We start from the raw sequence: 57671 nt of genomic DNA on the forward strand, positions 1-57671 counted from the left end.
CAGCAGATCGCGCAGGCGTGGATCGTCATCGACGACGAGGATTTTCGAAGGGTTTTTGGTTTCCATGGTCGGCATCTTAGCGCGATTAGAAAGTGGTGCGCGTTTGCATCATTTAACGGGTTACAGTCAGTTACAAAATTTACCCGCACTGTGGCACGACGTAAAGCGGGGGCAGGTAGACTCCTTTACTGAATGCGGCTGTTCGGTGGATACTTCACACGACTAAAACTCTCGCACCCGGCTCGTTACCGGGGTTTGTATACGCATTTGAGGTAGCCGGTTGCCGCGCCACGAAGGGAACAACATGAAGGGAGGGGTTTGGCCGAATGTGCGCCTCAGCGTGATTGCACTGGCGGTAGCCGGTACGCTTGCAGGCTCACTAGGACCAACGCTCGCCCATGCCCAGCCTTCCGCCGACAGAGTTGCGAGCGAGCGCGGCGCGCGCGCGCCCAGGCAGGGCAAGGCCAACCGCCACGACCCGAACACCGACCACCCCGCATCAGACGTCATGTTGCGCACCGCAGTTCCCCCCGATCTTGATCAACGTCGTCGCGACGGCCATATGACACCCGACGAACGGCGTCTGTTGCGGCAGCATATCGAAGACGCCGTCCGCGAACTCTATAAGCGGTAGCTATTATCGTGCCAGCCCCCCGGCACGCGTTTCACGTTTCCCGCCTGCGTGAAAGAATTCGTTGCACTTCTCCTGTCCACGTCCCCGTTCAATCTGCCGTTAAGTCGTCAGAGCGAAGCGCACGATGCAATCACGGCACGCGCCAATGCCCCTTCCATCAGATCGCGCCAACCTTGATGACCGATGATTAAATTGCACACGCGTGGTAGTTGTGGCCGCAAGTTTGTAGCATCGGCGATTGCCCTGGCGGTGGTGACGTGGTGTGGGCCCGCCGCCGCCGTGCAACTGGGCACGGCTCATGTTCCGCACGCCAGGCACGCTGCGCCGACCGCCGATGAGCATGCCGCTTCGGAGCGTGAACAGAGCATCCTCGATGGCGACGATGCACGCTTCTTCCTGACGCGCGTGGGCTTCGCGCCGGATAGCGCCGAGCTCGCGCAATACGTTGGACTCACGCGAGCGCAGGCCGTCGATAAAGTACTCGCAAGCGCGCGGACCGAGGCAGTCACGCCGCTGCCCGACTGGGTGCTCGAACCGATTCCGACTCGCGAGACGAAGAAGACGTGGACCGACGATCAACGGCGCGACGAGCAGCGACTGCGCGCGCAGCGTTACGAATTATTACGCGCGTGGTGGGTGCGCGAGATGTTGACCACGCCGTCGCCGCTCACCGAGCGCATGACGCTGTTCTGGCATAACCACTTCACCTCGGGTCAGGACAAGGTCCCGTATCCGCAGCAGATGGCGCTGCAGAACATGCTGTTGCGGCGCGATGCGCTCGGCAACTTCGGCGAGCTATTGCACGACATTGCGAAAGATCCGGCGATGCTCCAATACCTCGACGGCGCAAGCAATCGCAAGGGCAAGCCCAACGAAAATTTCGCCCGTGAAGTGATGGAGCTGTTCACGCTCGGCGAAGGGCATTACACGCAGCGCGACGTGTCGGAGGCCGCGCGCGCATATACGGGTTGGAGCCTCGATCCGGACACGCAGGCCTATGTGTGGCGCGCCAATCAGCACGACGACGGCGAGAAGACGGTGCTCGGCGAGACAGGGGCGTTCGACGGCGATCAGGTGCTCGATATTCTGCTCGCGCGGCCGGAAACGGCCACCTTCGTGACGAGCAAGCTGTGGCGCGAGTTCGTTTCGGATACGCCGGACCTTGCGCGCATCGAACCGATTGCGGCGCGCTTTCGCGCAAGCCACTACGATATCAAGGTCGCGTTGCGCGGCATCTTCCTGAGCGACGCGTTCTGGGACGACGGCAATCGCGGCGTCCTCGTGAAGTCGCCGGCGGAGTTCGTGGTCGGCACGCTGCGTGCGTTCGACATCGGTTATGACAACACCGCGCCGTTTGCCTCGCAAATCCGCACGCTCGGCGAGAACCTGTTCTATCCGCCGAACGTCAAAGGATGGCCGGGCGGCACGACATGGATCAACAGTTCCACGCTGCTCGCCCGCAAGCAATTCGTCGAGCAACTGTTTCGCGCGACCGAGGCCGCCGGTCCGCGGCGCATGACCAATCCTATGAACGCAAACGTCGCGGCAAGTGGCACGACACCCGGGGTGCGGACGGCTCCCACGCTGCAACGCACGACGACGCGAGCCGCTCAACGCGGCCAAGGCGGCAAAGGTGGCGTACGCTTCGACATCGAGACATGGCTCGCGCACTACAACACCGCGCCGACCGCGAGCCCCGGGTTGTCGGCCGAATTGCAACTGCAGCATGCGGTCCTGCCGCTCACGCCGGTCGACGCGATCGAAACCGGTTCGACCGCGAGTGCGTATCTGGAGGCATTGCTGATGGACCCGGCGTATCAATTGAAGTGAGCCGCTGAAATAAGCACGCGCCACGCAGCTAAAAAGAACACGTCTGTCGGCGGCGATACCACTCGCGCCGCGGCGATCGAACGAGGTGCAGAATGAAACGACGCAGCTTTCTCTCGATAAGTGCGGCCGCGAGCGCGGCACTCTGGCTGCCCCGCGCATTCGGCGCGCCGATGGCGGCGCCGGGCGCGTCTTCGGCACGCGGCTACGACAACCTCTTGATTCTCGTCGAACTGAAGGGCGGCAACGACGGCTTGAATACCGTGATTCCGTTTGCCGATCCCACGTACTACCAGTTGCGCAAGAACATCGGCATCAAACGCGAGCAAGCCATTCAACTCGACGAGCGCACCGCGCTGCATCCGTCCTTGCAGGCGTTGATGCCGCTGTGGCGTGACCAGCAACTGGCGATCGTGCAGGGCGTGAGCTATGCGCAACCGAACCTGTCACACTTCCGCTCGATCGAGATCTGGGATACCGCGTCGCGTTCCGACCAGTATCTGCGCGAGGGGTGGCTGACGCGCGCGTTTGCGCAGACGCCGGTGCCCGCGGGTTTCGCCGCCGACGGTGTGGTGATCGGCAGCGCGGAGATGGGGCCGCTCGCGAACGGCGCGCGCGCGATCGCGCTGGTCAATCCGGCGCAGTTCGTCAAGGCTTCGCGGCTGGCTACACCCGTGTCGCTGCACGAGCGCAATCCTGAGTTGGCGCACATTCTCGACGTCGAGAACGATATCGTGAAAGCCGCCGAGAGGCTGCGTCCCGCGCAAGGTCAGGCGCCGTTGAAGACCGTGTTTCCGGGCGGCGCGTTCGGCAATTCGATCAGAACGGCGATGCAGGTGCTGGCAGCGGGCGAAGCGCCAAAAGACGCGTCTTCGCGCAACACGCAGCAAGGACGGCCGCAGCGAGGCCCCGGCGTCGCGGTGATCCGCCTCACGCTGAACGGTTTCGACACGCATCAGAATCAGCCCGGTCAGCAGGCGGCGCTGCTCAAGCAGCTCGCGGAAGGATTGATGTCGATGAAGTCGGCGCTCGTCGAACTCGGCCGCTGGGACGATACGTTGGTGATGACCTATGCAGAGTTCGGCCGGCGTGCGCGTGAGAATCAGAGCAACGGCACCGACCACGGCACCGTGGCGCCGCATTTTGTCATCGGCGGACGCGTGCGCGGCGGCCTGTATGGCGTGCCGCCGGTGCTGGCGCGGCTCGACGGCAATGGCAACTTGCCGGTCGGCGTCGATTTCCGGCAGCTTTATGCCACCGTGCTTGGGCCTTGGTGGGGACTCGACGCGTCGGCGATCCTGCAGCAGCGGTTCGAACCGCTGCCGTTGTTACGCGCATGACGACGTGCGGAACGCGCCTCGCGTAAGGCCGACACGCCAGTAGCGCAGTTCACTTCGCGCGCCACGCGATCCAAAGCTTGCGAATCGGCGTCAACGCGATGCGCTGATGCAGAACGTGATAGCCGTCACGTTCGATTTCATCCAGCAAGGCCAACGCCAATGCAGCTTGCGCGACGAGCGTGCGCTGTGTGCGGCGCTCGCCGGCGGGCACGGCGCCGAGCGCGGTCTGCAGCGCGTCGCGGGCGCGTTTGGTCTCGAAGCGCATTAACTCGGTGAACGCGTCGCTATATTTTCGATTGATCAGATCCGCGGCGGTCACATTGAAGCGCTGCATTTCGTCGATGGGAATATAGATGCGACCGTGGCGCGCGTCATTGCCTGTTTCGACCACGAACTGCGCGAGCAGCAGCGCCTCGCCGAGCGCCGCGGACCAGGTCGACGCCTGCGCGGCATCTTTCGCCGTGGCGCGCGCGACCAGCGACGCAAACGTGCCGCCGACGCCTTGCACATAGCGCCGCAGATTCGGATAGTCGAGGTAGCGCGCCTGGTCGAGATCCATCTCGAAGCCGGCGAGCAACGCCTGCAGCATCGGGTATTCGGCCTTTACATCGGGCAGATAGGCGGCCAGCGCCTTGGACACCGGATGCGACGGCGTGCCCGCAGCCAGCGCGGCAAGTTCGTTTTGCCACCACGCGAGTTTCGTGCGGCCGATGGCCGGATCGCTGGTCTCCTTGACCGTTTCCTCGAACTCGCGGCGCAGCGCGAACAGCGCGGTCAACAGCGGCTGGCTCGCTGCGGGCGCCTGCCGAAGCGCGTAGTAAGTACTCGATCCTGGGGGCGCCGCTTTCTGCTGGCAATATTCGTCGAAATTCACGGGATTGGGAATGTGGGGAAGGGCAGGCGAAGAGGGAGCACGCCGTGCGTGCATCGAGCCAAAAATTGTAGCATCGGTGCCGCCCGGACAGATGCCGGGCAGATGCAGACAAGCGCGAATCAATCGGTTAGAATCTCGCGCTTACGCTTTCGGGCGCGTGTTTTTTGGCGCGGCTGACGGCACGCGGGACAACAGGCAGATGCATCGTGTCATGCCTGCCTACGCGGGCGGCGAAACAGGTGCCCGCACCTGTTTCAGGCCTGACGTTCCACTGGACAGCGGCAGGGCTGAAACCGTTGGAACCCGCGTAGAATAAAGGCTGTTGCTGGTATTGCGGCGAGTTGTATCGCGTGCGAAACCGTAGCGGTCTTGCCTGCGGTAAAAATTCGCGTGAGTGGCGAAATTGGTAGACGCACCAGGTTTAGGTCCTGACGCCAGAAATGGTGTGCCGGTTCGAGTCCGGCCTCACGCACCAAAGAAATAAGGCCACGTTCTCAAAAGGAACGTGGCCTTTTCTACATCTGCAGCGCGTATTCGAGCGCCTCCGCTTCGTATTGCTACAGATCGATCGGCGCTTCGAGAAGACAGCCGAACTCACGGGCAAAGTCGACAGAGACCCGCGCGTGGACCGCGCCCTGCTTGTCGAAGAACCGCTGCGTCCCTTCGAGAGTAAACACCCCTTCGTGCCAGATGTTCGGATGAATGTAGAGCCCTTGCTTTCCGTCGAAGCGGAAGCACACGAACTTCTCCGGTGCGATGTCGTCGCCGGGCAAGGCCAGGGGAACGTAGAACGGGCGATGGTCGAGCGGAAAGAACAGTTGGCCGCCGTCCGGGTGATAGTTCGCGTGCCACAGCAGCATCCGTTCCGGTTTGCGGACGTTGTCGTCGCGGGCGGCTTCAGGCTCGGTTGCGTACGCAAGAACGTAGTGACCGCCCACCGCCTCGTTGCGGCCATAGAGAATGTCCCCGCGCCATTCGCTCACGAACGTGCCTTCGGTGGTGCCGGCCTCATCGCCGGTTCCCGGGTCGATGGGCCGCGAGCCCGCCGCCGGCCACTGCACGATCTCGATCGGGCACTCGCTCGGGTCCGTCACGAGCCGGCCAAATCCGTCGAGCGTTGCCGGTGTCGCGTCGACCACGGGCATCGATACGCGCCGCAGGCCGGCTGGCAGGGCGGGGTTGAGGTAGTCGATCTTTTGGGGCATCGGCGCAATGTGAACGAGTCGAAAACGTCGATTGTAGACGCTCGAACAAGCCGTTTGGCCAACCCTATGTCCACGAAAGCGGCGCGGCGGTCCGCTCATGCATAGCGTGCGAGGAACATGTCAGCGGCCGATTCAGCGACCTGCTTTTGCTCGCGTTCGCTAAGCGGCGCCTGGCCCATCGTCACCTGCGGCCAGAAGGCGAAGGCCTTCACCAGCGCCTGCAGCTGCAGCGCCGCGAACAGCGGATCGTCGGTCTTGAGACGGCCGTCGGCGGCGGCCGCCCGGATCCACACGGTCAGGTCTTCCTCGCGTTCGCCGAGTCGGGCGACCATGTCTCGCGCTCGCTCCGCCGAATGGATGCCCGCCGCGATCGCCACGCGTGCCAGCGCCAGGAAAGACTCGTCGTTCAGCAGTCGCAGCTTGCGGCCCAACAGGTCGAGCAACTGCGCGCGCAATGGCTGCTCGGCGCTGTACGCGGGCGCGTCGCTACTCTGGCTCGCGTCCCACAACTGATGGAGGATCGCCGCGAACAGCGCTTCCTTGCTTGGGAAATGGTTGTAGACCGTACGTTTCGAGACGTTCGCGCGGGCGGCGATACGGTCCATGCTGGTCGCGTCGTAACCGGCCGCGAGGAATTCCTCGATCGCGGCGTCGACGATGGCGACGCGCTTGCGGTCGGTCAGGCGTTGGTGAGTGGTGCTTGGATCCATCGATAGATTTTACACCGGGCAGTTTACTTTTCTCGAAAATAAACTACACTGCCGAGTGTACATTTTTCTATGGACGGCCTACCTCATGACGTCGCTTCCCGCTCTTGTGAGCCGCGTGCTCGGCTTGACCGCCGCGCGTCGCGGTCGCGCGTTGTCCAGCACCTCGCCGCAGCATGACGGCGAACGCTTTCGCAACGTCAAGCCGCGTCCCACTGAAGGCCTGCGCAAGACGCTCGGCATTGTGTGGAACGTGTTGCTCAACAAGCCGAGCGGCACCGTGCCGGCCGAGGCTTTGCCCGTCGACGCGCTGACGCGCGCGCAGCTCGATGCGGCGCCCGACCGCAGCCTCTACCGGCTCGGCCATTCGACGATGCTGCTAAAGCTGCGCGGCCAGTTCTGGCTGACCGATCCGGTGTTCGCCGAACGAGCCTCGCCGTTCCGGCATCTCGGCCCGAAGCGTTTCCATGCGCCGCCGATCGCGCTCGCCGATTTGCCGCCGTTGCGCGGCGTGATCCTGTCGCACGATCACTACGACCACCTGGACCGTGAAACGGTGCTCGCGCTCGCCGAGACGACCGGCGTGTTTCTGACGCCGCTCGGCGTCGGCGACCGGTTGATCGAATGGGGCATCGATGCCGCGAAGGTGCGGCAGTTCGACTGGTGGCAGGGCGCCGAGGTAGACGGCGTGCAATTCACCGCTGCGCCCGCGCAGCACTTTTCCGGCCGCAGCCTGTTCGACGGCAACAGCACGTTATGGGCGTCGTGGGCGATCGTCGACGATGATCTGCGCGTGTTCTTCAGCGGCGACACGGGCTATTTCGATGGTTTCAGGACGATCGGCGAGCGGCTCGGGCCGTTCGACGTCACGCTGGTCGAGACGGGTGCCTACGACGCGCAGTGGCCCTACGTTCACATGCAGCCCGAAGAAACCGTGCAGACGCACATCGATCTGCGCGGCCGTTGGCTCGTGCCGATTCACAACGGCACCTTCGACCTCGCCATGCACCAGTGGCAGGAGCCGTTCGAAAGGGTGATGGCACTCGCCCTCGCGCGCGGTGTCGCGTTATCTACGCCACGCATGGGCGAACGGCTGGATCTGGGCGCGCCGCATCGCGGCGAACGCTGGTGGCGCCATGTCGGCGAGAGCGCTGCTGCACCCAAGGCCGCATGGCGCCTGTGCGGCGCGCGCAATGCCGGAGACGCGGAGTCTTCGTCATCCTCGTCGTGATCCTCGTGATCCTTTTTTGAGCGCAGCCTGCCTGAGGCCGCGCTTACTCGCAGGCTGTCGGTCGCGGACCAACTGGGTTCGTGTCGAACAACGCGCTGCCGCACCGTTCTGAGCGCAACCCGGGTTGCGTTCAGAACGGCACCTTCCGACGGCACACATCCAGCACCAACTGCCGAAACCAACGATGAACCGGATCATTCTCTAAACGGGGATGCCACATCTGGGAAATCGTCAAGCCCTCAGTCGCCACGGGAAGCTCAAAAGAGTGGAGGGACTCGCTTTGCTGCGCGTTCGCGAAAGATGCGGGCAGGAGAGCGACCAGATCGGACGCCTGCGCCACCGCCAACGCGGCCGGAAAACTCGGCACGACCGCCACGGTCGTTCGTTCCAATCCTTGCAATGCGATCGCGGCGTCAAGCGCATCGATTATCTGGCGACCGTGCGGCGCGACCACGTGGCCGAACGCAGCGTATCGCGCGATAGTCACGTCCTGTTCTGTTTCCAGCGGATGCCCCTTTCTCACCACGCCGACATAGCGGTCGCGAAACAACGCGCGCACGCGTATTTCAGGTCCCATTTCCTCCAGCACGCCAATTTCGAGATCGGCCGAACCATTTCGCAGATACTCCGCACTCTTTTCCGCTTTCGAGGAAAAGTGCAAACGCACGAGCGGTGCAACGGCGGTCACTTCAGCAATCAATGGGGCGCCGAAGGCTTCCACGAAAGCTTCGTTGGCGCGAATTCTCAGGGTTCTGCTCAGCGTTGAAAAATCCGCTGCCGCCGACGACGGACACAACAGCAAACGCGCCTCAAGAACGATGTTGTGGGTTTGCTCACGAATCTCCTCGGCATGGGGAGTCAGCACCATATTGCGCCCCGCGCGGACCAGCAATGGATCGCCGGTCGCAGCACGAAGGCGAGTCAGCGTGCGGCTCATTGCGGACGCACTCAGATGCAACGATCGAGCGGCACGTGTGACGTTTTTCTCGGTCAGCAACGCATCGAGCGCGAAAAGTAGATTGAGGTCGGGTTCGGGCATCGCGTGATCGCAGTAGGCAAGATGAGGTAGGGCGTCCGACGCATATATTAGTTGCATTCAGTGCCGCTTCCGCCGTCCCTGATGAACCGCTACATTGGTTTGCGTGAATGACCCGAAAGTGACCTGAAATTGACCTAAAAGCATCGCTCCCGTTACTTCCAGGTTCGAGAGCGGCTTTGTTTATCGAGGATGCCCATGCAAGACACACCTTCGCAGAAAACCGTTCTCCTCGTCGGCGCGTCGCGCGGCCTTGGTCTCGCGATGGTCGAGGAGTTTTTGAAGCGCGGCTGCCGGGTCATCGCCACCGGGCGAGCGGCTTCGACAGAAAAGCTTCTGCATCTGGCGGAAGCCTTCGCCGGCGCGCTTGAGGTAGACACTGTCGATATCACGATTCCAGAGCAGATCGCGGCGCTGCGCGCCCGTCTCGAAGGGCGTCGTATAGATGTGCTTTTCGTGAACGCAGGAGTGGTGAACGCCGATCGTGAAACGCTAGCGGACGTGTCGACCGAGGAATTCGTGCGCGTGATGGTAACGAACTCGCTGAGTCCGATGAGAGTCGTCAACGCGTTTCAGGACCTTGTGCCGCCGACTGGAACGATCGGTGTCATGTCGTCGGGGCAGGGCAGTATCGCCAATGCCACTAACGCGAACTATGAAGTCTACAGAGGGAGCAAGGCCGCGCTGAACATGTTCATGCGCACCTTCGCGGCGCGCAGCGCCGGCTCTCCGCGCAGCCTTCTGCTGATGGCGCCCGGATGGGTCCAGACAGACATGGGCGGTCCCACGGCGCGCTTGACCATCGAAGAAAGCATTCCGAACCTCGTCGATACGATCGAGGCATATGAAGGGCGCGCGGGCTTGCATTACCTCGACTATCTCGGACGGCTGGTGCCCTGGTGAAGGGCCGCTCGCCAACCGCATGGCTTGGGCGGCGAGGCATCGGCACACCGAGATCAGCACTGCGCAAACGCGCTGACCGCGTCCCTCAGCCCAATGCCACGACCGCGATCTCGACGAGCAACTCGGGCGCGGCGAGCTTCGCTTGCACCGTCGCGCGGGCCGGTGCGTGACCTTGCGGCACCCACGCATCCCACACTTCGTTCATGCCCGCGAAATCGCGGCCGATGTCCGCGAGCCAGACTTGCGCGGAGACGAGGCGCGTTTTGTCGATGCCGGCCTTCTCCAGATAGCCGTCGATCTTTTCCAGCACCTTCGCGGTCTGGAGTTTCACGTCGAGGGTGTGATCGGCTGAAGTCTGGCCGCCGACGAATACAAGGCCGCCGGCTTTGACGACGCGGCTCATTCGCTGGTTGGTTTCGATACGAACGATATCGGTCATGACAATCTCTCCATTTGAAAAGGCGAACGAAACCGTCCGCGCATCGGCTGAAGCGCGCGACGGAAAAAATCGGTTAGTGCGCAACCAGATGCGAAGCGCCAGGGGGGGAAGCCGCTGCCGCGCGGCCAAAACGATCGACGGCAAACGCATCGAGCGAAAGCGAGGGCTTGCCGTCCAGCATCAACTCGGACACGAGCTTGCCGCAACCCGGTCCGAGCTGAAAACCGCTGCCGCAATAGCCGAACGAGTAATACAGATTTGCCGCCTTGCGGCTCGCGGAAATGACTGGCAGTTCATCTTCCGTAAAAGCTTCGACACCGGCCCACGCACGGTTCACGCCGAGATGGCGCAAATGAGGAAACAGATCGGTCACGGTTCGCGCGCTGCGCACGAGGCGGGCAAAATCGACCTCGCCGTGACGATTCGCCAGATCGGCAATGCCGATCAGTTTGCCGCCGATCACCACCGTGCCGTTATCGAACTGTTTGAAGGACAACGGCCGGCCTGTTGCCCCGAGCGTCGCGCGACAGAAGGGCGCCACGCGTTGCGTGACCATCAGCATCAAACCTTCGGGGTGCACCGGCACGCTCTCGCCGACCTGCCTCGCCAACTCGCCGGACCATGCGCCCGCGGTGACGAGCAACTGGCTTGCGCTGAACGTGCCGTGCGGCGTGACGGCGAACCATCTCGTGCCGCGTTGCTCGATGCGGCGCACCGGCGCGCCTTCCAGAAAGCGCGCGCCGAGCCGCTGTGCGGCGAGCCGAAAGGCCGTGGTGGTTCGATAAGGCAGCGCGTAACCGTCGTGCTCGACCCAGATGCCGCCGGTAACATGCCGCGCGAGCGCCGGTTCGAGTTCGAGCACGGTCTCGCGGTCGATCACCTTCTCGTGCGTAAATCCATGCGCTTCGAGCAGCGCGACGCGCTGCCGGCACGCGTCCAGTTCTTCATCGGTTTCGGCGATCTTCAACTGGCCGGATGCCACGAAGCCGCCGTTCTCGCCGAGCAGCTCGCTCATGCCGTGCCAGATTTCCCGCGACATCAGCGCGAGCGGAATTTCGGGCAACGGGCGGCCCAGCGTGCGTACGCCGCCCGCGTTCACGCCCGAGGCATGACGCGCCACATAATCGGCTTCGAGCACAATGACCTTCACGCCGCGCCGCGCCAGATGGAACGCGCTGCTCGTGCCGTGCAGGCCGCCGCCGATCACGAGGACATCGGCCTGCTGGATGTCGGTCGTGTCACTCACCGGCGAGTTCTCCGAGCGTGAGCGGCTTGATCGGCGGACGGATGCGGTAATAGCCGACTTCCGCGGGCGAGACGCGGCGCGCATCGGCGATGACTTCGGTCACCGTGAGACCGCACATGCGTCCCTGACACGGACCCATGCCGCAACGTCCGAACGACTTGGCCTGATTCGGTCCGACGCATCCCAGCTCGACGAATTTGCGCAACTCGCCCGCGGTGACTTCCTCGCAACGGCAGACGATGGTCTCATCGCGCGGAATGCGGTTGATGTCGCGCGGACGATACAGGCTGTCGAGAAATGGCCGGATACGCATGACGCCCGCGAGCGCGCGACGCTGCGCAACGGCTTCGGCATCGCGCGCCTCGGCCGTGAGCGCGCCGAGTTGCGCGGCCGCCGCGAGACCCGCGAGCGTGCCCTGCAAGGCGGCCGCCTGCGCGCCGCCGATGCCCGCGCCATCGCCCGCGACGAAGATGCCGGGCACGTCCAGTTCGCCCCACGCGTCGACTTTCGGGGTGAAGCACAGTTGCGCGTCGTCCCAGCGGTGCGCGGCGCGCAGCGCCTGGGTGAATTGCGTGTTGGGCACGACGCCCTGATGCAGCAGGATCACGTCGGCTTCGAGACGATGCGCGGTGCCTTGCGTCGTGAAATGCAGCGCGGCGGCACGCTCGACGTGATCCGTGCCGATGCGCGACTCCACGCGCAGATCGTCGGCGGCCTCGAAGATCGGCACCTTCGCGTCGCGCAGCGTGCGGATCAGTTGCAGGCCTTTGCTCAGGAACGGCCACGCGCGCAGCGCCGCCAGCATATGACGCTTCGCGCGCCAGCGGTCTTCATGACGCGTGGTATCGACGAGCGCGCGGATCGGCACGCCGGCGCGCACGTATTGCCAGCCGAGCAGATACAGCAGCGGTCCACAGCCCGCAAGCACCGGCGGCGCGGCGGGCACTTCGCCCGCGCTTTTCAAGAGGATCTGCGCCGCGCCCGCCGTCAGCACGCCGGGCAATGTCCAGCCGGGAATCGGAAAGGGCCGCTCCAGCGCGCCGCTGGCGAGAATCACGCGCTGCGCGTCGAAGCTGCCGATCTTGCCGTCCTTCAGATAGTTGACGCCGCGCTCGCGCGTGACCTGCCACACGGTCGCATGGGTCAGATGCCGCGCGCCCGAGGCGGCGAACGCTTCGGCAATGGCGGCGCCCGCCGCGTAGTCCGGCCCGAGAATCTCCTTGCGGCGCGCGTCGGCGCGGCCGATGGCGCGATAGATCTGGCCGCCCGCGGCGTCCTGTTCGTCGATCAGCACGGTCGAGAGGCCCGCGCGCGCCGCGCGCGTCGCCGCGCTCATGCCGGCTGGGCCGGCGCCGACTACGACGACATCGACGGCTTCGGAAGCGAAATCAGCGGTCATGGGCGCTCTCCAGCGAGGCGTTGTTGAGGTCCGTCGCGCCGCAGGGCGGCAGATCGCGCGCGCCTTCCTGCGAACGGATGCGCATGCCGGCCGTGACTTCGACCATGCAGGCCTGACGGCTCGGCATGCCGTCGATCTCGACGAGGCAGTCGAAGCACGCGCCCATCATGCAGAAGGGCGCGCGCGGCGCGCCGGACACGGGCGTCGCGCGAAAGCGCGATACGCCTGCCGCAAGCAGGGCCGCCGCGACCGAGCAGCCGGCCGGCACGGACAGCGGCCGGTCGTTGAACCAGATGGCGACCTGCGTGGCGGCCGCACCTTGCGCGCCTGGCAGCGGCTTGAAAAGCGAATGAGTCGATTGGGTAGTCATGTCGAATTCAATGAGCGGGAGTCAGTTCACCGGCGTGCTCGAAGCGGCGCGCGGAAAAGTGGGGCAGTTCGTCGGGCATCGGCGCGCCCATGATCCACGGCGCGACGCGCAGCGCATGCGCGGCCGCCAACGTCACGCCGCTATGGCAGGTGACGACGAATGCGCCGGGGTGCGCCTCGGAGTGGTCGTAGATCGGAAAACCGTCCGGGCTATAGACACGCAACGCGGCCCACATGCGCACGAGCCGCACGTGCTGCAGCATCGGGAAGGCGCGCACGCCGCGCCGGGCGATGTCGGCCAGCACGTGCGTGGTCGTGAAATCGTTGAAGCCGACTTCTTCCATCGAATCGCCGAACTGCACGCTGCCCTCATCGGTCTGGCGCACGTTGAGCGTCGGATAGTCGAGAAAGCGCGCGACGCGTTCGCTCACCAGCACCTGCCCGCGATTCGGCGCGACCGGTGCGTCGAGTCCGACGAACGGCGCGAGCGCGCGATTGCCGAGGCCCGCGGCGAGCACGACGCGCGCCGCGCGATACGTGCCGCGCTTTCCGTGCACGACGAAGCCTTGCGCCTGCGGCTCGATGCGCTCCGCGCGTTCGCCCGACACGAGCCGCACGCCGCGCGCCTGCATGGCGGCATGCAGGCCGCGCAGCAGCTTGAGCGGATTCACGTGACCATCCATCGGCGAATAGCTCGCGCCGATCACCGCAGGGCCGATTTGCGGAATGCGCGCGCGGACTTCGGCGGCGTCGAGCATCTGGTAGGGGTAATCGCCCAGCTCCGCTTGCAACGTCGAGAGGCGTTTCTCGCGTTCGGCGAGTTCGCTGTCGTTAAAGCAGAAGTGGAAGCCGCCCGGCTGGCGCAACGCCACGTCCACGCCGGTTTCGTTATGCAGCGCTTGCGCGAGTCCCGGCCAGCGCGTGGCCGAACTGCGCGACCAGCGTGCATAAGGCGACAGGCCATAGCCCTTGCCCTGAATCCAGACGAGGCCGAAATTGCCGCGCGACGCGCGCAAGCCGCCGTCGTCCTCGTCGAGTACGGTCACGCGCGCGCCTTCGCGGGCGAGTCCGTAGGCCACGGCCGAACCGACCAGGCCGCCGCCGAGCACCAGCACGTCGGGGCTATCGGTGCTTGTCAATGTCATCGGGTTTCTCCGATCAGAATGCGATCCAGTCCGACCATGCGGTCGAGCAGGATCATCAGAAGGACCGTGCCGACGATCAGCACCGCCGACACCGAAGCGACCAGCGGATCGATCGTCTGCGCGATCTGGTTGTACATGGCGACGGGCAGCGTGGTCGTGCCCGGTGTCGCGACGAAGATGGTCATGGTCAGTTCGTCGAAACTCTGGATGAACGAGAGCACCCAGCCGCCCGCCACGCCGGTGCGGATCATCGGCAGGACCACGCGGCGAAACGCGGTGAAGCGGCTCGCGCCACAGGAAAGCGCGGCGCGTTCGGCGTCGCGATCGAGTCCGACGGCCGACGACAGCGCGAGGCGCAACGCATACGGCAGCACGATGATCACGTGCGCGCAGACCAGCGACCAAAACGATCCCGACAGATGCAGCAGCGACAGAAAGCGCAGGAACGCAATGCCGAGCACGACCGCGGGAATCATCATCGGCGAGAGGAAGAAACTGGTGAGCGCGGCGCGGCCCGGAAAACGATAACGCGCGATCGCCAGCGCGGCGGGCACCGCGAGCAGCACGCCGATGCTCGCCGCCGCGAACGCGAGCCGCACCGACAGCCAGAAGGCCGCGACGATGTCGCCGTTCTCGATGATCGCGCGGAACCAGCGCAGCGACGCGCCATCGAAAGGCATCGAGATGAAGCCCTTGTCGGTAAAGGCCACCAGCATCACCACCGCGAGCGGCGCGAGGATGAAGGTCATAAAGAACGCGTTGTAGACGAGCCCGAGAATGCCGTTCTGTTTCATGATCGCTGTCTCCCGCTCAATCGAAGATGTGCTGAAAGCGGCGCTCGGCGAGGCGGCTGCAGCCCATTACGATCGCCACGTTGGCGATCAGCAGCAGCACGGCGATGCTGGCGCCGAGCGGCCAGTTCAGCGTGCCGAGGAACTCGTCGTAGGCGGCGGTGGCAACCACCTTGAGGCGCCGGCCGCCGATCAGCGCCGGCGTGGCGAACGCCGACGCCGACAAGGCGAACACGATGATCGAGCCCGACAGCACGCCCGGCATGATCTGCGGCAGCACCACGCGGCGGAATACCGCAAACGGCGAGCCGCCGAGCGAGCGGCCAGCCCATTCCACTTGCGGGTCGAGCTTTTGCATGGTCGCCCACACCGACATCACCATGAAGGGCACCAGCACGTGCGTGAGCGCGATGATCATGCCGGTCATCGTGAAGACGAGGCGGATGGGTTCGTCGGTCACATGCAGTGCCTGGAGCAGGTTGTTGAGTACGCCGTTGTTGCCGAGCAGAATCTGCCAGCCGAGCGTGCGCACCACCACGGAGATGAGCAGCGGGCCGAGCACGACCAGCAAACACAGCGATTGCCATGGCCGTTTCATGCGCGCGAGCACGATGGTCTCCGGCACGCCGAGCACGATGGACAGCAGCGTGACGGCGAAGGCGAGGCCGGCGGTGCGCAGAAAGATCGTGCCGTAGTAAGGATCGCTGACGACTTCCCAGTAGTTCGCGAGCGTATAGGCGGCGGTGACGCCGGCCGTGTCGCTGAACACGCGGAACGACAGCATCAGCGTGAGCAGCAGCGGCACCAGCAGCAAACCGACGAACAGCAGCAGCGCGGGCCCCGACAGCAGCCACGGCGCGGCGCCGGGACGAGCGTCGTCAAGCGTGGCCATGAGCGCTCTCCGGAGTGTCTTGCGTGAGCACGCGCAGGTCGTCGTCGGTCCATGCGAGGCCGACTTCGTGGCCTTCCTCGGGCGGCGGCGCGCCGTGGTTCGGTTGCGCGATGCGCAACTTGCCGAGTTCGGTATCCACTTCGAGCAGCCATTGATTGCCGACGAACACGCGCGTCGCGATGCGCCCGCGCAGTCGCGCATCGCCATTGGCCAGATGAACCTTTTCCGGGCGGATATAGACGTTCACCGTGCCGTCCACATGACGGCCTTCGTGCGGCACATGCAGCGTCGTGCCCGCGACGTCGACTTCGGCGCAGCGCGGGTTGCGCCGCAGCACTTCGCCGGAAAACGCGTTGGTGCGTCCGAGAAACGTCGAGGCGAACGGCGTGGCGGGGCGCTCGTACGCGTCATACGGCGTGCTCAGTTGCGCAATCACGCCGCGATGCATCACCGCGATGCGGTCGCTCATGGTCATCGCTTCGACCTGATCGTGCGTGACGAGAATCGTCGTGATGCCGAGGCGCTTCTGGATCGCGCGCAGTTCGATGTGCATCTCTTCGCGCAGCTTGGCGTCGAGGTTCGACATCGGCTCGTCGAGCAGCAGTAGTTCCGGCTGCATGGCGATGGCGCGCGCAATCGCCACGCGCTGACGCTGGCCGCCCGACAGTTCCTTCGGATAGCGGTGGCCGAGGCCTTTCAGGCGCACGAGGGAAAGCGCTTCGGCGACGCGCTCGTCGCGCTCCTTGCGCCTGACCTTGCGCATCTCCAGCCCGAAGCCGACGTTGCCCGCCACCGTCATGTGCGGAAACAGCGCATAGCTCTGGAACACGACACCGATGCCGCGCTTCTCGGGACGCTCGTTGGTGATGTCGCGGCCGTCGAGCAGAATCCGGCCCGTGGTCGGCGTGATGAAGCCCGCGACCATTTGCAGCGTGGTGGTCTTGCCGCAGCCGGACGGTCCGAGCAGCGAGAGCAGTTCACCGCGTTCGACGGCAAGATCGAGCTGTTCGATCGCCGTGAAATCGCCGTAGCGTTTCGAGATGCCTTGCAGAGTCAGGAAGGCCATGCGCCTCGCTCCTTCATCAGATCGCGCGTCGCGCGAGGAACGTGCTGGTGCCGCACTTCAGCGTTCGACCGAACGGTTCCAGCGCTCGGTCCACTCGGTGCGATGCTGGTTGATCGTGGCCCAGTCCATCGCGGTCAGCTTCGAGATCTGCTCGGGACCGTAGGGCACGCGGGCGGCGATCTCAGGTGTGAGCTTGACGGTCTTGTTGACCGGACCCAGACCGATGCCTTGCGCCTGCAACACCTGTACTTCCGGGCTCAACAGGTATTGCACGAACTGTTGCGACAACTGCGGCTGCGCGTTCTCGGCGATCGCGCAGGCCGCCACCTGCAACGCGACCGCGCCTTCTTTCGGGTAAATGAACTTGAGCGGAAAGCCGGTGTTCTGCAAGGCGACGGCGCGCCCGCTGCCGTACGGCGCGAGGATCACGTCGCCGGACTGCATCTGGCCGTCCATCTCGCCGGGCGTCGGTGCCCAGGACAGCACATTCGGCGCGACCTGTCTGGTCATCGCGGTGAAGCCGGGATCGATGTTCTTCTCGCCGCCGCCGGAAAGACGCGCGAGCATCACGAGCGTATGCAGACCATAGGTGTTGGTGATCGGCGGCACGCCGAGTTTGCCCTTGATGCGGCTGTCGGTGAGCGCCTTCCACGAGTCGGGCGGTGGCAGGCCGGCCTTTTTGAAGGCCTCCTCGTTGTAGCCGATGCCGGTCGCCACCATGCCGACGCCGATCGCGCTCGGCCCGATCTTCGCGAGCGGGTAGACGTCTTTCATCACGGGCGCGTCGTCGAGCTTCGCGCACAGGTTGAGCTGCATCGCCTGGTACATCGGACCGTCGTCCATGACGGCGACGTTGATCTGCTGATGGCCCTTCTGCGCCTGCAGCTTGGCCAGCGTATCGCTCGAATTGCCCGCGACGTAGACGATCTTGACGTTATGCGCCTTCTCGAACGGCGGGATGATTTTCTGCCGGTAGAGCTGCTCGTTCGAGCCGCCGACATTGGCGACATAGAGCGTGGTGTCGGCTTGCGCGAGGAGCGGCGCGGCGAGCGCGCAAGCGGCGAGAAGTGCTGCGAGGGTGGGGCGGGGCGAGGCGGACAGGCGGCGATGCAACGCTCTTTTCATGACGACGATCTCCAGTTCCGGTGTGGGGACGCGGGCTTCGCTGCCCGTCGTTAGAATGCAGTGTCACGCCGGCTGGTCATGCCGTCCAATACGAATAAAATACCTATCCATGCATGGATGATATGGATTGAAGGGCGCCGTCTAAGGGAGAATACGGATGAATCTCAAGCACATCGAGGCGTTCCGCGCGGTCATGGTGTCGGGGTCTATGACCGCCGCGGCCAAGGCCCTTTTCACGTCGCAGCCGAACGTGAGCCGTCTGATCGCGCAACTCGAGCGCGATACGGGGCTGCAGCTCTTCCAGCGCAGCGGCGTGCGGCTGATTCCCACGAGCGAGGGCGAGGCGTTCTTTCGCGAAGTCGAGCGCGCGTTTGTCGGCTTGCAGGGTTTGGCGAATGCCGCGGCGCAGATTCGCAATCTCGGCAGCGGCCGTCTGCGCATCGCGGCGATGCCGTCGGCGGGCATGACGCTGGTGCCGCACGCCATCAAGCGGTTTGTCGAGCTGTTTCCGGATGTCACCGTGTCGCTGCACGTGAATACGTCGGGCACGGTCAATCATTGGACGGCCTCGCAGTTCTGCGATCTCGGCGTGGCGGTGTATGTCAGCGAGGCATCCGATTGCGAAGTCGAACAGCTGGCGGATGTGGCCGCCGTGTGTGTGATGCCGGCGGCGCATCGGCTGGCGAAGAAGCGCAGCATCAAGCCGGAAGATCTGGAAGGCGAGCCGTTCATTTCGCTATGCCACGGCGACGGCACGCGCGCCTTGATGGACGAAGTGTTCCTGCGCGCGGGCGTGCAGCGCGTCATGTCGATCGAGGCGCAATACGCCGCGATGTGCTGCGAGATGGTTCGCCACGGCATGGGCGTGACGCTCGCGCATCCCATCGTCGCGCGCGACTTCGCCGGGCCGGAAATCGCGATTCGCCCGTTCCTGCCGGCTACGCGTTTTCAGACCTATCTGCTATTTCCGCCGCATAGGCCGCGAGAGCGGCTGGCGTCGGCGTTCGTCGAGGTCTTGCGGGCGCTGCACGAGGAACTGCTCGCCGAGGTCGTGGCGCCGGCGCGAAGCGCGGCAGGACGCGGGCGGGCGCGGTCGCGAGCTGAGGCGGCAGGGGACAGGCTTTGAATATGCCAGGTGTCGCGTCTTGCCTCCCGGTATATCCTCCTCGTACTCATTCCGATCCTCTGAACGTTTTTTGCAACCGGGTAATCGCGACACATGACCGAGCAACCGCCCACCATTGAAATTGAAAGCGCGCCGAATCCAAGCTTCGCCGTGATCCTGATGCACGGTCTCGGCGCCGACGCCAACGACTTCGTGCCGCTCGTGCCCGAACTGCGTCTCGGCAATGCGCCTGGCGTGCGCTTCGTGTTTCCCAATGCGCCGGAGATTGCCGTTACGGCGAACAACGGCTACGTGATGCGCGCGTGGTACGACATCCGCTCGTTTCAGAACATCAATGAGCAGATCGACGAAGCGGGTATCGAAGCGTCTTGCGCAACCGTGCGGCAATTGATCGAGGCGCAGAACCGGCGCGGCATTCCGACTTCGAACATCTTTCTCGCGGGGTTTTCGCAAGGCGGGGCGATGACCTATTCGGCAGGGCTGACGCACCCCGAGACACTGGCCGGCTTGATCGTGATGTCGGGGTATGTGCCGTCGCCGGGCTTTATCGACAGCCGTTTGAGCGCCGCGAACCGTGGCACGCCTATCTTCGCCGCGCATGGCATGTACGACGACGTGTTGCCGATCCAGCTAGGAGAGGCCGCGCGCGACTTTGCGATCGCGCGCGGTTGCAAGGTGGACTGGAGTGCGTATCCGATGCCGCATTCGGTGTGCGCGGAGGAGATATCGGCGCTGCGCGCCTGGCTCGGCGCGCTGCTCGCGGCGTCTTCCTGAATGTCTTTCTGAAAGGTGCCGGCCGCGCTCAGGCGTCCGGCGTTTGCGCGGGCGCTTGCGTGCCCGGCAGGTCCGCTTGCGTGGCGCCTTCGAGAAAGCGGCGGGTCGATTCGAACGCCTGCAGCATTGGCTCGGGCCACGGCGTTTGCAGCATTACCGCCTGATGGTTTTCGAACGCCGACGACAGCAGCTTCGCCAGCTCAGGCGAGCGCAGATGACGCAGCAGCACGCTAACGGCAATCGCCGTGGCCTGGCTCGCGCCGGCCGTCTGGAGTTCCGAAGCGGTGAGGGCCGCGACCTGTTTGTTGATGTCCACTGCTACTTCCTTAAATAAAATATGGGAGAGGGATGGCCCAATGGCCGGTGACGAATTTTGACATGATTGGCGGCTTGCGCGGCTGCTGATATCGATGCGGTTGGGACTAGTGACGCAATGCCGGCGGGGAATTGTTAAGCAGCGTGACGCACGCGTCATTGACTCGCTTGATAGTTGGCTCTGAAGCGCGGATTACATGGTATTCTCCGCGCCGATTTTCGCCGTATCGTTGATGTAATACTCGCGGATTAATCCGAGCGTAATTAAGCGAATCTCGCAATAGAACACAATAAAAAAGAGGGATGCGATGAGCGTGATATTGACCGTCCTCGGCGCGGTGGTCGGCATGCTGACTGCCTTGTCGAACGATTTCTCGATCGGCCTCGGCGCATTGCTGGGTGCCGTGGCTGGTTTTGCGTTTTCGCGTCTTCTGCGAAAGAAGTCTGCGGATACTGCGGCGGGATCCGCGGCCACAGCGGCCACCACGGCCACCACGGCCACCACTTCTGGCTCGAATCCTCAGGGCGAACTGGCGGCGCGCGTCGAGCGGCTCGAGCGGGAAGTCGTCGCATTGCGCGGCGAGATTCGTCAGTTGCGAGCGGGAGCCGGCGAGGGCGCTCCTGATGCTAATGCGCAGACTGCTGACACTGCGGCGTTCAGGCGGTCGCCGTCGGATGCAGCGTCGAGTCCTTACGCGATCCCGCCTGGCAATGAGCGGACAGTACGTCCGCAGCCTGAGGTGCCGGCGATGCCACTCGCTGCCGCGCGCTCATCGGCAAGCGCCGAAGCGATGGTGCCGGCTGCTGCGAGCGCGGAAGGCGCAACGGGCGCTCGTGGTGCAACAGGCGTGTCGAGCGTACCCGTCCCGCCCGGCATGTCTGGCGCCACTCAAGTCGCTCCGACCGCACAGTCTCTTTCCACGTCAGCGTCGGCGCCGCAGCCTCCCGCTCCACCTTCACCACCCGCACCTCCACGCGGCCCTGGTCTCGCCGAGCGCCTCTTCAAAGCTGGCCGCGACTGGCTTTTGGGCGGCAACACGGTCGTGCGGGTCGGCATCATCGTGCTGTTTTTCGGCATCGCCTTCCTGCTCAAATACGCTGCGGACAACAGTCTGCTGCCGATCGAATTCCGCCTCGCCGGCGTGGCGCTCGCCGCGACCGCCCTGATCGTGCTCGGCTGGCGCATCGGCGAGCGACGCGGCGCCTATGGGCTGGTGCTGCAAGGCGGCGGCGTCGGCGCGCTGTATCTGACCGTCTTCGCGGCCACGCGGCTCTACCACCTGCTACCCGCGGGCGCAGCCTTGCCGCTGATGGTCGCGATCTGCGCGCTCAGTGCATTTCTTGCGGTCCGGCAGAACGCTTCGTCGCTGGCCTTCATAGGCAGCGCGGGCGGTTTTCTCGCGCCCATTTTGCTGTCGACGGGCGGCGGCAGTCACGTCGTGCTGTTCAGCTACTACGCGCTGCTCAACGCCGGCATCTTCGCGATCGCGTGGTTCAAGGCGTGGCGCCCGCTGAATCTGCTCGGCTTCGTATTCACGTTTTCGATCGACGCCGCGTGGGGCGCGACGGCCTACCGCCCCGAGTTGCTCGCCAGCACGGAGCCGTTCCTGATTCTGTTTTTCCTGATGTACGTCGGCATCGCGCTGCTCTACGCGGTGCGGCGCGAAATCGCCCTCAAGCATTACGTCGACGGCACGCTGGTGTTCGGCACGCCGCTGGTGGCGATCGGCCTGCAAGCCGCGTTGATGAAGAACACCGAGTTCGGCCTGGCGTGGAGCGCGGTGGCGCTCGCCGCGTTCTATCTGGCGATCGCGGGCTGGCTCGCGCGACGCCGCGAGCGCCTCGGCATGATGTTCGAGGCCATGCTCGCGCTGGCGGTGATCTTTGCCACGCTCGCCGTGCCGCTCGCGTTCACCGGGCCGACCACCAGCGCGACCTGGGCCATCGAAGGCGCAGCGATCAGCTGGCTCGCGGTGCGTCAGCGGCGCCTGAGCGCGTTCGGTTTCGGCCTGCTGCTGCAACTGGCCGCGGCGGGCGCCTACGCGGTCGGCACGATCGCGCAGACTCACGACGCGAACGTCTGGCCGGTCCTGAACGGCGCTTACATCGCGTCGGTGTTGATCGCGCTCGCGGGTGTCTTCACGGGGTGGCGTTTGCACGGCCGCAGCGAAGCAGGCGAATGGCATCTGTGGATGCCGCAGATCGGCCTCGTTGCCAGCGTGTGGGGTTTGTTGTGGTGGACATTGGGCGGCCTGTACGAAATCCATGCGTACACGAGCGCTCATCCTGGCGTGGAACACGCCCGTTTCGATACGGCTGCCGTCGCGCTCTTCGCGGTGCTGACAGCGTGGCTCGCGCACGGCGCGCGCCGCACGCTGCGCTGGCCGCTTGCCGAATGGCCGGCGCTGGCGCTCGTGCCGGTTCTCGCGTTGCTTACCGCGCAGCTCTTCACGTTGGGCATGGCGCCGGTGAGCGGCTACGGCTGGCTGGTTGGCGCACTCGCTGCCTTCTCGGCGTATGGATTGTTGTGGCGCCAGCAGCGTGACGTCAGCGATATCGTGCTCGCGCCGCTGCATACGCTGATGTTCTGGACGGCCGGCGCGCTTGCCGCGCTCGAGGGCTACTGGGGTTTGCGGGCTTACGTGCCCGAAGGCGCATGGAGTTGGAGCGCGTGGGCGTATGGCTTCGGTGTGCTGCTGCTGTTGCTGGCGGGCGCCGGGCATCGTCTGCGCTGGCCGGTCGCGCGCTTCATGCGGGCGTATCAGGTGTGGGCCGCCGCGCCGCTCGCTGTGCTGCTGTGGGCGTGGAGTATCGCGAGCGTGACGAGCGACGGCAGCGCCGCGCCGCTCATGTGGCTGCCGATCCTCAATCCGCTCGACGTCGCGCAGATTCTCGCGGTCGTCGCTTGTGCGGTATGGCTGCACAGACTGCGCGCGTTGGGCGTGCAATGGCATCCGCGCGCCTTCGATTATCTGGTGCTCGCCACGCTGTTTCTCTGGTTCAACGCGCTGCTGTTGCGCACGCTGCATCATCATTTTCACGCGGCGTACGATGTCGGTGCGGTGCTCGCCTCGTTCGGCCTGCAGCAGGTGTTTCTGGTCGGCTGGAGCGCGTTTGCTTTTGCCGGGTTGTGGCTCGCGCGCCGCGACAGTATCGTGCGGCTGTGCGCGATCGCGTCGACGCCGCTCGTGCTGGTGATGTGGATATGGACGTTCTTCGCGAACCTGACGCAGGACGGCGGCGCATGGGCGCGTCTGCCGTTGCTCAATCCGCTCGACCTGGTGCAGGCAGTGGTGTTCGCGCTGGCGGCGTTCTGGCTCGTGCGGATTCACTGGCTCGGCGTGCCGATCGGCGAATATCGCATGCCTTTGCAGGTGGCGGCCGGCGCGACCGGATTCGTCTGGCTGAACGCGATGCTGCTGCGTACGCTGCATCATTGGACCGGCGTGCCATATGCGTTCGAGACCATGTCACACTCGATGCTCGTACAGGCGTCAATATCGGTATTCTGGACGGTGTGTGCGCTGGCCATGATGATCTGGGCGACGCGCCGGGCGAGCCGGATGGTCTGGTTCATCGGCGGCGCGCTGCTGGCGGCGACCGTAGTCAAGCTGTTCCTGTTCGACCTGTCTCACATGACGGGAATCGAGCGGATCGTTTCGTTTATCGGCATCGGTTTGATGTTGTTGCTGATCGGCTACTTCTCACCGTTACCGCCTAAGTCTCTGGTCGTGGAATCCAAGCAATGAAGCATGTCTTTATATTGACCGGCTGGTGTTTCGCGATCACGGCGATGTGGGCGTCCGCGCCCGCCACCGCGGCCGACGATTTCGCTCAGCATTTCGCGCTGCAACTCGAAGAAGGCGCCGCGTACTACAGCGTGACGCTGCCGGCCGCCGTCTACGCGGCGAGCCAGCGTCACGATCTCGGCGACGTGCGGATCTTCAACGGCACGGGCGAACCCGTTCCGTATTCGCTCGATGCGCCGCGCGAGCCGCCGCGCACGCCGCCCACGCTGCGTCCGGTGCGCTGGTTTCCGTTGCCGCCCACGGCCGCCAGCAGTACCTCCGCACCGCTGGGCGTGACAATCGCCAGCGATGGTTCGCTGCGCGCGACCTCTGCGCCGCCGGCCCGCGCGCAACACGATACGGACCTGATCGACCTCGGGCGCGCGTCGCGTGCAAGCCGCGTGACCGCCTTGCTCGTGCACCTGCGCGACGACAATTACCAGGGGCGCGTGACGGTCGAATCGAGCGACGATTTGCGTCACTGGCAACCCGCCGGCGATGCGCAACTGCTCAAGGTCAGCTACAACGGCAGCACGCTGAGTCAGGACCGGATCGAACTGGACGGCAATCGCGCGCGTTACCTGCGCTTGCGCTGGCTCGACGGCGCGCCGTATGTCGAGTCGCTGGACATGGAGATCCAGGCGCTTGCCGCCGACGCGGCGCAGCGCGCGGAGCGGGCATGGCGCGAAGGCATCGTCGCGCACGCGGGACCGAAACCCGGCGAGTATTTTTTTAGCACCAGCGGCCCGTATCCCGTCGACCGGTTGCGCCTGAACCTGCCTCAACCGAACACCGTCGCGCCTGCGGTCGTCTATTCGCGCACGGGGCTCGATACGCCATGGCGCGAAGTGGCGGGCGCGACATTATTCCGTTTGCATAACGGCGAGGTGGAGCAAAGCAACCCTTCGCTCGAATTGACGCCCGACACGGATCGTCAGTGGCGTGTGGTGGTCGACACGCGAAACGGCGGACTCGGCAGCGGGACGCTGACCGTCGCCGCGGGCTGGCGTCCGGCGATTCTGACGTTCGTCGCGCGTGGCACGGCGCCGTTCACGCTGGCGGTGGGTAGCGCGACGACGGTGTCGTCGGCGGTGAGCCGCGACGATCTGTTGATGGGCGCCTCGGCGGTCCCCGCGACGGCGCGCCTGGGTGATGCGCTGTCAGCCGAGCAGGCCGCGAGGGCGCAGTCCGCGAGGGATCCGGACGCGATGCGCCGCTATTTGCTATGGGCGGCGTTGCTGCTGGCCGTGGGCTCGCTTGCAGCGATTGCGTGGCGGCTTGCGCGCGGTGCGCGAGTGCCGGCGGGCGGTGGGCCGGCGGGTATGTCGGGAGCGTCGTCGGGATCTGGCGCAGGGGGAGCGTCGGCGGAGAGTAGCGCAGCAGACGCGTCGGGGGTATCCGGCGTGGCGGGTAGTTCGGAGGGAACTGGCGTAACCGGTACGTCGGCGGAATCCGACCGAACGGGCCCGGCAGCTAATGTTTCTACGGCCGCTCCCGCCACCGGCGACACCAACGGACAGGGCGAAGGCAAGCGCTGAATTCAGCGCCGCCTACGGCGCGCAGGTCATTCCTCGGGCGCCGTCATTGTGCCGATGATCTTGTCGAGCGCCTGACCGAATGCAAGCTTTTCCTGCTCGTCCAGACAGTCGAACATGTCGCCGTTCCATTTGCGCGCGATCGGCATGACTTTCCGATACAGCGCGCGGCCTTCGGGCGTTAGCGACACCAGCACGACGCGGCCGTCTTCGGCGCTCGCCTCGCGTTTCACGAGTCCTTGCTTGATCAACGCTTCGGCGGCGCGGCTTGCCTGGCTTTTGTCGAGATTGGCATGTCTTGCCAGTTCCATGATCGAGAACGGTCCGAACGATCCCACCGACGCAATCACGCGCGCTTCAGGCAAGGTCACGCCGAGCTTGCTCTGATAGCGTTCGCTGATGCCGCGTTCGGCGAGTTTGTTGAGGACATGCAGACGGTACGTGAGGAATTGTTCGAGCCCGGCTTTGGCGTCCTTCATGGTCTTCCCGTAGTGTGAGAGCGGTCGCGGCGCTGTGATTGTTGCCGTAACCGCCCTGCCGGTCAACGCGTGCCGTATTTCAGGCGCGTCAACTGTTCGGCTTCGTCCGCCAACAGACGCGCCGCGTCGCGAATCGCGACTTCGAGCGTGATCGGGCCGGGCGCCGGCGAGAAACAACCGCTGAAATATTCGGCAAGGCGCGGCAAGGCGGCTGAGTCGACTCCGCCGGAGAGAAGCGTGGCCGGCACGCCCGCTGCCTGTGCATGACGGCAGGCGATGAAGGGCGCCTTGCCATGCAGCGTTTGCACATCCGAACGGCCTTCGCCGGTGATCAGCCAATCGGCGCCTTCGAGCGCGGCGTCCAGACCGATTTGCCGCGCGACGGTTTCCGCGCCGGGTTCGAACTGCGCGCCGAGCATATGCAACGCGAAGCCGAGGCCGCCCGCGGCGCCCGCGCCGGGCAGCTGGCGCGCCGTGCGGCCGAGCGCTGGTTCGAGCAGATCGGCGAAGCGGGCGAGCGCTGCGTCGAGCGTGGCAACCTGTTCCGGTTTCACACCCTTTTGCGGACCGAATACCGCGGTTGCGCCGTGTTCGCCGGTAAGCGGATTGTCCACGTCCGACATGCCGACGAACTGCGTGCTCGATAAACGCGCGTCGAGCTGCGACACGTCGACTCGTGCGAGACGCGCGAGTTGTTCCGGCGTGGCGTCGAGTTCATTGTCTTGTGCGTCGAACAGCTTGAGACCGAGGCCGGCCAACAGGCCCGCGCCGCCGTCGTTGGTGCTGCTGCCGCCGAGCGCGACGAAAAAGCGCCGCACGCCGGCGTCCATCAGCGCGCGAATCGCCTCGCCCATGCCGCGTGTGCTGCGCGCCTCGACGGGCACGCCCATGCCCACCGGATCCGTGATGCCGACGACCTCCGCCGTTTCGATGATCGCGCTGCCGTCGGCGAGCAGGCCCGTGAGCGCCTCGCGCACCGGACCAGCCGCGCCGCGCACGCTCAGCGTGCGGCGTTCGCCGCCGCGCGTGAGCATGGCGTCGAGTGTGCCTTCGCCGCCGTCGGCCATCGGGCAGATGCGCACCTCCGCGGCGGGACGGGCGCGCTTGATGCCCGCTGCGATCGCTTGCGCGACCTGTTCCGCGCTAAGCGAGCCTTTGAAGGAGTCGGGAGCAATGACGACGACGGGCGAGGACGGCGAATTCGGCATGGTGTCTCTGAGTGGTTGGAATCGTTGCGAGGGCGGTGAAACGGCGAGATGCGGGCGCAGCCCCAAGCGCGTCCATTAGCTTATCAGCATGGGCGCGCCGACTGAATATGTCGAATGGCATAGCCGGCATGGATGGCGGCTGGGCGCGTATGCGCGGTGGGCGCGGCTGCTTCTGTAGACCTGTGTTGATCCAAGCGAATTCGCCGGGGAAAATTCGTGCAGACAGGTTGAAGCGAAGTCGCCGGAGAAAATTCGTGTACTGGTTCGGCGAAGCACCCCGGCCGCACTGGAACAGTGCGCAAACGGGCATGAAACAGCGCGGAAAGCGGCCGGAATCCGACCAAAACCTCGACAAAAACGCGCGCATTCATCGAATCCCGGCTAGGCGCGCAAATAGTTTGCTAAAATATTCGGCTCTTTGGACTCAACCGTGCTGCCGGCGGCCTGCAAGCCCGCGGCGCAGGCGCGCAATCGATGCGAAGCGACCCAAACGCGACCAAAAAAACGCGACATCGCATGACATCGACAAGCGGCACGGAGAAGATAACTGATTCGCTCGAATAATTTTAGGACGATTGAAGCCATGGCTAACGTTGTTGAAAACCTCGGCAAGCTCGAACGCCGCGTCACGATTTCCCTGCCGAAGGACGCCGTGCAGAAGGAAGTGGACTCGCGTATCCGTCAACTCGCGAAGAACGTGCGCATGCCGGGTTTCCGCCCGGGCAAGGTGCCGCTCAAGATGGTGACGCAACAGTATTCGGGCCAGGTGGAAGCCGAAGTGCTGAGCGACAAGGTCGGCAAGGAATTCTTCGACATCAGCCGCAGCGAAAACCTGCGCGTCGCCGGTCAGCCGAGCTTCGCGCCGAAGAGCGACGCGACTGAAGGCGACTACGCGTTCGACGCGACGTTCGAGGTGTATCCGGAAGTGAAGCTGGGCGACGTCGCCACGGCTGAAATCGAGCGCACCACGACCACCATCAGCGAAGCGGAAATCGACCGCACGCTGGACATCCTGCGCAAGCAGCGCGTGCACTTCCACGCTCGCGGCGAAGCCGGCGAGCACGGTGACGGCGGCGGCGACACGGCAGCGAAAGAAGGCGATCGCGTGACGGTCGACTTCGTCGGCAAGATCGAGGGTGAAGTGTTCCAGGGCGGCAGCGCTGACGACTTCGCGTTCGTGCTGGGCGAAGGCCGCATGCTGCCGGAATTCGAAAAGGCGGCAACGGGCCTGAAGGTTGGCGAGTCGAAGGAATTCGATCTGGCTTTCCCCGAGGACTATCATGGCAAAGATGTCGCCGGCAAGACCGCGCAATTCACGATCACGATGAAGAAGATCGAGTGGCCGCATCTGCCGGAAATCGACGCCGAATTCGCCAAGTCGCTCGGCATCGAAGACGGCGACCTGACTAAGATGCGCGCTGAGATCAAAGACAATCTCGAACGCGAAGCAAAGCGCCGCACGCAAGCCATCGTCAAGAACCAGGTGATGGACGCGTTGCTGAAGATTTCCGAACTGGACGTGCCGAACGCGCTGATCGAACAGGATCAGGAGCGCCTCGTCGCGATGGCGCGTCAGGATCTGGAGCAACGCGGCGTGCCGAACGCCAAAGATGCGCCGATCCCGGCTGCGATGTTCAAGGAACAGGCTGAGCGCCGCGTGAAGCTGGGCCTCGTGCTGGCCGAACTGGTCAAGGCCAACGAACTGCAAGCCAAGCCGGAGCAGATTCGTGCCGAAGTCGACGAATTCGCGAAAAGCTACGAAGACCCGAAGGAAGTCGTCCGCTGGTATTATTCCAACCAGCAACGTCTTGCCGAAATGGAAGCGTACGTCGTTGAAGCCAACGTCGTCGATTTCGTGCTCAGCAAGGCCAAGGTGACGGACAAGGAAGTGAGCTTCGAAGAACTGGCAAGCGCAACGGCGCAAGCGTAAGCGTCGCTGCAACGGCGTGCCGGCTGTCGGAGCGACGGCCCGCACGCCGTTTTTTTGTGCTGTGAATATGCGGTGCGTTTTGCACGGGTGTCACGCATTGCGCCGCACCGAACGCGCACTTGAATACGGGGTTGTCGGCCACACCTGTCCAGCATCTAATATTTAGAATATTTCAGACAAGGATCCACTGCATGACCTTTCGCGCTCAAATGCTGGACACGTTGACCTCCCAGTCGTCACGGGATCTCGAAGCGCAGGCGCTCGGACTGGTGCCGATCGTCGTGGAAACGAGCGGCCGGGGCGAGCGTTCGTACGACATCTATTCGCGTCTGCTGAAGGAACGGATCGTATTCCTGGTCGGTGAAGTGAACGACCAGACGGCCAATCTCGTCGTCGCCCAGATGCTGTTCCTCGAAAGCGAGAATCCCGACAAGGACATCAGCTTCTACATCAACAGCCCGGGCGGTTCGGTTTCGGCCGGCATGGCGATTTATGACACGATGCAGTTTATCAAGCCGGATGTCTCCACGCTGTGCATGGGTCTTGCGGCCAGCATGGGCGCATTTCTGCTTGCGGCCGGGGCGAAGGGCAAGCGTTTTGCCTTGCCGAATTCGCGCGTCATGATTCACCAGCCGCTGGGCGGCGCGCGTGGCCAGGCGTCGGACATCGAAATTCAGGCGCGTGAAATCCTGTATTTGAAGGAACGCCTGAATCATCTGCTCGCGCATCACACCGGCCAGCCGGTCGAGCGTATCGCACGCGACACCGACCGCGACAATTTCATGTCAGGCGACGACGCGCAAGCTTACGGTCTCGTCGACCAGGTGGCGCACAAGCGTCCTTGAGATGGTGCGTTTTTGCCCTGAAATGGGGCGAAAACGTGGCCGGATCGGTTGTGAAATAATCAAACTTCGTCCGAGTGCCTGCGGCAAACGCCGTCACCTTGGCTCAAGCCCGGCCCCGCCCAAACTGCGAGGCCAGGGCAAACGGCGTATCATGTAATCGAGTGTCCGGAGGCTCAAACATCTATGGCGGACAAGAAAGGTTCTAACAGCGAAAAGCTGTTGTATTGCTCGTTTTGCGGTAAGAGCCAGCATGAAGTCAAAAAACTGATTGCCGGCCCGTCGGTGTTCATCTGTGATGAATGTATCGACCTGTGCAACGAAATCATCCGTGATGAGGCTGCAGGTGCGGGCATCGAGGCGGGCTTGTCGAAGTCCGATCTGCCGAGTCCGCAGGAAATCCGTGAAATCCTCGACCAGTATGTGATCGGTCAGGAACGCGCGAAGAAAATTCTCGCGGTCGCGGTGTACAACCACTACAAGCGCCTCAAGCATCTCGACAAGAAGGACGAGATCGAGCTGTCCAAGAGCAACATCCTGCTGATCGGCCCGACCGGTTCCGGCAAGACGCTGCTCGCGCAAACGCTCGCGCGCCTTCTGAACGTCCCGTTCGTGATTGCCGATGCAACCACGCTGACGGAAGCCGGCTATGTCGGTGAAGACGTCGAGAACATCATTCAGAAGCTGCTGCAAAACTGCAATTACGAAGTCGACAAGGCCCAGCGCGGCATTGTCTACATCGACGAAATCGACAAGATCAGCCGCAAGTCCGACAACCCGTCGATCACCCGCGATGTCTCGGGTGAAGGCGTGCAACAGGCTTTGCTGAAGCTGGTGGAGGGTACGATGGCGTCGGTGCCGCCGCAGGGCGGCCGTAAGCACCCGAATCAGGACTTCATCCAGGTCGACACCACCAACATTCTGTTCATCTGCGGTGGCGCGTTCGACGGCCTCGAAAAGGTCATCGTCGATCGTACCGAGAAAACCGGCATCGGCTTTGGCGCGAGCGTGAAGAGCAAGCAGGACCGCGACGCCGGCGAAGTGCTGCGCGAAGTGGAACCGGAAGATCTGATCAAGTTCGGTCTCATTCCCGAGCTGATCGGCCGTCTGCCGGTGGTAGCCACGCTCGGCAAGCTCGACGAAGTCGCGTTGATGAAAATTCTCGTCGAACCGAAGAATGCCCTGGTTAAGCAGTACCACAAGCTGTTCAACATGGAGCGCGTCGAGCTCGAAATTCGCCCGGCCGCGTTGCAAGCTGTCGCGCGTAAGGCAATTCGTCGCAAGACGGGCGCGCGTGGTTTGCGTTCTATCCTGGAACAGGCGTTGCTTGATGTGATGTACGACCTGCCGCAAATGAAAGGCGTTAGCAAGGTCATCATCGACGACAACGTGATTGACGGCGACGGCAAACCGCTACTGATCTACGAAGACGCGCCCAAAGTGGCGGGTTCGAACTGATCGGCTTTCGGGTTCTGCAAAAAAAGCCGTTCATGGCAACGTGAACGGCTTTTTTCGTTTATCGTGTGGTCAGGCTGGTTGTTTTCACTATGGAGTCACTGAACCTTCGGAGTCACTGAACTTTTCCCACACGCGGAGGCTTGCAATCTTTTCTGCTGGCCTCACCTATCGAACGAACTGATTCCACTCATGGGGAAATGAAATGTCAGGAACCCAACTCCTTCCGCCGGAACGCATTACGCTCCCGCTGCTGCCGCTGCGTGACGTAGTCGTCTTCCCGCACATGGTGATTCCGCTCTTCGTAGGCCGCCCGAAGTCGATCAAGGCTCTCGAAGCAGCGATGGAAGGCGGCAAGCACATCATGCTCGTCGCCCAGAAAACGGCTGCGAAAGATGAGCCGACCGAAAAGGACATGTACGAAGTAGGGTGCGTCGCCAACATCCTGCAAATGCTCAAGCTGCCCGATGGCACCGTGAAGGTGCTCGTCGAAGGCTTGCAGCGCGCGAAAACGCTTTCCATCGAAGAACAGGAAACGCAGTTCTCGTGCGAAGTCATGCCGCTCGAACCCGACCACGCCGACAGCGCTGAAACTGAAGCGCTGCGCCGCGCGATCGTGTCGCAGTTCGACCAGTATGTGAAGCTGAACAAGAAGATTCCGCCGGAGATCCTGACGTCGCTGTCAGGCATCGACGAAGCGGGTCGTCTGGCCGATACGATCGCAGCGCATCTGCCGCTCAAGCTCGACCAGAAGCAGCACATTCTCGAGATGTTCCCGGTCATCGAGCGACTCGAGCATCTGCTCGCGCAACTCGAAGCCGAGATCGACATCCTGCAGGTGGAAAAGCGCATCCGTGGGCGTGTGAAGCGCCAGATGGAAAAGAGCCAGCGCGAGTACTACCTGAACGAACAGGTCAAGGCGATCCAGAAGGAACTCGGCGAAGGCGAAGAAGGTGCGGATCTCGAAGAACTCGAGAAGCGCATTACCGCTGCCCGCATGCCGAAGGAAGCCAAGAAGAAGGCAGACGCCGAGCTGAAAAAGCTCAAGCTGATGTCGCCCATGTCGGCGGAAGCGACGGTCGTGCGCAACTACATCGACACGCTGATCGGCTTGCCGTGGCGCAAGAAGAGCAAGGTCAACAACGACCTCTCGAATGCGGAACGCGTGCTCGACGAAGACCACTTCGGTCTCGAGAAAGTGAAGGAACGCATTCTCGAGTATCTCGCGGTCCAGCAACGTGTCGACAAGGTCAAAGCGCCGATCCTGTGCCTCGTTGGGCCTCCGGGTGTCGGTAAGACGTCGCTGGGTCAGTCGATCGCTCGCGCCACGAACCGCAAGTTCGTGCGTATGGCGCTCGGCGGCGTGCGCGACGAAGCCGAGATTCGCGGTCACCGTCGTACGTACATTGGTTCGATGCCCGGCAAGATTCTGCAAAGCCTGACCAAGGTCGGCGTGCGCAATCCGCTCTTCCTGCTCGACGAAGTCGACAAGATGGGTCAGGATTTCCGCGGCGATCCGTCGTCGGCTCTGCTCGAAGTGCTCGATCCGGAACAGAACCACACGTTCGCCGATCACTACGTCGAAGTCGACTTCGATCTGTCGGACGTGATGTTCGTGGCAACGTCGAACTCGCTGAACATTCCGCCGCCGCTGCTTGACCGGATGGAAGTGATCCGTCTGTCGGGTTACACGGAAGACGAGAAGGTCAGCATCGCGCAACGTTATCTTTTGCCCAAGCAAAAGAAGAACAACGGCCTCAAGGATGGCGAGGTCGATGTGACGGAAACCGCGATCCGCGACATCATTCGTTACTACACGCGTGAAGCGGGCGTGCGTTCGCTCGAGCGTGAAATTTCGAAGATCTGCCGCAAGGTCGTGAAGATGCTTCTGCTGAAGAAGGCGGAAGGCGCGGTGAAGGTCGACGGCAGCAATCTCGATACGTTCCTCGGCGTGCGCAAGTACGACTTCGGTCTGGCCGCGAAGGAAAATCAGGTTGGCCAGGTCACGGGTCTCGCGTGGACGGAAGTGGGCGGCGATCTGCTGACCATCGAAGCCGCGGTGATGCCGGGCAAGGGCAACGTGATCCGTACGGGTTCGCTGGGCGACGTGATGAAGGAGTCGGTCGAGGCAGCACGCTCGGTGGTTCGTTCGCGCTCGCGCCGTCTCGGTGTCAAGGACGAAGCGTTCGAGAAGCAGGACATTCACATCCACGTGCCGGAAGGCGCGACGCCGAAAGACGGTCCGTCTGCCGGTATTGCGATGACGACCGCGCTGGTGTCGGTGTTGACCGGAATTCCGGTGCGCGCCGATGTCGCGATGACGGGCGAAATCACGTTGCGTGGCGAAGTTCTGCCGATCGGTGGCCTGAAGGAAAAACTGCTGGCGGCGCATCGCGGCGGTATCAAGCTGGTGCTGATCCCGGAAGAAAACGTCAAAGATTTGACGGAGATTCCGGACAACGTGAAGAACGCAATCGAAATCGTGCCGGTCCGCTGGATCGACAAGGTGCTCGAACTGGCGCTCGAACGCGTGCCGACGGCGTTGCCGGAAGAAGAGCCGAAGCCTGCTGCGCCTGTCGCGGCAGAGCCGGGCAAAGACGCCGCAGCAACGGAAGTCGTGAAGCACTAAGACAGTCAGTAACGAAGCTGTTTGCTTGAAGAAAACCCGCGGTCACGGCCGCGGGTTTTTTATTGGCCGCGCGACTTTCGTCAAGCATCAGTGCAACGCGTTTTCCCACCTATTGAGCAAAGCCGCAGTGCGGCTGCCGACTGGTTGTATGTGCATCGATTCGAGGCAACATTTTGTTATAGGAAGCCCCCTCGAAAACCTCGCAAATCAGGCTCAACCCCGCTTGACACAAGGGTTTCGGCCAATTCTAATGATTGCGCCCGGCGTTGGCCGCCGGCCGCGTGATGCCAGGCGCTAACAAAGCGCCGTCACGATTGCCATAAACATTCTCGGGGGTTGGGATGAACAAGACGGAATTGATCGATCACGTTGCGCAGCAAGCCGACATTTCGAAGGCAGCGGCAGGCCGTGCACTCGACGCTGTGATCGATGGTGTCAAAGGTACGTTGAAGAAGGGCGGTTCGGTGACGTTGGTCGGTTTCGGCACGTTCGCGGTCGGCAAGCGCACCGCGCGCACCGGGCGCAATCCGCGCACCGGCGCTGCCATCAAAATCAAGGCGGCCAAGGTCCCCAAATTTAGGCCTGGCAAAGCTCTGAAGGATGCGCTAAACTAATGGGCTTGCTGCTTGAGGGGCGTTGAAATACTTCAAGCGACGAAGCTCAGGCAGAAGCAAGAAGAAGCACTGAATCGTGAAACGGGTGCTTAGCTCAGTTGGTAGAGCGGCGCCCTTACAAGGCGTAGGTCGGGAGTTCGAGCCTCTCAGCACCCACCAGTTTCAGATTCGTCCAAGTGTTTCAGCGCAGTTGATGTATTAAGGAGTGGTAGTTCAGTCGGTTAGAATACCGGCCTGTCACGCCGGGGGTCGCGGGTTCGAGTCCCGTCCACTCCGCCAGTATCCTCGAAAGGCGAACTCCGGTTCGCCTTTTTTGTTGCCCGCTGTTGTAAGATCGGGCGTTCTGTTTTTGGCACTCCTCACGCATGCTCGATTTTTTCCGCAATCACAAACGCCTGATGATGTTCATGCTCATCCTCGTCATTGTGCCGGGGTTGGGTTTTGTGGGTATTCAGGGCTTTCGCGGCTTCTTTGACGAAAGCGCAAACGTCGCGAGCGTCAACGGTCACAAGATCACGCGCGCTGAATACGACGACGCGATGCGTCAGCAACTCGACCGCGCCCGTCAGATGCTCGGCGCGCAGTTCGACATGAAGTCGTTCGACACGCCGGAACGCCGTGCGCAGATGCTCGACGGTCTGATCGAGCAACGCGTGCTGGCCGATGAAACACAGCGCCTGCATCTCACCGCATCCGACGACGCCGTGCGCCGCGTGCTGATGAGCGATCCGGTGATCTCGTCGCTGAAGAATCCTGACGGCACGATCGACGTCGACCGCTACAAGCAGTTGCTCGCCATGCAGGGCATGACGCCCGACCAGTACGACGAACGTGTGCGCTACAGCATCGCCACGCAGCAGTTGCCGGCCAGCATTCAAGGCAGCGCCTTCACGTCGAAAACGCTCGCGCAGCATCTGACCGAACTCGCGGAACAGCAGCGCGAAGTGCAAGGCATCGCGTTCCATCCGCGCGACTATGCCGCGAAGGTGCAGCCTACCGACGCGCAACTGCAAGCGTATTACGACGCGCATCGCAACGAATTCGCCACGCCGGCTACGGCCACGATCCAGTACGTCGTCATGTCGCCGGCAACGCTCGCCGCTTCCGCGCAGCCGAGCGACGCCGATCTGAAGAAGTACTACGACGACAACATCGCGCACTACCGTACCGACGGTCAGGTGCGTGCGAGCCACATCCTGATCGCGGCGCCGAAAGACGCGAGCGCGGCCGATAAGGCCAAGGCGAAACAGAAGGCCGAAGAGTTGCTCGCACAGATCAAGGCGCATCCGGATCAGTTCGCGCAGATCGCGCAGCAGAACTCACAGGACCCGGGTTCGGCGTCGAAGGGTGGCGATCTGGGTTACTTCGGCCGCGGCATGATCGCGGGCGGCAAGGCGTTCGACGACGCTGTGTTCGCGCTGAAGAAAGACGAAGTCAGCGGCATCGTGCAGACCGATTTCGGTTATCACATCGTCAAGGTGACGGACGTGAAGCCGGCGGTCACGAAGCCGTTCGACGAAGTGAAAGATCAGATCTCGAAAGACCTCAAGGCGCAGTTGGCCAGCAAGGCATTCACCGACGACTCGGAAGGCTTCACGTCGATCGTCTATGAAAAAGCCAAGAGCCTGCAGCCTGCCGCCGACAAGTACAAGCTGCAAGTGCAGACCGCCACGGTCACGCCGCAGCCGGATCCGAAGCTCGCGCCGGACAGCCCGCTAAACAATGCGAAGTTCCTCGCCGCAGTGTTCGCGAGCGACGCCACGACAGCACGCAACAACACGCAAGCCATCGACGTCGGCGGCAACACGCTGATCGCGGCGCGGGTGACCGACTACAAGGCCGCGGCAGTGCCGGCGCTCGACGCCGTCAAGGACGCGGTGCGTCAGAAGCTGATCGCGGTCCAGTCGAATGAAGCGGCTCACAAGGATGGCGTGGCCAAACTGGCCGAGTTCGAAAAATCGAAGTCGACCGCCGGCTTCTCGTCGCCGCTGAAGGTGTCGCGTAACGACGCGCAAGGCGTGCCGCCCGCTGCATTGAGTGCAATCTACAAGGCGGACGCGCAAAAATTGCCGGCTTACGTTGGTGTGGACCTCGGCGACGACGGCTATGCGATCTATCGCGTGAACTCGGTGGTGGCGGGTACGACAGTCGATCCGCAACGTCTGGCTGCAGCGCAGCAACAGATCGCGCAGGTCGATGCGCAGTCCGAAGCAGAGGCCTATGTCGAAGCTGTGCGCGCGCGTTCGAAGGTGAAGCTCTACGGTTCCCTCGACAGCAGCAATGCCCAGGCGAGCGGCGAGTAAAGCCACCCGAACGCAAAAAAGCCCCGCAATTGCGGGGCTTTTTCATTTGACGAGTGCAAGCTCGTCAAACGGTTGCTGCGGCACGCTGCGTGTCTTACAGGCAGTTACAGGCAGCCGCTGATTGCACTCGTGGCGTCGCTGCCGCCAGCGCCACCGGCGCGGAAGCCGACCCACGTGCCCTTGCCGGTGTACGACGGTCGTACGACAGCGGCGGCGCCATTGGGCGGCTGCTGACCCGGAACATACACATCCATGGCTTGATCGTTAGCCAATGTGTCTTGTGAGACCACTTGTTGCTGCGAGCTGTCGGCCCACTTCTGCGCGATGCAGGTAGCGACGGCCTTGGGCGGTTGCTGGCTTTGGCCAACGGATTGAACGCCAGCGGGCGGTTGAGCGGCGCAGGCGGAAATTGCCACGGTCAAAGCGATTAACGGTAAATATTTCACGTTATCTCCTCAAAAGTCGCTCAAAATCGAGCCGGTTACGCGGGATTACGAAAGTGTCAGAGAGAACTTTCCGATCCGCGTTCCCACAGTTCTGGAAACAAGTTGTTAGCAGGCTTTTCAGTGCGGCGAACTTGTGCGAAGGAGTGGCTTGACTGCGGGCCACACGTTGTTGAGTAGCACTGGCTGTGCCTGCTGGGTCGGATGAATCTGATCGGCCTGGAACATGTCCGGTTTATCGGCGATGCCGGCGAGCAGAAACGGCACGAGCGGCACGCGCAACTGTTTGGACAGTTCGCCGTACAAGCCGTGGAACTTTTGCGTGTAGTCCGGGCCGTAATTAGGCGGCACATACATGCCCACCAGCACGACCTTCGCGTGACCTTGCTGAGCCTGCTCGATGATCGTGCGCAAGTTGTCTTCGGTGGTGGAAAGCGGCACGCCGCGCAACGCGTCGTTGGCGCCGAGTTCGACGATCACGATGCTCGGCTTCAGGCGTTGCATGAGCGCCGGCATGCGGGCTCGTCCGCCGCTCGTGGTGTCGCCGCTGATGCTCGCATTGGCGACGCTATAATCGATTTGCTCGTCGGCGAGGCGCTGTCGCATCAAGGCAACCCAGCCCGTGTCGCGGGGCAGGCCGTATTCGGCGGAGATGCTGTCGCCGAGCACGACGATCACCGGCCGGGCCGGTTCAGGCGCGTTGGCGGCCCGCGCCGTGGAGCTCACCGAAAACAGGCTGGCGGCCACGACGGCGCAGCCGCATGCCGTTGTCAACGCCGTGGCGCGAGTCGTCATGGCACGCACTTTCAACCTACGCTTCACCATGCTAAACAAAACTGATCCAGTCATTGAAGTGCGGGGTTTGTGCAAGAAGGTTAAAGATGCAACAGGCGAACTGACGATTCTCGACGACATCGATCTTGCTATCGATGCCGGCAGCAGTGTAGCGATCGTCGGTGCATCCGGGTCGGGCAAGTCTACGCTGCTCGGCTTGCTCGCAGGATTGGACAGCGCGAGTTCGGGCTCGGTTCGGTTGCTCGGCCGCGAACTCGGTGAGTTGAACGAAGACGAGCGTGCTGCATTGCGCAGCGGTTCAGTTGGCTTCGTGTTCCAGTCGTTTCAACTGATGCCGCATTTGACTGCGCTCGAGAACGTCACTTTGCCGCTGGAGTTGCAAGGCGGCATCGGTACGCGCGAGGCCGCAACGCGTGCGCGAGGCTTGCTGGAGCAGGTGGGCCTGGGCAAGCGTATCAGTCACTATCCGAAGCTGCTGTCGGGCGGCGAGCAGCAGCGCGTGGCGCTTGCACGCGCGTTCGTCACGCATCCGGCAATCCTGTTCGCCGACGAACCGACCGGCAGTCTCGACGCCGCCACCGGCCACGCGGTAATCGATCTGATGTTCGAGATGAACCGCGCGAACGGCGCAACGTTGATTCTCGTCACGCATGACATCGAACTGGCGCGCCGTTGCGATACGACAGTGACGATCGAGGCAGGACGTCTCGCCTGAGTGAGCGTCGAACGCCGCTGCAAAAGCAAAAGCGGGCCGTAAGGGCCCGGTTTTTTCATGGTGGCTCATCCGGTATCGGGTGGCCATACCAAGCAATTCAAGCGGCGCGAACCGCCGCGCCGCACACCATCACTTCTTCAACGCCGCCCGCGCCCGCGCGATCAATGCCGACGTCGAAGAATCATGCTTCTTCACATCGGCACTCGGGGCCGTCAGATCGGCTTCGACCACCTTGCCGAGAATCTTGCCCAACTCCACGCCCCACTGATCGAAGGAGTTGATGTTCCACACCGTCCCTTGCACCAGCACCTTGTGCTCGTACAACGCGATCAATGCGCCGAGCGAACGCGCGGTGAGCGCGTCGACCAGCAGCGTGGTGGTCGGACGGTTGCCCGGAAACACGAGGTGCGGCGCCAGTTCCGGCTTGTCCGCGCCGGCCACTTTCTTCGCCTCTTCGAGCGTGCGGCCGACCATCAGCGCTTCGCTTTGCGCAAAGCAGTTGGCGAGCAGCTTCGGATGATGGCTGACGAGCGGATGCTCCGGCGTCAACACGGCGATGAAGTCGATCGGCACGATCGTCGGGCCTTGGTGCAGCATCTGGAAGAAAGCGTGCTGACCGTTCGTGCCGGGTTCGCCCCACGTCACTGCGGCGGTCGGGTAGTCGACCATCGCGCCGTCCAGGCGCGCCGACTTGCCGTTGCTCTCCATTTCCAGCTGTTGCAGATACGAAGGCAGGAAATGCAGCGCTTGCGAATACGGCGCGACCAGGTAGCTTTGCGAGCCGAAGAAGTTGCGATACCAGATGCCGATCATGCCGAGCAACACGGGCAGATTCTTTTCCAGCGGCGCGTCGCGGAAATGCTGGTCCATCTCGTTGGCGCCGGCGAGCAGTTCATCGAACTGCTTCGGTCCGATCGCGATCATGATGGATAGCCCAACCGCCGACCACAGCGAATAGCGCCCGCCGACCCAGTCCCACATCTCGAAGACATTCTCTTTCGCGATGCCGAATTTGACCACTTCCGCCGGATTCGCCGACACGCCGACGAAGTGCTTCGCCAGCGCGCTTTCCGGGCAGCCTTTCTCGATGAACCAGTCGCGCAGCGAGCGCGCGTTGGTCATGGTTTCGAGCGTGGTGAAAGTCTTGGAGACGATGATCGCGAGCGTCTCTTCGGGATCGATCTGCTGCATCACGTTGTACAGGTCGGCGCCGTCCACATTCGACACGAAGTGCGTGGTGATCTCTGGCGTGGCCAGATGATGCAGCGCATGCACGACCATCTTCGGCCCGAGATCCGAGCCGCCGATACCGATGTTCACGACATAGCGGATCCGCTTGCCGGTATAGCCTTTCCATTCGCCGCTGCGCACCTGGTCGGCGAACACCGCCATCTTCTTGCGCTCGGCCTGCACTTGCGCGTAGAACGGCGCTTTCGGATCGGTGGCGCGCAGTGCCGTGTGCAACACGGCGCGGCCTTCAGTCGGGTTGACGATGTCGCCCGCGAACATGGCGTCGCGGCGTTTCTCGACGCCGGCTTCGCGCGCGACTTGCACGAGCAGTTTCAGTGTTTCTTCGGTGATGCGGTTCTTCGAGAAATCGGCCGCGAGACCGCCGCCCGCGAACGCAAAGCGCTCGGCACGGGTAGGGGCGGGGTCGTTCTCGGGGGCGAACCAGTCGCGCATGTGCGCATCGCGAATCTTGTCGTAATGCGTTTGCAGCGAGGACCAGGAGGGGAGCGAGTTCTGGGTCATAGCGTCCGTCTAACCAAGTGGCACGAAGAAAGGCGCGCGCGTGAAGCGCTGCCGAGGATGATGCAACGATGCTGTTAGAGCGATGCCGCGCGGCCCGGTTCGCCATGGGTGGCGGTGAAAATTCGCCGTCACCGGTAGTGGCTCCGACGCGCGGCGCAGTCAGTCAGTATAACGGCGTTGCGTGACGGACGGCAGTGGTTTGGGCGGTCCATCCATAGGTTGGGACGGACAGCTTCAGCACTCCGCTGCCGGATAGAACAAGCGGTTCAGCAAGGTCCGCACCATCGGCGCCAGTTCGCCCGCCGTCAGGCCGGCGGGACCGTGGCCTTGCGCGCTCAGCGTGTCGGCGGCGAGGCCGTGCAGATAGACGCCCGCGAGCGCCGCTTCGTAGCGCGGCAAGTGTTGCGCGAGCAGGGCGCCGATGATGCCGCCGAGCACGTCGCCGGTGCCGCCCGTGGCGAGCGCGGCGTTGCCGGTCGGATTGATCGCGAGGCGCCCGTCCGGCGCCGCGATGACGGTGCCGGTGCCTTTGAGTACCACCACGGCCGCGTAGCGGGCGGCGAGCGAGCGCGCCGCGCTGAGGCGGTCGCGCTGCACGCCCGGCGCGTCGGTGCCGAGCAGGCGGGCGGCTTCGAGCGGATGCGGCGTGAGGACGCATGGATCGCCTTGTACGCCGCGCGCGGTCACTTCGGCGGCGAGCGCGGGGTCTTTCGAGATCAGGTTCAGCGCGTCCGCGTCGAGCAGCTTGGGCACGTCGAGTTGCAGCACGTCGTGCATCACGCGCGTGGCGCGTTCGCGATGCCCCATGCCGCAACCGATGGCGAGCGCGTCCATCTGGTCGAGCGGCAGATCGTCGATGGCATGCAGCATGAGTTCGGGATGCGGCGGATCGTAGGGCGGGGCGCCTTCGCCCAGCAACGCGACATGCACTTTGCCGGCGCCGGTGTACAGCGCCGCACGCGAGGCGAGGATCGGCGCGCCGCACATGCCGGTGTCGCCGCCGACCACGGCGAGGCTGCCGAAGCTGCCCTTGTTGGTTGCGAAATCGCGCGGCGGCAGAAAGGTGCCGAAAAGCTCGGACGCGTTCAGTTGCACGGCCGTGCGGCCGCTCGTGTCGACGCCGATCGGCGCGACCGTGACGGCGCCGGCGAGATCACGCCCTTGCGCGGTGAAGAGCCCGGGTTTGGCGCCGATGAAGGTGACCGTATGGGTGGCATGGACGGCGGCGCCATCGCCATTGCCCACGACTGTGCCGGTGTCGCTGTCGAGGCCGCTCGGCACGTCGAGCGCCAGCACGCCGCCTTTGCGCGGCCGCGCTTTGGCGCGTTGCGAAAGCTGCCGGGCGACGGCCGCGAACACGCCTTCGAGCGGACGCGTCAGGCCGATGCCGAACATGCCGTCCACCAGCCACCTGTAGCCGTCCAGCGACGCGGGCGGCGCACTGGCGATCGCGACGCCGGCCGCGCGGGCCGTCTCGAGCGCCCAGCGCGCGTCGTCCGGTTTCACCTCGACCGGCATGCACAGTTCGACGGCAATGCCGGCCTGGTGCAGCTCCATCGCCAGAATCAGCGCGTCGCCGCCGTTGTTGCCCGGCCCGGCGATCAGCCACACCTTCTGCCTCGATTTCTCGACCGAGGTATCGCGGGTAATCTGCTCGCGCAGGAAGCTCGCGGCGGATTTCCCGGCGCGCGACATCAGCGTGTGCTTCGGCAAGGCGGCCCCCGCCTGGGATTCGGCGATCCGCAGATCGGTGAGCGTCAGGAGCGGCAGCGCCCGGTTGTGCGGGCTGATGAGCGTCGGCGGCGTGTGGTCGGCTTCTGTCATGGCGAGGCTTGGCGGTTCGCCCGGCGGCAGGCGAAAAAGCTTGGGGAATCGCTATGGTAGTGCCGATGGGCGCCCGACGGGCGCCTCTCGCGGCCCGCTCGTGCGCGGGCCGGCGAGTTTTACTTGAACCGGTCCGGGCGCAGCGCGGCCAGTGTGTCTACAGGAACGTCCGGCGTGCCGCCCGAAATCAGGTCGGCCACCAGTTTGCCCGACCCGCAGGCGAGACCCCAGCCGGCCGGTCCGTGGCCCGCATTGACGAAAAGGCGCGGATGCAGTGCGTTGCCGATTACCGGCAAGCCGTCCGGCGACAGCAGTTTGACGCCTTCCCACGGCAATGCCACCGAGATTCGCGCGGCGCCCGGAATCCAGTCGTGCGTGGCCTGACCAAGCAGCGCGAGGGCTTCTTTCGTCACCGCTTCGCCCAACGGCTTGTCGATCTGGCCGGCGCTTTGCAGCACCGCGCCGCCCGCAATCCGCAAGCGATGGTTCATGCGGCTGATCGCGATCCGCTTCACCGCGTCCACGATGGCGACGTGCGGCGCGCATTCCTCATGCGCGATCGGCGCGACCAGTGTGTGCAGGCGCAGCGGATGCAGCGGCAAGCGCAGGCCGAGCCTCTCGAGCAGCGGCAGGCTGCCATGGCCGGCGGCCACGACCACCGCGTCGGCGTGGATCACGTCGACTTCGCGCGAACGGGAGCTCGCGCCCGGCTGCGGCGCCAGTTCCACCGAGGCGCGCTGGCCGTCCAGTCGGATCGACGAGACTTCGCAGCCCAGCATGAATTGCACGCCGCCCTGCGTATCCAGCGTCTGCTTGATCAGCTTGGTGAAGAGCGGCGCATTGGCCGTGCGCTCCTGGTCGAACAGCACGCCGCCCGCGAATTCCGGCTCGGTGCGCACGGAGTGCTCGAACGCGGCACATTGTTCGGGGGTCAGTTCGTGATGCGGCACTTCGAAAAGCTGCAGCAGGCCGCGCGCGGGCCGCAGCTGCTCCCATTCCTGTTCGGAGCGCACCAGATAGAGCAGGCCGCTGGTCTGTTCGAACTCGAGGCCGAAGCGCGCCTCCATGTCCGCCATGGTGTCGCGCGACAGCTCGATCAGCGGTCGCAGCAGGCCGTATTGATGACCGAACGCGTTGGGTTCCTGCAACTCGGCGAGCTGCTTGACGAACTGGCGCGCCGATCCGTTGAAGCCGGCCTTGTTGACGACGCCGTTTCTGGCGTTTTGACGGCTGGCCATGAAAGTCGGGCCGAACCAGACGTCGAGCGGGGTCGGCAGGACGGTGCCGCCGTGTCCATAGGTTGCGCCCTGCGCGACCGTGGCGTGGCGCTCGACGACGCATACCCGATGGCCGGCCGCGCGCAGTTGATAAGCGGTGGCGACGCCCGCGATCCCGCCGCCGATGACGATGACATCCATGTTCTGATTCGATTGGCCGACGGGACGCCGAAGCGGCGCTGGCCCGTTGAGCGTGACATGCGGCGCGCTGCCGGCCTCTCAGGCCACTCGCGCCGATCTGGTGAAAGGGCGAATGATAGCAGCCAAACCGGCCTCGCGGCCACGCGGGCGCAACGCCGCAGCGCCGCCGCAGTGCGTGCCGCAGGCGGACCCGAACCAGACGGGAACGCGTCCGGAACTTGCGCGAAACTCACGCGGAGCCCGCACGGAACCCACCCGAAATTATCTCGAAACCCGCCCGAAGCCGTACCGCCAGGCCCGCTGGAAGCCTCTTCCCGGGGTATAATCCCGGACTTCCTTTGCGCCTCACGTCGCCTTCACGCGCGACTCATCGGCGCGACTCACGGCATCACTCATCGGCATCATTAGCGACGCAACGTCAAGTCCATGGCCCACTTCTCGTGTTTCCCCGGCGCTTCGGCCCTTTCCGATTTCCGTCAAACCCGCCTGCTCGAAACGCTCACGCGCATCGATCCGAACATTACCGGCGTGCGCGGGCAATATCTGCACTTCGTCAACGCCCAGACGCCGCTCTCGGCTGAAGACAACGCGAAGATCGAAGCGCTGATGCATTACGGCGATCCGCTCGAAGAAACCAAAGAGCGCGACACGGCTGAGACTTTTCTCGTGGTGCCGCGTTTCGGCACGGTGTCGCCGTGGGCCAGCAAGGCAACGGATATCGCGCATCTGTGCGGCCTCACGCAGGTGCGTCGCATCGAGCGCGGCGTCGAATACACGGTCACGCTGAAAAGCGGCCTGCTGGGCGGCAAGAAGGCGCTCTCCGACGAAGCCCGCGCAGCCGTCGCGGCGGCCTTGCATGACCGCATGACCGAAAGCGTGTCGAGCTCGCGCGACCACGCGCTGCATCTGTTCGACGAACTGCCGGCCAAGCCGCTGCAAACCGTCGACATATTGAGCAATGGCCGCGGCGCGCTGGAAACGGCGAACACGGAACTGGGCCTCGCGCTCGCCGACGACGAAATCGACTACCTCGTCGACGCCTTCACGAAGCTCGGCCGCAACCCGACCGACGTCGAACTGATGATGTTCGCGCAGGCCAACAGCGAACACTGCCGCCACAAGATTTTCAACGCGGACTGGACCATCGACGGCGAGAAGCAGGACATCTCGCTTTTCAACATGATCCGCAACACTGAGAAGCTGAATCCGCGAGGCACGATCGTCGCGTATTCGGACAACTCTGCGATCATGGCGGGCGGCATGGCCGAGCGCTGGTTCCCGCGCACGCCTGCGGACCTGGGCCCAAGTGAGTTGCCGGAGCACTACCGCCGCAGCAACGAACTCACGCACACCTTGATGAAGGTGGAAACGCACAATCACCCGACCGCGATCTCGCCGTTCCCGGGCGCCGCGACCGGCGCGGGCGGCGAAATCCGCGACGAAGGCGCAACCGGCCGCGGCGCGCGTCCCAAGGCGGGTCTGGCGGGCTTCACGGTGTCGAACCTGGAACTGCCGGACGGTGTCGAGGCATGGGAAAACGCGCGCGACGCGGCGCAGCCGCTCGCGCAACGCAATCCGGACGACAAGCACGAAGCATACGGCCGGCCCGACCGCATCGCCTCGCCGCTGCAGATCATGATCGACGGCCCGCTCGGCGGCGCCGCGTTTAACAACGAATTCGGCCGACCCAATCTGGGCGGCTATTTCCGCGCCTACGAGCAGAACGTCGCGGGCCTGGTGCGCGGCTATCACAAGCCGATCATGATCGCCGGCGGCATCGGCAATATCTCGGACCAGCACACGCATAAGCACGATCTGCCGGAAGGGTCGCTGCTGATCCAGATCGGCGGCCCGGGCATGCGCATCGGCATGGGCGGCGGCGCCGCGAGCTCCATGGCGACGGGCACCAACACCGCTGAACTCGACTTCGATTCGGTTCAACGGGGTAATCCGGAAATCGAGCGCCGCGCGCAGGAAGTCATCAACGCGTGCTGGCAGCTCGGCGAGAAGAACCCGATTCTGAGCATTCACGACGTGGGCGCGGGTGGTTTGTCGAACGCCTTCCCGGAAGTGGTCGACGGCGCCGGCAAGGGCGCGCGCTTCGATCTGCGCAAAATCCAGCTGGAAGAGAGCGGTTTGTCGCCGCGCGAAATCTGGTCGAACGAAGCGCAAGAACGCTACGTGCTGGCCATCGCACCGGCCGATCTGCCGGCTTTCGCCGCCATGTGCGAGCGCGAGCGCTGCCCGTTCGCGGTGATCGGCACGGCCACCGCCGAGCGTCAGCTCAAGCTGATCGATTCCGAACTGAACGACGACGCCGCGCACCAGCCGGTCGACATGCCGATGGAAGTGCTGCTCGGCAAGGCGCCGCGCATGCATCGCGACGTCAAGCGCGTCGAGCGGAAGCTCGAACCGGTGGATGTAACCGGCCTTGCGCTGTCGGATGTCGCGACTAGCGTGCTGCGTCATCCCACGGTGGCGAGCAAGTCGTTCCTGATCACGATCGGCGACCGTTCGGTGGGCGGCACGACCGCGCGCGATCAGATGGTCGGCCCGTGGCAAGTGCCGGTGGCCGACGTCGCGATCACCACCATGGACTACGCGGGCTTCACCGGCGAAGCCATGACGATGGCCGAGCGCACGCCTTTGGCTGTCATCGACGCGCCGGCTTCGGGCCGCATGGCGGTCGGCGAGGCCGTAACCAACATCGCGGCGGCGCCGATTGCATCGCTCGACAAGCTCAAGCTGTCGGCAAACTGGATGGCCGCATGCGGCGCGGCGGGCGAAGACGCCGCGCTTTACGACACGGTCAAGGCGATCGGCATGGAGTTGTGCCCGGCGCTCGGCATCAGCATTCCGGTCGGCAAGGATTCGCTGTCCATGCGCACCAAGTGGGAAGACCGCGGCGTCGCGAAGGAAGTGGTCGCACCGGTTTCGCTGATCATCTCGGCGTTCGCGCCGGTTCAGGACGTGCGCCGCCACCTCACGCCGCAACTGCGCCGCACGAGCGACGTGGGCGAGTCCGTGCTGATCGCCATCGACCTCGGCCGCGGCAAGCATCGTCTGGGCGGCAGTATCCTCGCGCAGGTTACGCAGCAGGTCGGCGACACGGTGCCGGACGTGGACGATCCTGAAGATCTGAAACGTTTCTTCGCCGCGATCCAGGCGCTGAACCAGGACGGCAAGCTGCTCGCGTATCACGACCGCTCGGACGGCGGCCTGTGGGCGACGGTGTGCGAAATGGCGTTCGCGGGCCACGTGGGTGTGTCGCTGAACGTCGACATGCTGGTGCTCGATCCGAACCACGAATCCGATTACGGCGACGCCAAAGACTGGGCCAAGCAGACCAGCGGCCGCCGTGAAGACCGTACCATCCGCGCGCTCTTCAATGAAGAGCTCGGCGCCGTCGTTCAGGTGCGCGCGTCCGAGCGCGACGCGGTGCTCGCAGCGTTGCGCGAACATGGGCTGTCGGCGTGCTCGCATGTGATCGGCAAGATCAACGAGCGCGACACGATCGAAATCTATCGCGACGCCAAGAAGATTTACGACGCGCCGCGCACCGAACTGCATCGTACGTGGAGCGAAGTGAGCTGGCGTATCGCGCGTCTGCGCGACAACCCCGCTTGCGCCGACGCCGAATACGACGCGCTTTCCGATGCGGCCGATCCCGGCATTTCGCCGATCCTGACGTTCGATCCGGCAGAAGACGTCGCCGCGCCGTTCGTCGGCAAGAGCGCGCGTCCGCGCGTGGCGATCCTGCGTGAGCAGGGCGTCAATTCGCATCTCGAAACCGCGTATGCATTCGACCGCGCCGGCTTCGACGCGCACGACGTGCACATGAGCGATCTGCTGGCCGGCCGCGCCAATCTGGCGGACTTCGCCGGCGCAGTGGCGTGCGGCGGCTTCTCGTACGGCGACACGCTGGGTGCCGGTGAAGGCTGGGCGAAGGCGATCCGCTTCAACGCGCAACTGGCCGACATGTTCGCCGCGTTCTTCGGCCGTGAAGATACGTTTGCGCTCGGCATCTGCAACGGCTGCCAGATGATGAGCAGCCTCGCTTCGATGATTCCGGGCGCCGAAGCGTGGCCGAAGTTCACGCGCAACAAGTCGGAGAAGTTCGAAGCGCGCTTCTCGCTGGTCGAAGTGCAGGCTTCGCCGTCGCTCTTCTTCAGCGGCATGGAAGGCTCGCGCATTCCCGTGGCGATCGCGCACGGCGAAGGTTACGCGGACTTCTCGCAGCAAGGCGATGCGTCGAAGGTCGCGGTGGCGATGCGCTATGTCGATCATCGTGGTCAGGCGACCGAGCAGTATCCGTTCAACCCGAACGGCTCGCCGAACGGCATCACGTCGGTGACGACGCCGGACGGCCGCTTCACTGTGCTGATGCCGCATACCGAGCGCGTGCACCGCGCGGTGCAAATGAGCTGGCATCCGGAAGGTTGGGGCGAAGGCGCCACGGACGCAAGCCCGTGGCTGCGCGTGTTCCAGAACGCGCGTCGCTGGTTGGGGTGATGAGGTGAGACGGGCTGGCGCGTAGTGCTGCGCGCCAGCTTGCGGTGCCGCGGCCGCGCGCGCTTGCGCGATGGCGAGGGCCGGCGGATGGCGGGCGCACCGGTCCGCCTGCGCGGCAACTCCGAGACTGAACTTATCTCCTTCGTATCCGCTCGGGTACGTCAACGCTCATATTCCCCGATTTGTCTATCTTTCGTACCCGATCGGGTACGAAACCTTCCTATTGGCGTTTGGCATGTCGATTCGTACCCGCTCGGGTACGAAATCAGCTAAAACCGTGCTCTCATGGCATAATGTTCCCGAGCGGGTACGAACGCACACGGGGCGAGTGATGGAGTCCAACGTTTTCATCAGCAACATGACGGAGTTAGGCGATCTCGTGCGGGCGTCCAGGCTTGCGCAGAGGTTGACGCGCGACGACGTCGCCACCGCCACCGGCCTGTCTCCCAAGTTCATCACGCACATCGAGGCAGGTAAGCCAACGGCGCAGATCGGCAAGGTGCTGCATCTCCTCAGCGAACTGGGCATCACGCTGCGCGCCGAGGTTTCCGTAGACATTCCAGCAGACGTCTCCACCAAGGCATCCCATCGCCGCCGGAGTACCCATGGCCGCTAGAGCGCTAGTCGCCTATGCGAATGGCCGCCGCGTGGGCGTCGTGAGCGACGACAGCGGAGTCTGGTCATTTGCCTACGCCGAGGACTGGCTGGCTCGTGAGGACGCGTTTGCGCTTTCACCCGCTTTCCCACTGCTAGCCGAGCCTTTCGCCGACGGATCCAGCCGGCGGCCGGTGCAATGGTTCTTCGACAATCTGCTGCCTGAAGAGGAAATGCGCAGTGCGCTCGCTCGTGAGGCCAAGGTCGATGCGAGCGACGCGTGGGGTTTGCTCGCCTATTACGGCCGCGAATCGGCCGGCGCCTTGACGCTGCTCGCAGAGGGCGAACAGGAGGCGCCTGGCGGACTGCAGTCTTTGTCGCGGGCGAATCTGGAGGCGCGCATTCAGGCGATGCCGCAACACGCGCTCACCGCCACGGCGCCCAAACGCATGTCCGCCGCAGGCGCCCAACAGAAGCTGTTGCTGACCTTGCGAGGCAACGCGCCGGACTACGAACTGCTCGAGCCCGTGGGCAGTGAACCGTCCATGCATCTTCTCAAGCCCGACATGCGCAGCACAGGCTATCCGCATTCGGCGATCAACGAATTTTTCTGCATGCAACTCGCGCGTGCAATGGGTGTGCGCGTACCGCCCACGCATTTTTTGCGGGTGCCTTCGGCCTGTTACGTGATCGATCGCTTCGACCGTGACACGAGCAGTGAGCCGGCTGGGCGGCTGCATACTGTCGACGCCATGCAATTGTTGAATTACGACCGCAGCTTCAAATATCGGAATGCGACCGCGCAGGTGCTCAGGGATGCGATCGAGAAAACGAGCACGCGGGCCGTGGCGCGTCTCGATGTATTCCGCTGGGCGATCTTCAATGTGCTCATCGGCAATGCCGACTCACACCTGAAAAACCTCTCGTTCTTCGTTACCGCTCGCGGTTACAGGCTGGCGCCGTTCTACGATCTGGTGAGCACGGTCGTCTACCACACGCCGACCTATCAGCCACAGCAGCGGGACCGTTGGCCGCACTGCGACCTGACCATGCCGGTCGGAGACGCCACTCAATTCGCGCAGATCAACAGAAAGAACATGCTCGCCTTCGGCGAAGCGCTTCGTCTTTCGCCTAAGGGTTCGGAAAGATTGCTGGATGAGATGCTGGCCACGCTCGACGCCCGCGTGGCGGACACCCGCCGCAGCGTCGACGAAATCGCGCAGCCGAATGCCGGCGAGGTCCGCCTGCTCGATTCGATCGTTGCGATGCCGCTTGCGGAAATGAGCCGCGCTTTGCGCAAGTGATTGTGCGCAATCGCAATGAAAAAGGCGCTGTTCAGTCATTGACTGAACAGCGCCTTGAGCAGAATCGAACTCAGCTTACTGAATCTTCGCGTTCTTGCGCAAACCTTCCTCGAACGCCTGCAGCTTTTCCTGCTGGATCTGTTGCACGATCTGCGGACGCACTTGCTCCAGCGGCGGCGGCGTGATGTTGCGCACGTCGTCGACACGGATGATGTGCCAGCCGAATTGCGTATGCACCGGCGTGTCGGTCATCTGGCCTTTCTGCAGATGCGTGGCCGCGTCCGCGAATTCAGGCACGTAGGCCTTCGGGTCCGACCAGTCCAGATCGCCGCCGTTCTTGCCCGATCCCGGGTCTTTCGAGAATTGCTTGGCCAGATCTTCGAAGCTTGCGCCGGCCTTGATCTTCGCGATCAGGTCTTTGGCCTGCTGTTCGTTGTCCACGAGGATGTGGTGCAGGTGATATTCCTTGCCGCCCGCGTCCTTGATCAGCGCGTTGTAACGCGCGGTGACTTCGGCGTCGCTCGGCGTGTTGTTCTTCACGAAGTCTTCGATCAGCGCGCGCAGCACGACGGTTTGCTGAGCAACGGCGATTTGCGCCTTGATGTCCGGACGATTCGGCAGGCCGCGGCGCAGCGCTTCCTGCATCAGGATCTCGCGATTCACCAGTTCTTCGCGCACGGCGGTCTGCAGTTGCGGCGTATTTTGCTGGCCTTGATGAACCAGTTGGTCGATCAGCGCATCGGCGCGTGCTTTGGGAATCGGCGTGCCGTTCACGACGGCGATGTTCTGTGCGAATGCAGGTGCGGCTGCAAATGCAGCCAGCAATACCCAAAGACGGGTTTTCTTCAAGGTCATCGAAAATTTTCCTAGCGGGGCAACAAAGCGAATTCTTCGGGCGTATACGCCGTGATGGCAAGGGCGTGAATGCCGCGCTGCATGGCATCGGCCAGCGCATCATACACCATGCGATGCCGCGCCACGCGGGCCTTGCCGGCGAATGCGGCAGCCACGATCGTGACACTGAAATGACCGCCGGCGGAGGCGCCGGCGTGACCGGCGTGCTGCGCGCTGTCGTCGGTGATCTGGATCGAAGCGACCGGCGCCAGCGCGGCGGCAAGGCGCGACTCGATCAGCGCAGCGCGCTCGGCGGTGGTGGCGTGCATGAATACGTCGGCGTCGCTCGTCATGTCATTCTTCCTTCATATACTTCGAGAGCCACAAACTCTGTCCGACGATAAACACCACCAGACAACCGGTGGCGCCGAACAGCTTGAAATTGACCCACTGGTCGGTCGTGTAGTTGTACGCGACGAACAGATTCACCAGCCCGAGCAGCACGAAAAAGATCGCCCAGACCACACTCAGCTTGCCCCAGATCGCGTGCGGCAGCGTGATCTGCTTGCCCATCATCGCTTCGATCAGGTTCTTGTTGAACGCCAGTTGCGAGACGATTAGCGCCACTGAAAACGCCCAGTACAGCACGGTCGGCTTCCACTTGATGAAGGTGTCGTTGTGCAGCACGAGCGTCGCGCCGCCGAACACGGTGACGACGCCGAGGCTCACCCACAGCATCGGATCGACCTTGCGGTGGCGGAAGGCCACCCACGCGATCTGCACCAGCGTGGCGACGATCGCCACTGCCGTCGCCGTGAAAATGCCCCAGATCTTGAAGGCGACGAAGAACAGGATGATCGGGAACAGATCGAACAGGAATTTCATTATCTGGTCGGGAGTCGGAGAAAGAGTCGGAGAAAGGTCGGGAAATGGGGGCGCGGTGCGAAGCAGGTGAAACGGTTCGCAAGCTGGATGAAGGGTGTCGCGGCCGGCGCGCGTCTGAATGGACGCAGACGCCGGCCGGCAACGCGCCGGACTCCGCGCTGCGTTACTTGGGCTCGAATTGTAACGCAGCTGAATTGATGCAGTACCGCAGGCCGGTCGGCGCGGGTCCGTCTTCGAATACGTGGCCCAGATGCGCGCCGCAGTTCTTGCATTCCACCTCGATGCGCAGCATGCCGTGCGAGCGGTCGGTTTTCTCCTTGATCACTTCGCCGTCGATCGGCTTGAAGTAGCTCGGCCAGCCGCAACCGGCGTCGAACTTGGTGTCCGATTCGAACAGCGGCGTGCCGCAACAGACGCAGTCATAGATGCCGCGATCCCAGTGGTCGTGGTAGCGGCCCGTGAACGGGCGCTCGGTGGCGGCGTGGCGCGTCACCTGATATTCGATGTCGGAAAGTTGCTTGCGCCACTCGGCATCGTCTTTCTGCACGGCGGGGGCGTCGGTCTTGAGTTCGTCGGGTTTGTTCATGGTCGGTTCCTGTCTCGGGCTTGTTTTGGGGGCGGCTGGACGGTCAGGCGGGTTCGGCTCACTACGGGCTCACTACGGGCTCACCACGGCTCACTACAGCACTACGCGCAAGCAGAAGCCGCTCGGCGCGTCACGACGAGCAGCTCACTTCCAGCGAGCTCGCCCAGTCCGGCGGCAGCCCGGCATACGCTTCGTGCTCGGGCTGTTCGTCGAACGGACGGCGCAGGATGGCCGCCAGTCGTTCCACTTCGGAGAAATCCTTCTCTTTCGCGCGGCGGATCGCCGTTTCCGCCAGATGATTGCGAAGTACGAATTTGGGGTTCACACGGTTCATTGCAATGGCGCGCGCGGCGTCGTCGCGTGTTTCTTCGGACAGCCGCGCGCGGTAGTCGTTCACCCAGGCGTCGAAGGCGGCGCGGTCGAGAAACAGATCGCGCACTGGCGCGTCGCCGCTTGCGTCGTGCTTCGACACGCGCGCCAGATTTCGGAAGGTCAGCGTGAAATCCGCACGATTGGCGTGCATCACCTCGAATAGGCGATTGACCAGACCATCGTCACCCTCGCGTTCAATTTCGAGGCCGAGCTTGGCGCGCATGCGCCGTTCCAGCGCCGGCGCAAAGCGATTCTTGAAACCGCCGAGCACACGTTGCGCGTCTTCGATCGCCTTGTCGCCGCGCACGCTTTCCTCGTGTTTTTCGCCTAGCAGCGGCAATAGCCCTTGCGCGAGACAGAACAGGTTCCAGTAGGCGATCTGCGGCTGCATCTTGTACGCGTAACGGCCCTGCGAATCGGAGTGATTGCAGATGTAGCCGGCGTCGAAGCCGTCCATGAAACCGAACGGACCGTAATCGATGGTGAGGCCGACGATCGACATATTGTCGGTGTTCATCACGCCGTGGCAGAAGCCGACCGCCTGCCAGTCGACCATCAGGTCAGCGGTCGAGATGACCGCTTCATTGAGCAGCGCGAGATACGGATCGTCGGCTTCGCGGCAATGCGGATAGAAGCGCTCGATCACATGATCGGCGAGCGCGCGCAGCGCGTCGGTGCGATCGTTCGAATAGAAGTGCTCGAAGTGGCCGAAGCGCACGAAGCTCGGCGCCACGCGTGTGACTACGGCGGCTGTTTCGACGGTCTCGCGCCGCACCGGCTGATCGGAGCCGATCACGCACAGCGCGCGCGTGGTCGGAATGCCGAGGTGATGCATCGCCTCCGAACACAGATACTCGCGGATCGACGAACGCAACACCGCGCGGCCGTCGCCCATGCGCGAATAGGGCGTGCGCCCCGCGCCTTTGAGCTGCAACTCGAAGCGCTGGCCATTATGTTCGACTTCGCCGAGACCGAGCGCGCGGCCGTCGCCGAGCTGGCCGGCCCACACGCCGAACTGGTGCCCGGAATAGACCGACGCATAAGGCAGCGCCTCGGCCGGCCACTCGCGCGTGAGGTTGCCGGAGAACAGTTCGGCAAAGCCCGGATCATTCTCGAGGCCCGGCTCTAAACCGAGCAGCGCGGCGGTTTCGGCGGAGAACCCGACGAGGTACGGCGCACTGAGCGGCGCCGCCGGCAGACGCGTCAGAAACACGCTGCCGAGCCGTGCGAACGCGCTCTCGTGCAACGTGGTGAGCGCATCGGAAAGGGCCGACAAAGGCCCGGATAACCCTGCAATGCTTGGGGAAAACGACATGTTGAGCGCCTCTGGATTAACCGATATTGTAAGTCCGCGCCCGCGGAGCTGCTGGCCGGCCATACGTACGTCTGTCCCGTACCGATCCTGTCCAGATCTTGCCGGCCGTGCGCTTTTCGCCGAAGGCGCGACGAGGCGCGCCCCCCGAGCTGCAAAACCAATTGAAACGATCGAGCCGAGGAGACCACTCTTTATGACGACGCCGCTGCTTGGCCAGATGATGGACGTGCCGCTGACCGTGCCTTCGTTGCTCACCCACGCCGCGCGGCATTTCGGCAGCACCGAAATCGTGTCGCGGCGTATCGAAGGCGACCTGCATCGCTATACCTATCGTGATTGCGAGAAGCGCGCGAAGCAGCTCGCGCAAGCGCTGATCGCACTCGGCGTCGAACCCGGCGAACGGGTCGCGACGCTTGCGTGGAACGGCTACCGTCATCTGGAAGCGTATTACGGCACGACCGGTTTCGGCGCCGTGTGCCATACGATCAATCCGCGCCTCTTTCCCGATCAGATCGCCTACATCATCAATCACGCCGACGACGCCTACGTGCTGTTCGACACCACGTTCGCGCCGCTCGTCGATGTCCTCGCACCGCAATGTCCGAAGGTGCGCGGCTGGATCGCGCTGGCCGACGAAGCGCATCTGCCCGCGATGCAGACGCCCGCGCTCAGCTACGAAACACTCGTCACCGCGCAGGACGGAAATTACGCATGGCCGCCGCTCGACGAACGGCAAGCCTCGTACCTGTGCTACACATCCGGCACCACGGGCAATCCGAAGGGCGCACTGTATTCGCATCGTTCGACGGTGCTGCATGCGTTCGGCGCTTCACTGCCCGACGCCATGAGTCTCTCCGCGCGCGACTGCGTGCTGCCCGTCGTGCCGATGTTTCATGTGAACGCATGGGGCATTCCGCACGCCGCGCCGCTGACCGGCGCGAAGCTCGTGTTCCCCGGCAAGGACCTCGACGGCAAGTCGCTGTACGAATTGATGGAGAGCGAGCGCGTTACGTATTCGGCCGGCGTGCCGACCGTATGGCTTGGACTGCTCAACTATCTGCGCGAGGCGAAAGTGCGGTTTTCGTCGCTCAATCGAACGGTGATCGGCGGCTCGGCCTGTCCGCCGGCCATGCTGCGCACCTTCGAAGACGACTACGGCGTGCAGGTGATCCACGCGTGGGGCATGACCGAAATGTCGCCGCTCGGTACGCTGTCCAAACTGACGTGGGAACAAAGCCAGCGTCCGCTCGAAGAGCAGCGCGCGTTGCTCGAAAAGCAGGGGCACGTGCTGTATGGCGTCGACATGAAAATCGTCGGCGAGGATGGCCGCGAACTGCCTTGGGACGGCGTGGCGTTCGGCGATCTGCACGTGCGCGGACCGTGGGTGATCGACCGCTATTTCCGCAAGGACGATTCGCCGCTCGTGGACGGCTGGTTTCCCACCGGCGACGTCGCCACCATCGACCGCGACAGTTTTCTGCATATCACCGACCGCTCGAAAGACGTGATCAAGTCCGGCGGCGAGTGGATCAGTTCGATCGACGTCGAAAACGTGGCGATCGCGCATCCGGCGGTGGCCGAAGCGGCGTGCATCGCGTGCGCGCATCCGAAATGGACCGAGCGGCCGCTGCTGGTGGTCGTCAAACGCCCCGGTTTCGAAGTCACGCGCGAGGAACTGATCGCCTTCTACGACGGCAAGGTCGCGAAATGGTGGATTCCCGACGACGTCGCGTTTGTCGACGAATTGCCGCACACGGCGACCGGCAAGCTGCAAAAACTCAAGCTGCGCGACATATTCCGCAACCACGTGCTGCCTTCCGCGCTTGAAGACGAAAAAGACTGTCCGCTGACGCCGCTTGCCAGGGGAAACCCCGCCTGAAAATAAAAAAACGAGAATTGAACGAGCGTGCTTTTTTGTGTATTCTGCCTGCTGACCCCGGAAAAAACAGACAATCGGTCGGATCGTCGATCCGACTCGATGAACCGGATGGGCGGCATCTGTTGCCGCCCTCACGCATGGATCGCATGGAGGCAGGCAGATGGCAGTGGACTACACAACTCATGACGGCGTGGCCGTCATCACGCTGAACAATCCTCCCGTGAATGGCCTCGGCCTGTCGACGCGAGCGGGTATCGTCGAAGGGGTCGAGCGCGCGCAGAACGATCCGGCCATCAAGGCCATCGTGCTGACCGGCGCAGGCAAGGCCTTCTCGGGCGGCGCCGATATCACCGAATTCAATACGCCGAAAGCGGGCCAGGAGCCGACGCTCGCCACCGTCATCAAGATCGTGGAAGGCAGCGCGAAGCCGGTAATCGCGGCGATTCACAGCGTCGCGATGGGCGGCGGCCTGGAGTTGGCGCTCGGCGCGCATTACCGTATTGCCGCACCCGGCGCGCAGATCGCGCTGCCGGAAGTGAAGCTCGGCATTCTGCCGGGCGCGGGTGGCACGCAGCGTCTGCCGCGCGCCATTGGTCTCGAAGCGGCGCTCAACATGATCGTCTCCGGTGCGCCCGTCATGTCGGAGAAGCTCGCTGATTCCGGCCTGTTCGACGAACTCGCCCAGGGCGATCTTGCCGAAGCAGCGCTGGCGTTTGCCCGCAAGGTCAGCGCGAAGGAAGGCCCGCATCCGAAGGTGCGCGACCGCAAGATCGAGCATCCGAACGCTGCCGGCTTCATCCAGTTCGCACGGAACACCGTTGCCACGATGGCGAAGAATTTCCCCGCGCCGCTGAAATGTATCGACGCGGTGGAAGCGGGCGTGCAGAAGGGTTTCGACAAAGGCCTCGCCTTCGAGCGCGAATGCTTCATGGCGCTCGTGCAGACGCCGGAAAGCCACGCGCTGCGTCACGCGTTCTTCGGCGAACGTGCGGCGAGCAAGATTCCCGACGTGCCGTCCGACACGCCGGTGCGCGACATCGGCCAGGTGGCCGTGATCGGCGCGGGCACGATGGGCGGTGGCATCGCGATGAATTTCATCAACGCCGGCATTCCGGTCACGCTGCTGGAAACGAAACAGGAGGCGCTCGACCGCGGCCTCGCCACGATTCGCAAGAACTACGAAGCGACCGTCAAGAAGGGCAAGCTCAAGCCGGAA

At 63.7% G+C, this 57671-nt stretch carries 48 protein-coding genes and 3 tRNA genes (2 of these 51 cut by a window edge); 24 read left to right on the forward strand and 27 right to left on the reverse strand.

Annotated features, from left to right (window positions below):
• On the reverse strand, positions 1–75 hold the 5' portion of the coding sequence (ompR, locus tag BPHYT_RS09315; protein ID WP_006048917.1) for an osmolarity response regulator transcription factor OmpR. 660 nt of this gene lie to the left of the window's left edge; only the first 75 of its 735 coding nucleotides appear in the window; the start codon lies at positions 73–75; its stop codon lies off the left edge, out of view.
• Between the two features lie 229 nt (positions 76–304).
• On the opposite strand from ompR, the gene BPHYT_RS39075 reads away from it, so the two are divergent.
• From BPHYT_RS39075 to BPHYT_RS09325, 3 genes are all read left to right on the forward strand, one after another.
• Positions 305–634: a hypothetical protein gene (locus tag BPHYT_RS39075; protein WP_012432890.1), complete on the forward strand. Its 330-nt coding sequence runs from the start codon at positions 305–307 to the stop codon at positions 632–634.
• Positions 635–817: 183 nt separating this feature from the next.
• Positions 818–2464: a DUF1800 domain-containing protein gene (locus tag BPHYT_RS09320; RefSeq protein WP_012432891.1), complete on the forward strand. Its 1647-nt coding sequence runs from the start codon at positions 818–820 to the stop codon at positions 2462–2464.
• 92 nt (positions 2465–2556) lie between these two features.
• On the forward strand, positions 2557–3801 hold the full coding sequence (locus BPHYT_RS09325) for a DUF1501 domain-containing protein (protein WP_012432892.1): 1245 nt from the start codon (positions 2557–2559) through the stop codon (positions 3799–3801).
• Between the two features lie 49 nt (positions 3802–3850).
• Here the strand turns inward: BPHYT_RS09325 and BPHYT_RS09330 are convergent, their stop codons facing one another.
• Positions 3851–4675 (reverse strand): squalene/phytoene synthase family protein, encoded by an 825-nt coding sequence (locus tag BPHYT_RS09330; protein WP_041758404.1) that lies wholly within the window; start codon positions 4673–4675, stop codon positions 3851–3853.
• Between the two features lie 388 nt (positions 4676–5063).
• Here BPHYT_RS09330 and BPHYT_RS09335 point away from each other — a divergent pair.
• A tRNA-Leu gene (locus BPHYT_RS09335) sits at positions 5064–5150 on the forward strand.
• Positions 5151–5232: 82 nt separating this feature from the next.
• Here BPHYT_RS09335 and BPHYT_RS09340 read toward each other — a convergent pair.
• Positions 5233–5880, reverse strand: a complete 648-nt coding sequence (locus BPHYT_RS09340; protein ID WP_012432894.1) for an ureidoglycolate lyase — start codon at positions 5878–5880, stop codon at positions 5233–5235.
• A 95-nt stretch (positions 5881–5975) separates the two neighbouring features.
• A complete protein-coding gene (locus tag BPHYT_RS09345; RefSeq protein WP_012432895.1) occupies positions 5976–6590 on the reverse strand; it encodes a TetR/AcrR family transcriptional regulator in 615 nt (204 codons plus the stop codon).
• 85 nt (positions 6591–6675) lie between these two features.
• Between BPHYT_RS09345 and BPHYT_RS09350 the strand changes: the two genes are divergently transcribed.
• Complete coding sequence (locus tag BPHYT_RS09350; protein WP_012432896.1) at positions 6676–7818, forward strand: MBL fold metallo-hydrolase; 1143 nt, start codon at positions 6676–6678, stop codon at positions 7816–7818.
• Positions 7819–7948: 130 nt separating this feature from the next.
• Here the strand turns inward: BPHYT_RS09350 and BPHYT_RS09355 are convergent, their stop codons facing one another.
• Entirely contained in the window at positions 7949–8857 is a 909-nt protein-coding gene (locus tag BPHYT_RS09355; protein WP_041758406.1) for a LysR family transcriptional regulator, read from the reverse strand.
• A 195-nt stretch (positions 8858–9052) separates the two neighbouring features.
• Between BPHYT_RS09355 and BPHYT_RS09360 the strand changes: the two genes are divergently transcribed.
• A complete protein-coding gene (locus tag BPHYT_RS09360) occupies positions 9053–9757 on the forward strand; it encodes an SDR family NAD(P)-dependent oxidoreductase (RefSeq protein ID WP_012432898.1) in 705 nt (234 codons plus the stop codon).
• 85 nt (positions 9758–9842) lie between these two features.
• Here the strand turns inward: BPHYT_RS09360 and BPHYT_RS09365 are convergent, their stop codons facing one another.
• The 9 genes from BPHYT_RS09365 to BPHYT_RS09405 form a co-directional block, all read right to left on the reverse strand.
• Positions 9843–10196, reverse strand: coding sequence for a RidA family protein (locus BPHYT_RS09365; protein WP_012432899.1), 354 nt, complete (start codon positions 10194–10196; stop codon positions 9843–9845).
• Between the two features lie 73 nt (positions 10197–10269).
• The gene (locus BPHYT_RS09370; RefSeq protein WP_012432900.1) at positions 10270–11442 is read right to left on the reverse strand and encodes an NAD(P)/FAD-dependent oxidoreductase; all 1173 of its coding nucleotides are present in this window, start codon (positions 11440–11442) and stop codon (positions 10270–10272) included.
• On the reverse strand, positions 11435–12841 hold the full coding sequence (locus BPHYT_RS09375; protein WP_012432901.1) for an FAD/NAD(P)-dependent oxidoreductase: 1407 nt from the start codon (positions 12839–12841) through the stop codon (positions 11435–11437). The genes BPHYT_RS09370 and BPHYT_RS09375 overlap by 8 nt, the downstream gene beginning before the upstream one ends.
• Positions 12831–13211 carry a (2Fe-2S)-binding protein gene (locus BPHYT_RS09380; RefSeq protein WP_012432902.1) on the reverse strand — a complete coding sequence of 127 codons (381 nt, stop codon included), beginning with the start codon at positions 13209–13211 and terminating at the stop codon, positions 12831–12833. The genes BPHYT_RS09375 and BPHYT_RS09380 overlap by 11 nt, the downstream gene beginning before the upstream one ends.
• Before the next feature lie 7 nt (positions 13212–13218).
• Positions 13219–14355, reverse strand: a complete 1137-nt coding sequence (locus BPHYT_RS09385; protein ID WP_012432903.1) for an NAD(P)/FAD-dependent oxidoreductase — start codon at positions 14353–14355, stop codon at positions 13219–13221.
• Positions 14352–15149, reverse strand: a complete 798-nt coding sequence (locus BPHYT_RS09390; RefSeq protein ID WP_012432904.1) for an ABC transporter permease — start codon at positions 15147–15149, stop codon at positions 14352–14354. Before BPHYT_RS09390 ends, BPHYT_RS09385 begins: the two co-directional genes overlap by 4 nt.
• A gap of 16 nt (positions 15150–15165) precedes the next feature.
• Positions 15166–16038, reverse strand: coding sequence for an ABC transporter permease (locus BPHYT_RS09395; RefSeq protein WP_012432905.1), 873 nt, complete (start codon positions 16036–16038; stop codon positions 15166–15168).
• Positions 16025–17104 carry an ABC transporter ATP-binding protein gene (locus tag BPHYT_RS09400; protein WP_012432906.1) on the reverse strand — a complete coding sequence of 360 codons (1080 nt, stop codon included), beginning with the start codon at positions 17102–17104 and terminating at the stop codon, positions 16025–16027. Before BPHYT_RS09400 ends, BPHYT_RS09395 begins: the two co-directional genes overlap by 14 nt.
• A 57-nt stretch (positions 17105–17161) precedes the next feature.
• Positions 17162–18229 (reverse strand): ABC transporter substrate-binding protein, encoded by a 1068-nt coding sequence (locus BPHYT_RS09405; protein WP_012432907.1) that lies wholly within the window; start codon positions 18227–18229, stop codon positions 17162–17164.
• A gap of 157 nt (positions 18230–18386) precedes the next feature.
• Here BPHYT_RS09405 and BPHYT_RS09410 point away from each other — a divergent pair, with 157 nt between their 5' ends.
• Positions 18387–19355, forward strand: a complete 969-nt coding sequence (locus BPHYT_RS09410) for a LysR substrate-binding domain-containing protein (RefSeq protein ID WP_012432908.1) — start codon at positions 18387–18389, stop codon at positions 19353–19355.
• Positions 19356–19448: 93 nt separating this feature from the next.
• Complete coding sequence (locus tag BPHYT_RS09415; protein WP_012432909.1) at positions 19449–20129, forward strand: alpha/beta hydrolase; 681 nt, start codon at positions 19449–19451, stop codon at positions 20127–20129.
• A gap of 28 nt (positions 20130–20157) precedes the next feature.
• Here the strand turns inward: BPHYT_RS09415 and BPHYT_RS09420 are convergent, their stop codons facing one another.
• Entirely contained in the window at positions 20158–20445 is a 288-nt protein-coding gene (locus tag BPHYT_RS09420; RefSeq protein WP_012432910.1) for a hypothetical protein, read from the reverse strand.
• Between the two features lie 307 nt (positions 20446–20752).
• Between BPHYT_RS09420 and BPHYT_RS09425 the strand changes: the two genes are divergently transcribed.
• Positions 20753–24193, forward strand: coding sequence for a DUF2339 domain-containing protein (locus tag BPHYT_RS09425; RefSeq protein WP_012432911.1), 3441 nt, complete (start codon positions 20753–20755; stop codon positions 24191–24193).
• Positions 24190–25770, forward strand: a complete 1581-nt coding sequence (locus tag BPHYT_RS09430; protein ID WP_012432912.1) for a DUF3999 domain-containing protein — start codon at positions 24190–24192, stop codon at positions 25768–25770. Before BPHYT_RS09425 ends, BPHYT_RS09430 begins: the two co-directional genes overlap by 4 nt.
• A 26-nt stretch (positions 25771–25796) precedes the next feature.
• Here the strand turns inward: BPHYT_RS09430 and BPHYT_RS09435 are convergent, their stop codons facing one another.
• Positions 25797–26246, reverse strand: coding sequence for a MarR family winged helix-turn-helix transcriptional regulator (locus BPHYT_RS09435; protein WP_012432913.1), 450 nt, complete (start codon positions 26244–26246; stop codon positions 25797–25799).
• A gap of 62 nt (positions 26247–26308) precedes the next feature.
• Positions 26309–27454: a glycerate kinase gene (locus BPHYT_RS09440; RefSeq protein WP_012432914.1), complete on the reverse strand. Its 1146-nt coding sequence runs from the start codon at positions 27452–27454 to the stop codon at positions 26309–26311.
• 583 nt (positions 27455–28037) lie between these two features.
• On the opposite strand from BPHYT_RS09440, the gene tig reads away from it, so the two are divergent.
• From tig to BPHYT_RS09480, 8 genes are all read left to right on the forward strand, one after another.
• On the forward strand, positions 28038–29384 hold the full coding sequence (tig, locus tag BPHYT_RS09445; protein ID WP_012432915.1) for a trigger factor: 1347 nt from the start codon (positions 28038–28040) through the stop codon (positions 29382–29384).
• Positions 29385–29575: 191 nt separating this feature from the next.
• A complete protein-coding gene (gene clpP / locus BPHYT_RS09450; RefSeq protein WP_007182010.1) occupies positions 29576–30229 on the forward strand; it encodes an ATP-dependent Clp endopeptidase proteolytic subunit ClpP in 654 nt (217 codons plus the stop codon).
• A 183-nt stretch (positions 30230–30412) separates the two neighbouring features.
• The gene (gene clpX, locus BPHYT_RS09455) at positions 30413–31684 is read left to right on the forward strand and encodes an ATP-dependent Clp protease ATP-binding subunit ClpX (protein WP_007182009.1); all 1272 of its coding nucleotides are present in this window, start codon (positions 30413–30415) and stop codon (positions 31682–31684) included.
• Between the two features lie 202 nt (positions 31685–31886).
• Positions 31887–34310 (forward strand): endopeptidase La, encoded by a 2424-nt coding sequence (gene lon, locus BPHYT_RS09460; protein ID WP_012432916.1) that lies wholly within the window; start codon positions 31887–31889, stop codon positions 34308–34310.
• A 341-nt stretch (positions 34311–34651) separates the two neighbouring features.
• Positions 34652–34924 carry an HU family DNA-binding protein gene (locus BPHYT_RS09465; protein ID WP_012432917.1) on the forward strand — a complete coding sequence of 91 codons (273 nt, stop codon included), beginning with the start codon at positions 34652–34654 and terminating at the stop codon, positions 34922–34924.
• Between the two features lie 83 nt (positions 34925–35007).
• Positions 35008–35083: transfer RNA gene (locus BPHYT_RS09470), tRNA-Val, on the forward strand.
• Between the two features lie 43 nt (positions 35084–35126).
• Positions 35127–35203: transfer RNA gene (locus tag BPHYT_RS09475), tRNA-Asp, on the forward strand.
• 86 nt (positions 35204–35289) lie between these two features.
• Positions 35290–37227: a SurA N-terminal domain-containing protein gene (locus BPHYT_RS09480; RefSeq protein WP_012432918.1), complete on the forward strand. Its 1938-nt coding sequence runs from the start codon at positions 35290–35292 to the stop codon at positions 37225–37227.
• Positions 37228–37331: 104 nt separating this feature from the next.
• On the opposite strand, the gene BPHYT_RS09485 is transcribed toward BPHYT_RS09480, so the two are convergent.
• Both BPHYT_RS09485 and BPHYT_RS09490 read right to left on the reverse strand, forming a co-directional pair.
• Positions 37332–37673 (reverse strand): hypothetical protein, encoded by a 342-nt coding sequence (locus tag BPHYT_RS09485; protein ID WP_012432919.1) that lies wholly within the window; start codon positions 37671–37673, stop codon positions 37332–37334.
• 117 nt (positions 37674–37790) lie between these two features.
• The gene (locus BPHYT_RS09490; RefSeq protein ID WP_012432920.1) at positions 37791–38465 is read right to left on the reverse strand and encodes an arylesterase; all 675 of its coding nucleotides are present in this window, start codon (positions 38463–38465) and stop codon (positions 37791–37793) included.
• Between the two features lie 28 nt (positions 38466–38493).
• Here BPHYT_RS09490 and BPHYT_RS09495 point away from each other — a divergent pair, with 28 nt between their 5' ends.
• The gene (locus BPHYT_RS09495; RefSeq protein ID WP_012432921.1) at positions 38494–39180 is read left to right on the forward strand and encodes an ABC transporter ATP-binding protein; all 687 of its coding nucleotides are present in this window, start codon (positions 38494–38496) and stop codon (positions 39178–39180) included.
• A gap of 129 nt (positions 39181–39309) precedes the next feature.
• Here the strand turns inward: BPHYT_RS09495 and pgi are convergent, their stop codons facing one another.
• The 3 genes from pgi to BPHYT_RS09510 form a co-directional block, all read right to left on the reverse strand.
• Positions 39310–40932 (reverse strand): glucose-6-phosphate isomerase, encoded by a 1623-nt coding sequence (pgi, locus tag BPHYT_RS09500; protein ID WP_012432922.1) that lies wholly within the window; start codon positions 40930–40932, stop codon positions 39310–39312.
• A gap of 234 nt (positions 40933–41166) precedes the next feature.
• Positions 41167–42756, reverse strand: a complete 1590-nt coding sequence (locus BPHYT_RS09505; protein WP_012432923.1) for a bifunctional ADP-dependent NAD(P)H-hydrate dehydratase/NAD(P)H-hydrate epimerase — start codon at positions 42754–42756, stop codon at positions 41167–41169.
• A gap of 119 nt (positions 42757–42875) precedes the next feature.
• Positions 42876–44174, reverse strand: a complete 1299-nt coding sequence (locus BPHYT_RS09510; RefSeq protein WP_012432924.1) for an FAD-dependent oxidoreductase — start codon at positions 44172–44174, stop codon at positions 42876–42878.
• 426 nt (positions 44175–44600) lie between these two features.
• Here BPHYT_RS09510 and purL point away from each other — a divergent pair, with 426 nt between their 5' ends.
• From purL to BPHYT_RS09525, 3 genes are all read left to right on the forward strand, one after another.
• Positions 44601–48686, forward strand: coding sequence for a phosphoribosylformylglycinamidine synthase (gene purL / locus BPHYT_RS09515; protein WP_012432925.1), 4086 nt, complete (start codon positions 44601–44603; stop codon positions 48684–48686).
• Between the two features lie 331 nt (positions 48687–49017).
• Positions 49018–49302 carry a helix-turn-helix domain-containing protein gene (locus BPHYT_RS09520; protein WP_012432926.1) on the forward strand — a complete coding sequence of 95 codons (285 nt, stop codon included), beginning with the start codon at positions 49018–49020 and terminating at the stop codon, positions 49300–49302.
• Positions 49292–50584 carry a HipA domain-containing protein gene (locus tag BPHYT_RS09525; RefSeq protein WP_012432927.1) on the forward strand — a complete coding sequence of 431 codons (1293 nt, stop codon included), beginning with the start codon at positions 49292–49294 and terminating at the stop codon, positions 50582–50584. Before BPHYT_RS09520 ends, BPHYT_RS09525 begins: the two co-directional genes overlap by 11 nt.
• Positions 50585–50659: 75 nt before the next feature.
• On the opposite strand, the gene BPHYT_RS09530 is transcribed toward BPHYT_RS09525, so the two are convergent.
• The 5 genes from BPHYT_RS09530 to BPHYT_RS09550 all read right to left on the reverse strand — a co-directional run bounded on the left by BPHYT_RS09530 (position 50660) and on the right by BPHYT_RS09550 (position 54576).
• A complete protein-coding gene (locus tag BPHYT_RS09530; RefSeq protein WP_012432928.1) occupies positions 50660–51439 on the reverse strand; it encodes a peptidylprolyl isomerase in 780 nt (259 codons plus the stop codon).
• Positions 51440–51450: 11 nt separating this feature from the next.
• Positions 51451–51771 (reverse strand): BolA family protein, encoded by a 321-nt coding sequence (locus tag BPHYT_RS09535; RefSeq protein WP_012432929.1) that lies wholly within the window; start codon positions 51769–51771, stop codon positions 51451–51453.
• A 1-nt stretch (position 51772) separates the two neighbouring features.
• Positions 51773–52303 carry a septation protein A gene (locus BPHYT_RS09540; protein WP_012432930.1) on the reverse strand — a complete coding sequence of 177 codons (531 nt, stop codon included), beginning with the start codon at positions 52301–52303 and terminating at the stop codon, positions 51773–51775.
• A 163-nt stretch (positions 52304–52466) separates the two neighbouring features.
• The gene (msrB, locus tag BPHYT_RS09545; protein WP_012432931.1) at positions 52467–52889 is read right to left on the reverse strand and encodes a peptide-methionine (R)-S-oxide reductase MsrB; all 423 of its coding nucleotides are present in this window, start codon (positions 52887–52889) and stop codon (positions 52467–52469) included.
• A gap of 130 nt (positions 52890–53019) precedes the next feature.
• Positions 53020–54576 carry a protein adenylyltransferase SelO gene (locus BPHYT_RS09550; RefSeq protein WP_012432932.1) on the reverse strand — a complete coding sequence of 519 codons (1557 nt, stop codon included), beginning with the start codon at positions 54574–54576 and terminating at the stop codon, positions 53020–53022.
• 193 nt (positions 54577–54769) lie between these two features.
• On the opposite strand from BPHYT_RS09550, the gene BPHYT_RS09555 reads away from it, so the two are divergent.
• Positions 54770–56455 (forward strand): 3-(methylthio)propionyl-CoA ligase, encoded by a 1686-nt coding sequence (locus BPHYT_RS09555; RefSeq protein ID WP_012432933.1) that lies wholly within the window; start codon positions 54770–54772, stop codon positions 56453–56455.
• A gap of 160 nt (positions 56456–56615) precedes the next feature.
• Positions 56616–57671 carry the 5' portion of a 3-hydroxyacyl-CoA dehydrogenase NAD-binding domain-containing protein gene (locus BPHYT_RS09560; RefSeq protein ID WP_012432934.1) on the forward strand. It continues 1029 nt past the right edge of the window, so 1056 of the gene's 2085 nt are visible here — the first part of the coding sequence; the start codon lies at positions 56616–56618; its stop codon lies beyond the right edge, outside the window.

Origin of the sequence: Paraburkholderia phytofirmans PsJN (assembly GCF_000020125.1) — a bacterium.
In the GTDB taxonomy this organism is placed as follows: Bacteria; Pseudomonadota; Gammaproteobacteria; order Burkholderiales; family Burkholderiaceae; genus Paraburkholderia; species Paraburkholderia phytofirmans.

Bases quoted from the DNA above. Each gene is read 5' to 3' on its own strand.
- BPHYT_RS09495 (WP_012432921.1), top strand. From the start codon at position 38,494: ATGCTAAACAAAACTGATCCAGTCATTGAAGTGCGGGGTTTGTGCAAG.
- BPHYT_RS09375 (WP_012432901.1), bottom strand. From the start codon at position 12,841: ATGACCGCTGATTTCGCTTCCGAAGCCGTCGATGTCGTCGTAGTCGGC.
- BPHYT_RS39075 (WP_012432890.1), top strand. From the start codon at position 305: ATGAAGGGAGGGGTTTGGCCGAATGTGCGCCTCAGCGTGATTGCACTG.
- BPHYT_RS09435 (WP_012432913.1), bottom strand. From the start codon at position 26,246: ATGAAGGACGCCAAAGCCGGGCTCGAACAATTCCTCACGTACCGTCTG.
- BPHYT_RS09530 (WP_012432928.1), bottom strand. From the start codon at position 51,439: ATGACCTTGAAGAAAACCCGTCTTTGGGTATTGCTGGCTGCATTTGCA.
- pgi (WP_012432922.1), bottom strand. From the start codon at position 40,932: ATGACCCAGAACTCGCTCCCCTCCTGGTCCTCGCTGCAAACGCATTAC.
- BPHYT_RS09345 (WP_012432895.1), bottom strand. From the start codon at position 6,590: ATGGATCCAAGCACCACTCACCAACGCCTGACCGACCGCAAGCGCGTC.
- BPHYT_RS09410 (WP_012432908.1), top strand. From the start codon at position 18,387: ATGAATCTCAAGCACATCGAGGCGTTCCGCGCGGTCATGGTGTCGGGG.
- BPHYT_RS09525 (WP_012432927.1), top strand. From the start codon at position 49,292: ATGGCCGCTAGAGCGCTAGTCGCCTATGCGAATGGCCGCCGCGTGGGC.
- BPHYT_RS09540 (WP_012432930.1), bottom strand. From the start codon at position 52,303: ATGAAATTCCTGTTCGATCTGTTCCCGATCATCCTGTTCTTCGTCGCC.
- clpP (WP_007182010.1), top strand. From the start codon at position 29,576: ATGACCTTTCGCGCTCAAATGCTGGACACGTTGACCTCCCAGTCGTCA.
- BPHYT_RS09490 (WP_012432920.1), bottom strand. From the start codon at position 38,465: ATGACGACTCGCGCCACGGCGTTGACAACGGCATGCGGCTGCGCCGTC.
- BPHYT_RS09415 (WP_012432909.1), top strand. From the start codon at position 19,449: ATGACCGAGCAACCGCCCACCATTGAAATTGAAAGCGCGCCGAATCCA.
- BPHYT_RS09360 (WP_012432898.1), top strand. From the start codon at position 9,053: ATGCAAGACACACCTTCGCAGAAAACCGTTCTCCTCGTCGGCGCGTCG.
- BPHYT_RS09340 (WP_012432894.1), bottom strand. From the start codon at position 5,880: ATGCCCCAAAAGATCGACTACCTCAACCCCGCCCTGCCAGCCGGCCTG.
- BPHYT_RS09380 (WP_012432902.1), bottom strand. From the start codon at position 13,211: ATGACTACCCAATCGACTCATTCGCTTTTCAAGCCGCTGCCAGGCGCG.
- clpX (WP_007182009.1), top strand. From the start codon at position 30,413: ATGGCGGACAAGAAAGGTTCTAACAGCGAAAAGCTGTTGTATTGCTCG.
- BPHYT_RS09405 (WP_012432907.1), bottom strand. From the start codon at position 18,229: ATGAAAAGAGCGTTGCATCGCCGCCTGTCCGCCTCGCCCCGCCCCACC.
- BPHYT_RS09325 (WP_012432892.1), top strand. From the start codon at position 2,557: ATGAAACGACGCAGCTTTCTCTCGATAAGTGCGGCCGCGAGCGCGGCA.
- BPHYT_RS09350 (WP_012432896.1), top strand. From the start codon at position 6,676: ATGACGTCGCTTCCCGCTCTTGTGAGCCGCGTGCTCGGCTTGACCGCC.
- purL (WP_012432925.1), top strand. From the start codon at position 44,601: ATGGCCCACTTCTCGTGTTTCCCCGGCGCTTCGGCCCTTTCCGATTTC.
- BPHYT_RS09355 (WP_041758406.1), bottom strand. From the start codon at position 8,857: ATGCCCGAACCCGACCTCAATCTACTTTTCGCGCTCGATGCGTTGCTG.
- BPHYT_RS09365 (WP_012432899.1), bottom strand. From the start codon at position 10,196: ATGACCGATATCGTTCGTATCGAAACCAACCAGCGAATGAGCCGCGTC.
- BPHYT_RS09425 (WP_012432911.1), top strand. From the start codon at position 20,753: ATGAGCGTGATATTGACCGTCCTCGGCGCGGTGGTCGGCATGCTGACT.
- BPHYT_RS09535 (WP_012432929.1), bottom strand. From the start codon at position 51,771: ATGACGAGCGACGCCGACGTATTCATGCACGCCACCACCGCCGAGCGC.
- tig (WP_012432915.1), top strand. From the start codon at position 28,038: ATGGCTAACGTTGTTGAAAACCTCGGCAAGCTCGAACGCCGCGTCACG.
- BPHYT_RS09320 (WP_012432891.1), top strand. From the start codon at position 818: ATGATTAAATTGCACACGCGTGGTAGTTGTGGCCGCAAGTTTGTAGCA.
- BPHYT_RS09400 (WP_012432906.1), bottom strand. From the start codon at position 17,104: ATGGCCTTCCTGACTCTGCAAGGCATCTCGAAACGCTACGGCGATTTC.
- BPHYT_RS09395 (WP_012432905.1), bottom strand. From the start codon at position 16,038: ATGGCCACGCTTGACGACGCTCGTCCCGGCGCCGCGCCGTGGCTGCTG.
- BPHYT_RS09505 (WP_012432923.1), bottom strand. From the start codon at position 42,756: ATGACAGAAGCCGACCACACGCCGCCGACGCTCATCAGCCCGCACAAC.
- BPHYT_RS09465 (WP_012432917.1), top strand. From the start codon at position 34,652: ATGAACAAGACGGAATTGATCGATCACGTTGCGCAGCAAGCCGACATT.
- BPHYT_RS09385 (WP_012432903.1), bottom strand. From the start codon at position 14,355: ATGACATTGACAAGCACCGATAGCCCCGACGTGCTGGTGCTCGGCGGC.
- BPHYT_RS09440 (WP_012432914.1), bottom strand. From the start codon at position 27,454: ATGCCGAATTCGCCGTCCTCGCCCGTCGTCGTCATTGCTCCCGACTCC.
- lon (WP_012432916.1), top strand. From the start codon at position 31,887: ATGTCAGGAACCCAACTCCTTCCGCCGGAACGCATTACGCTCCCGCTG.
- BPHYT_RS09480 (WP_012432918.1), top strand. From the start codon at position 35,290: ATGCTCGATTTTTTCCGCAATCACAAACGCCTGATGATGTTCATGCTC.
- BPHYT_RS09390 (WP_012432904.1), bottom strand. From the start codon at position 15,149: ATGAAACAGAACGGCATTCTCGGGCTCGTCTACAACGCGTTCTTTATG.
- BPHYT_RS09430 (WP_012432912.1), top strand. From the start codon at position 24,190: ATGAAGCATGTCTTTATATTGACCGGCTGGTGTTTCGCGATCACGGCG.
- BPHYT_RS09550 (WP_012432932.1), bottom strand. From the start codon at position 54,576: ATGTCGTTTTCCCCAAGCATTGCAGGGTTATCCGGGCCTTTGTCGGCC.
- msrB (WP_012432931.1), bottom strand. From the start codon at position 52,889: ATGAACAAACCCGACGAACTCAAGACCGACGCCCCCGCCGTGCAGAAA.
- BPHYT_RS09510 (WP_012432924.1), bottom strand. From the start codon at position 44,174: ATGGATGTCATCGTCATCGGCGGCGGGATCGCGGGCGTCGCCACCGCT.
- BPHYT_RS09555 (WP_012432933.1), top strand. From the start codon at position 54,770: ATGACGACGCCGCTGCTTGGCCAGATGATGGACGTGCCGCTGACCGTG.
- BPHYT_RS09520 (WP_012432926.1), top strand. From the start codon at position 49,018: ATGGAGTCCAACGTTTTCATCAGCAACATGACGGAGTTAGGCGATCTC.